Genomic DNA, 42,979 nt, shown 5'->3' with positions numbered 1-42,979 from the left:
CTGCCGGCGATGGGGAGCGTGCGTCTGTGAACCGGGAAATTCCCGCGGAAAGCGCCAGAAATGGCGAAATTCCGAAGTTCCAAAAGCCACTCTTCGGAACGACGCCACCTTCCGCCCTGTCAGGTCTCGTTGTTCAGACCTTCCCTAAACGACCCTGCAACCTGGCCTAACATTCCTCAGCCTGTTGTCGACTTTTCTGCCGGAATGGGTGACACCGTAAGTTTCGGTGCGACAAATGTAATCAGGGACTGGGCTGGGACTAACGATCAGGTGGACAAATGTTCTACCAGCTACAGCGTTGGTGAAGTGGCCGGAGTAGCCAATTCAATAGTGTTGGGTGGCGCCGCCGGTTGGCGCTCTGCTGGAAAAAAAGCAGGAACAGAGTTCTCGCACTGGATACCAAATAGAGTTGGTGGTCCGCGATCTCTTTGGAACGGGAATTATGTGTCAACGCGTGTGCATGCGCTCTCTGATCCATATCGCTACAGGTTTATGCCAAGGATTTGGAAAGCAGAAAATCCGATGCCCAGCAGGGCGACACAGCAATGGATGAGACTGCCTGACGTTTACAAAGGGCTGCTTTCAGGTGCGGCATATGGTTCCGCAAGTGAAAGCTTAGGCGACGAATAAATTAGTAGGAATTTATGAACTCTTTTTTTGATAGAATTTTTAAAACTAAAATAAAAAATCCAAATATTTCACGGATTGACCGTTTAGTTCTTGATTCGATAGGAGGGGAGTTACCTATCCCTGAAAGAGAGCTATGGAATTTGCAAATTTCTAAAATAAATAAAGTGCAACGACTGCCGCACGGCGTGGAAGTCAATTTTTACCGGATGTCCAAAGGAAAGCCAACTTTTGATGCTGCAATTGCTTTCAAAAATAAAACGGAAGAACTTATGGTTGCGAGCCTGGTTATTAAATCTTGCAATCAAGAGCTGACCGCCAAGGTGTGGTGTGTCAGAGGATTTATTTTCTCAATTGAGTACGAGGCTGCTCCTGCATTTCTTGATGAGAATTTAGGTTCCGGCCAAGGGGTGGACGATGTCAGGATAACCCTTCACGCTGATCTGAGCGCGTCGATAAATTAATGTCCACGGTCTCCGAATAAAAAATCTCAGATGCGTTGGATTACGAATTAACGTGGAGCAGCAAGTGACGGCGCTAATTTTGCTCCTTAGTTCGATTCAATTGATCTTGAGTAGCAACGCCGCCTGAAGTACAAAAACTGCAGGACGCCATTACGTCTATCCCTGGTATTACCGATGCAGCGGTGGACAACATGGATCTTTCTGAGGTCACGGAAAGCGACTTCAGTCTTCTTCCGTATGCCGACCTGCCGCTCGGCGCGTTGAAGCGCACAAAGGGAGGCTTGGCCAACGAGCTTGCCATCTCCGTCAACTTTGGTATCACGCGCGATCCGAAAGGCCTCAAGGCACTCGAGTTCCTTTCCTGGTGGGTACGCGATTCGGCGCGAGCGGGCGAGCCGATGCAGATCAGGAGCGTTGCGCTTCCACCCATCGGCGATCAGTTTGGTACGTCACTTCGGTTTTGCATCGATTATTTTTACGCTGATTCTGAGCAGGATATCGGCAAGCTACTGTCCAAGGTAGGGAAGTTGGCCGTTGAGCTCAACAGCGCGAAGGGCTTATATCCCCAGGTCGTTGCATCCTGATAATGCATTCACGCCAAACCTGCCGCCGCGGATGCCTCGCGCAGCTGCTGACGCAGCGGGCAAGCGGGATTGCCGAGCGTCACCGCACAGACAGGGCTGCCTGTTACCGGCCTTGCCCTGATCTCAAGCTAAGCTGAAGACGTTCGCTTTTCCGGTCCCCGTGTCGTACGCCACCAATGCCTCCTGGAAGGCATCAGCGCTGCTAACGAGGTCACCGTCACTGCTCCAGATGGCAGACCGACCCGCTCCTATGAAGGTATCGGCAGGGCCTACACAGTTCGCCATCAAGACAGTCATGGAATGTGTTTTTGCAATGGTCGGATAATGACTGTAGGCCGATGTCACGCCTCTTTCCGACTTGGCCACGCTTGCCAGATACACGCCAGCACCTGACGCTGCAGCTTGTTCTGCATGGTTTGCCTGCAGTGACTCGTAGCAAATGGCAGGCGCCAGCAGCTGATCAGCGTGTCTGAGAACAAGCTGCTCGGTACCGGCGGTGAAGAACGGTAACTCGTCAGGGTGTAACTGCTGCTTGGAGTAGCTTGTGCGCTCCAGCCCCGGTTGGAAGCAGAGCATGCTGATTTCGGTACCTTTTGCCCCCTTCGTGGGCGCGCCAACGGCGATGAGCATGCCGTGCCGGTCACTTGCCAGCTGAAATTGATCAAAGCGCTGATCAGCCAGCTGCACCGCCAGCACCTGCGCCAATCCGGGTTCGTAACCAGTGAGGGAAAGCTCGGGAAAGACCAGCACATCCGCACCCTTGCTCGCCGCCAGGCGAATGACATCGAGGTGCTTACTGATGTTCTCTTCGACTTGGCCAGGCGTCGAAAGGATTTGCGCAGCTGTCAGCTTCATTGCCTGTCTCGTGTCCGTGCATCGGAATTGAGCGTAGCGGATTCCGAAAGGCAGGTAACCAGAGTGCGCTTGAAGGCCAGCATATGCTGCTCAAACGCTCGCACTTTCGAAAGCGAGACGTCTTGCCAGGACGCCTATCTTCAGCGGGTCAGGAGGATAGGTTGACCGGCTGGTTACCGATCTTCTCCAGCGTGACTGGTTATAAATCAGGGTGCGCCGCACCGAAACAGGCACTCAGTTGTTGAGCACCGAGGTTGTCCACACCTGGTCGTAGTCGGCATTGTGTGCCTTGGTGAATCCGTTGGCATCGCTGCGTCCATCGTCGACTTTTTGGCCATCCTTGTAGATCACGTAATGGCGCCCGCCGGCAGCCTGGTCGCCGTGGTAATGCAGCTGCATCCGGTGCACCAGCCTGCTCTCTTCCGCTGCTGGCGTCGCCGGCTGCTGTTTGTGCGCCGTCCTCTGCAGGAACGCGGCGCATCGGGCCTAGGCTTGCGATTACTTCTTTCGGTACACCCCGCCGAAGGAAACGTTCATTCCGCCGCATTCCAGGTTGTCGTCGACCACCAGCAGGTCGCGCAGCAATTGCAGGCGCACCTTGCACGTGTTCTCGTTGACCTCGACGCGGTTGCCTTCTGGATAGCCGCGCGCGGTGACCGAGCCCGTGTGCGGGCCGCCCGGCGTCTGTTCCGGCTCGGGAAAGGCGCTGGGCCAGTACGCATCGCCGTTGACGGTGATGCTGCCGTCTGCGTTGGGGGGCAACTGCAGCGTGTTGTCGCCGTCGTGCCAGTGACCGTTCCACGCCTGTGGTGTGGGCGCGGCCGCGCTTGGCTGCATCCGCAGGTTGGACTGTGCAACCCAACCAGCACTGCCGCCTCCCTTGTTGGGGTAGAGCACGCAGACATATGCATTGCGACGCTGCGCCGTCAGGACAGTATCGTTCTTGAACACATAGGCGCGTCCCTGGCATGCGGCCTCGCCTCTTTTCCGGACAGCCATCGGTCTCCTTGAGCAGATACATGCGCGGCGGGATGACCTTCCCGAGTGAGAACGCCACCGGCGCGCTGGTGAACAACATTGCGGCAAGTGGGATCGTTGGTGGCAGGCGCTGCGTGGACCAGCGGTGAAATGCCTAACAAGGCAAGCATCCAAGCCTTGTGCATGGCAATGACTCCAAATGGGGGGCGGTAGTGTGCGGCAAGACGACCGCCCTTTCAGCAGGACCGTGTCACCACACGCCATGCGCACCACAGCCGCGCTTGTTTGATTTTCGTCAATTCCACCGACACATGAAATTCGCAGTGGGGGTGTTTGACTGCATGGGTCAAGAATCGTTGCGGAGTCGCGCATGAGTGCAGTCACGGGTGGCAGGGTCGGTCGGGCAGCGTGCCGGCAAGCGTCAATACGGCAAGGTTCGGTACGTAGGGATGGTGGTGCGGCGTGCGGTGAGCAAAGGCTCGCAAGACTGCCACGTGGTACGCGTCCGCTGGCTTCCCACGTGACGGTGCGCATGCGCGCCGTTGCCTGTTGAGGGGGCGCCATGCGCATCTGTGTTCTCAATGAAGCACTGAAGGACGCAACCGGGCTGGAGCAGCGCTGCGTGGCGGTGCGTGAGGCTGGCTGCGATTACGTGGTGATGGCGGCACCCTTCGAGCGCGATGCCGAAGGCCGTCTGATCGAGCCCGCGGCCGGCGCCCAGACGCAGGCGCAGCGCCTGCAAGAGGTCGTGCAGGCGGCGCACCGCGCGGGCGTGAAGCTGTTGATCGATGTGCGCCTGGACGAAGTAGGCGGCGCCAGCGCGGTGGTGCGCGATAACCCGCAGTGGTTCCGCGCGCGCAGCACCGCGGTCCCGGATCCGCGTCAGCCGCGTGCTACGCCGGAAGTGGCCGAAGCACGCTTTGCCTATGCACAAGAAGGCGCGGCGCTGGTGGAGTGGTGGAGTGCGCGCCTGTTGGAGTGGGTGAGCCAGGGCGTTGGTGGCTTTCGTCTGTTGCAGCCGCACCAGGTACCAGTACAGCGCTGGCGCGAGTTGATCGCGCGCGTGCACGCGCAGGCGCCGGAGGTGGTGTTTGCGGCATGGACGCCGGGCCTGGGGCTGGACGCATTGCAGCAGCTGGCCGGTGCCGGGTTCGATGCGGCGTTTTCCTCGCTCGTCTGGTGGGATGGTCGCGGCAGCTGGTTCTTCGACGAAGACAGCGCGCTGCGCGCGTTGGCCGCGCAGGTCGTTGCGGTGCTGGATGCGCCCGATGACAAGCGCGCCGCGGCGCCCGAGCAGCACTGGCAACTGGCGCTGGCATTGGGCGGGTCATGGCTGTTGGACGATGCGCACCTGGCAACGTTGCCATCGTCGATCCGCGCCACCGACGGCCTGCCAACCAGCAACGCAGGCATGCGGTTGCGCCCGCTGCTGCGCGAGGCGACCGGGCTCACCGCGGTGGCGATCGAGCCGCTGGGCGGCTTGCCCTCCCTGTTATTGATCAATGGCGACACCCAGCACGTGGTGCCGGTGCCGGCCTCAGACCTGTTGCGGCTGCTCGGCGATGCCGAGGCCTTGGTGGCCGAAGATGGCCGCACGTTGTCCGGGGCCACGCTGGAGGCGCTGGAGCCTGGCGAGGTGCGCGTGTATCGCAGCGTGCCGGCGCGCCATGTGCTGGCAGTGCCGCGCATGCGCCCGCGCGCGCAGACGGCCGGTACCTGGCCGCGCGTGTGCATCGAGTCGGTGACGCCGTCGGTGGATAACGGCCGTTTCCCGGTCAAGCGCACGGTGGGCGACCGCATTTGCGTGGAGGCCGACGCGTTCTGCGATGGGCATGACCGCATCGCGGTGGCGGTGCTGTGGCGTCCGGCCGACGCCAAGGCCTGGGCCAGTGCGCCAATGCGTGCGTTGGGCAACGACCGCTGGCGCGCCGAGTTCCCGTTGGAACGTATCGGCACCTACGAATTTCGCGTGGAAGCCTGGCGCGACGTCTTCGCCACCTTGCATGCGGATCTGGAAAAAAAACGGGCTGCCAATACGGTGTTGCCGGTGGATGTGCAGGAGGCGGTTGCGGCAGTGCAGGCCGCACAGGCGCGCAGCGACGGTGCGCTGGCCGAGCGCCTGCAGGCAGTGCTGACCCGCATCGGCGCGCAGAGCGAACCCTTGCAGCAGCTGGCCATCGTGCTGGAGCCGGACACCGCGCAAGCGATGGCGCTGGCCGACGATAAGCCGTTCCGCTCGGAATATCCGGTCACCTTCCGGGTCGAATCCGAGCGCCGCGCGGCGCATTTCGCCAGTTGGTACGAACTGTTTCCGCGCTCGCAAAGCGGCGATGCGAGCCGGCATGGCACATTCGACGACGTCATCAAGCGCTTGCCGCACATCCGCGCGATGAATTTCGACGTGCTGTACATGCCGCCAATCCATCCGATCGGCCTGAACAACCGCAAGGGCCGCAATAACTCGGTCACGGCGGTGGAAGGCGAGCCCGGCAGCCCGTATGCGATCGGCGCGACCGATGGTGGGCATACCGAAGTCCATGCCGAACTCGGTGGGTTGGAAGGCTTTCGCCGGCTGATCCAGGCCGCGCGCGCGCAGGGTCTGGAAGTGGCGCTGGATTTTGCCATCCAATGCGCCCCGGACCACCCCTGGTTGAAGGAGCACAAGGATTGGTTCACCTGGCGCGCGGATGGCTCGATCCCGTACGCAGAGAACCCGCCCAAGAAGTACCAGGACATCGTCAACGTCGATTTCTATGCCAGCGGCGCGGTGCCGGACCTGTGGAATACGCTGCGCGACGCGGTGCTGTTCTGGGTCAACGAAGGCGTCACGCTGTTCCGTGTCGACAATCCGCACACCAAGCCGTTCCCGTTCTGGGAGTGGTTGATTGCCGATGTGCGCGGCCGGCGCCCGGATGTGGTGTTCCTTTCGGAAGCCTTTACCCGGCCGAAGATGATGTACCGCCTGGCCAAGTGCGGCTTCTCGCAGTCCTACACCTATTTCACCTGGCGCAACCACAAGCACGAGCTGCAGGCGTACGTGGAAGAGTTGAACGATGGCGTGCCGCGCGAGTGCTTTCGCCCGCATTTCTTCGTCAATACGCCCGACATCAACCCGCTGTTCCTGCAGACCAGCGGGCGCAACGGACATCTGATCCGCGCCGCGCTGGCGACCACGCTGTCGGGTTTATGGGGCATGTACCAGGGCTTCGAGCTCTGCGAAGCCACACCGCTGGCGCCTGGCAAGGAAGAGTATCTGGACTCGGAAAAATTCCAGCTGCGCGCCTGGCCCGAACGCGCGCCCGGCGACATCGTCGAGGAGATCACCCGCTTCAACCAACTGCGTCGCATGCATCCGGAACTGCAATCGCACCTGGGCACGCGCTTCTATCAGGCGCATAACGACCAGGTGCTGTACTACGGCAAGTTTCTGGATGGCGGCTACCTGTCGCGCAGCCGCAGCATGGTGCTGGTGGCGATCAACCTGGACCCGCATGCCGGGCAGGACGCCGATATCGAAATCCCGTTGTGGGAACTGGGCCTGCCAGATCACGCCAGCGTTGCCGTGGACGACCTGTGGGACGGGCATCGCTTCGCGTGGCATGGCAAATACCAACACATCCGTCTAGAGGCAACGCGACCGTTCGCGTTATGGCGCATCCGCGCAGGAGAGGTCGCATGAATGCAGTGGCATCGTTACAAGCCGACGCAGAGCAGTCGGCCGTGGTTGCCGACCAGCGCTGGTACAAGGACGCGATCATCTACCAGGTGCACGTCAAGTCGTTCTTCGACTCCAACGACGATGGCATCGGCGATTTTCCGGGGCTGATCTCCAAGCTGGATTACATCGCCGAACTCGGCGTGGACACCATCTGGTTGCTGCCGTTCTATCCCAGCCCGCGCCGCGATGACGGCTACGACATCGCCGAGTACATGGCGGTGCATCCGGATTACGGCAGCATCGAAGACTTCGAGCAATTGGTGGCGCAGGCGCATGCGCGCGGTATCCGCATCGTCACCGAGCTGGTGATCAACCACACCTCCGATCAGCATCCCTGGTTTCAGCGCGCACGCAACGCGCCGGCCGGCTCGCCGGAGCGCGACTTCTACGTGTGGTCGGACACCGACCAGGAATACGAAGGCACGCGCATCATCTTCTGCGATACCGAGAAATCCAACTGGACCTGGGATCCGGTGGCCGGGCAATACTTCTGGCACCGCTTCTACTCGCACCAGCCGGACCTGAATTTCGATAACCCGGCGGTGCTGGAAGCGGTGCTGGAGGTGATGCGTTTCTGGCTGGATCGCGGTGTGGATGGCCTGCGCCTGGACGCGGTGCCGTACCTGATCGAGCGCGCCGGCACCTCTAACGAAAACCTGCCCGAAACCCACGCCATCCTGCGCAAGATCCGTGCCACCCTGGATGCCGAATACCCGGACCGCATGCTGCTGGCAGAAGCCAACATGTGGCCGGAAGACACCCAGCAATACTTCGGCCAGAACGCCGACGAATGCCACATGGCGTTCCACTTCCCGCTGATGCCGCGCATGTACATGGCGATCGCGCGCGAAGACCGCTTCCCCATCACCGACATCATGCGCCAGACCCCGGAGATTCCGGAGAGCTGCCAGTGGGCGATCTTCCTGCGCAACCACGACGAGTTGACGCTGGAAATGGTCACCGATTCGGAGCGCGATTATCTGTGGCAGACCTACGCGGCCGATCGCCGGGCGCGTATCAACCTGGGCATCCGCCGCCGCCTGGCGCCGCTGCTGGAGCGCGACCGTCGCCGCATCGAACTGATGACTTCGTTGCTGCTGACCATGCCCGGCACGCCGGTGCTGTACTACGGCGACGAAATCGGCATGGGCGACAACATCCATCTGGGCGACCGCGACGGCGTGCGCACGCCGATGCAGTGGTCGATCGATCGCAACGGCGGTTTCTCGCGCGCCGACCCGGCGCAGCTGGTGCTGCCGCCGGTGATGGACCCGCTGTACGGTTTCCAGGCGGTGAATGTGGAAGCGCAGATCCGCGACCAGCATTCGCTGCTGACCTGGACCCGCCGCGTGCTCAGCGTGCGCAAGCGCTACCAGGCCTTCGGCCGCGGCAGCTTGCGCTTCCTGTACCCGGGCAACCGACGCATGCTCGCCTACTTGCGCTGCTATCAGGATGAAACCGTGTTGTGCGTGGCCAACCTCTCGCACACGTTGCAGGCGGTGGAGCTGGATCTGTCCGAGTTCGAAGGTCGCGTGCCGGTGGACATCATCGGCGGCGGCAGCTTCCCGCCGATCGGCCGGTTGACCTATCTGCTCACGGTGCCGCCGTTCGGTTTCTATGCCTTCCAATTGGTCAGCGAAGGCACGTTGCCGGATTGGCATGTCCCCAGCCCGGTGCCGCTGCCGGATTACCGCACGCTGGTGCTGCGCAGCGATGCCGACGAAAGCGCTGCACTGCTGCCGCATCTGCCCACCCTGGAAGACGAAATCCTGCCGGCGTGGCTGTCGGCACGGCGTTGGTTCTCGGCCAAGGACCAGGCGCTGCGCAGCGTGCGCATCGCGCGCCGTACGCCGCTGCCAGGCGATGAGCCGATGACCCTGCTGGAACTGGAGGTAGAGCTGGAAGACGGCCGCCACGAGCGCTACATGCTGCCGGTGGGCATCGTGTGGGAGCGCGAGCAGCCGAGCACGCTGGCCGAGCAGCTGGCGCTGGCGCGCGTGCGCCAAGGCCGCGAGGTCGGCTATCTCACCGACGCGTTTGCGCTCAAGCCCATGGTGCGCGGTGTGATCGATGCGCTGGGCAGCCATGCAGCGCTGGACTTCTGCGATGGCGACGATGCCTCCCAACAGGGGCAGGTCTGCTTCGAAGCCACCCCGGCACTGGCAACGCTGGACATCCCGCAAGATCCGGAAATCCGCTGGTTGTCGGCCGAACAGAGCAACAGCTCGCTGGTGGTCGCCGACAAGGCCGTGTTCAAGCTGCTGCGGCATGTGGCCGTGGGCGCCAACCCGGAGATCGAGATCGGCCGCCGCCTGACCGAGATGGGCTATGCCAATGCCGCGCCACTGCTGGGCAGCGTCAGCCGGATCGACGGGCAGGGCACCGTCACCACCATCGCGTTGTTGCAGGGCTTCATCCGCAACCAGGGCGATGCCTGGCGCTGGACGTTGGACCATCTGGCGCGCAGCTTCGACGAATACGCCACTGCGCAGACCGACGAAGCGCGCGCCGAAGCGGTCGCCGGCTACGACGCCTTCGCCGCCGTGGTGGGCAAACGGTTGGCCGAATTGCACGAAGCGCTGTCACGCGGCACCGACGATGCCGACTTCGCGCCGCAACGCATCGACCTGCCCACCGCCAACGATGTGGTGGCCGGCGTGGGGCGCCAGGTCGAAGAGATGTGGGAGACCGTCAACGCACGCCTGGCCGGCATCGAAGACAGTGCCGAGCGCGAAGCGCTGGAGGCGGTGCTGGCCGAGCGCCCGCAGCTGGACGCCTTGCTCGCCAGGGCGCCGAGCGTGCTGGCCGATTCCTTGCTCACGCGCGTGCACGGCGATTTTCACCTGGGCCAGATCCTGGTGGCCTTCGACGATGTGGTGCTGATCGACTTCGAGGGCGAGCCGGCCAAGCCGCTGGCCGAACGCCGCGCCAAGGCCAGCCCGCTGCGCGATGTTGCCGGCTTCCTGCGCTCGCTCGATTACGCCAGCGAAGTGTCGGCACGTGGCGAGGAAGGCACCGTCGCCCGCGCGGGTGTTGGTGTGGACACCCATCTGGACCAATTCCTGGTGCAATTCCGCCGCCGCTCCACACAGGCCTTCCTGGACGCTTACCATGCCGTGCTCGACGCCAGCGCCCATCCGTGGATTGCGCCGGCGGCGTTCAATGCAGCCACCTTGTTGTTCCTGGTGGAGAAGGCTTGCTACGAAGTGCGCTATGAAGCGGCCAATCGCCCAGGGTGGCTGATGGTGCCGATCGAAGGCTTGCGACGCATCCTGCAACGCGCACGTGCCGGTGCAGGAGACACATGATGAGTGGAGTAATGACAGCAGTGAGCAATCGATGGGATCCCGGCGCGGTACGCGCCCTGGCAGAGGCGCGCCATGGCGACGCGTTCGCGGTATTGGGCGCACACCCGTCCGACAACGGGCGCTTGTTGCGCACCTATCTACCCGGCGCCGACCGGGTCAGCGCGGTGCTCGACGATGGGCAGGTGGTGGCGCTGGACGCCGGCCCGGAACCGGGCCTGTTCGCCGGCGAGTTGCCGGCGCACGGTGGGTATCGCTTGCGCATCGGCTGGCCCGGTGGCGAGCAGGAGACCGCCGACCCGTACGCGTTCGGCCCGCAGCTCAGCGACTTCGACCTGCACCTGATCAGCGAGGGCCACCATCTGCAGCTGGCCGACGCGCTGGGTGCCAACGTGGTCGAGGTGGAGGGCGTACGCGGCACGCGCTTTGCCGTCTGGGCACCGAATGCCTCGCGCGTGGCGGTGGTGGGCGACTTCAACAGCTGGGACGCGCGCCGTCATCCGATGCGGCTGCGGCATCAGTCCGGCGTGTGGGAACTGTTCGTGCCCGACGTCGGCCCCGGCGCGCATTACAAGTACCAGCTGCGTGGTCCGCACGGGCACGAGTTGCCGGCCAAGGCCGACCCGGTGGCGCGCCGCGCGGAGCTTGCGCCGGGCACTGCGTCCATCGTGGCCGATCCCACGCCGCATCAGTGGAGCGACGACGGCTGGATGGCCACGCGTGCGCGTCGCCAGGCCCACGACGCGCCGATGAGCATCTACGAGATCCACGCCGGCTCCTGGTTGCGCGAAGCAGGGGTTGATCTGGATTGGGATGGGCTGGCCGATCGCCTGATTCCGTACGTGGCCGATATGGGCTTCACCCATGTCGAGTTGATGCCGGTAAGCGAGCATCCGTTCGGCGGCTCGTGGGGCTATCAACCGCTGGGGTTGTTCGCGCCCACCGCGCGCTTCGGCACGCCCGATGGTTTCGCGCGCTTTGTCGATCGTTGCCATCGCGAAGGCATCGGCGTGATCGTCGACTGGGTGCCGGCGCACTTTCCCACCGATGCGCACGGGCTGGCGCATTTCGACGGCACCGCGCTGTACGAGCATGCCGACCCGCGCGAAGGCTTCCATCGCGACTGGAACACGCTGATCTACAACCACGGCCGCCGTGAGGTGTCCGGGTTCCTGATCGCCAGTGCGATGGAATTTGTGCAGCGGTATCACGTCGACGGCCTGCGCGTGGATGCGGTGGCCTCGATGCTGTACCGCGATTACAGCCGCAACGCCGGCGAGTGGATACCCAACATCCACGGCGGGCGCGAGAACTACGAGACCATCGCGTTCCTGCGCCGGCTCAACGAGGTGGTGCGCGAGCACACGCCGGGTGCGGTGATGATTGCCGAGGAATCCACTGCGTTTCCCGGTGTCACCGCCGACGTGGCGCACGGCGGCCTGGGCTTCCACTACAAGTGGAACATGGGCTGGATGCACGACACCCTGCATTACGCCGGGCTGGATCCGATCTATCGCCGCTACCACCACGGTGAACTGACTTTCAGCATGGTCTATGCGTATTCGGAGCGCTTCGTGCTGCCGATCTCGCACGACGAAGTGGTGCACGGCAAGGGTTCGTTGCTGGGCCGCATGCCGGGCGACGATTGGCAACGCTTCGCCAACCTGCGCGCGTACCTGGGTTTCATGTTCACCCACCCGGGGCGCAAGTTGCTGTTCATGGGTTGCGAATTCGGCCAGCCGACCGAGTGGAATCACGACGCCGGGCTGCCATGGCATTTGCTCGACGACCCCCGCCATCGTGGGGTGCAGACGCTGGTGCGCGATTTGAACCGGCTGTATGTCCAATACCCGGCGCTCCACGTGCACGACGACGATCCGTCCGGCTTCGCCTGGGTGGTGGGCGACGATGCCGGCAACAGCGTGGTGGCGTTCCTGCGCAAGGGCAAACGCGGCGACGCACCGGTGCTGGTGGTGATCAACTTCACCCCGGTCGTGCAACACGGCTATCGCATCGGTGTGCCACAAGGCGGCCAGTGGCGCGAGGTGTTCAATAGCGACGCCGGCATCTACGGCGGTGCGAATCTGGGCAATGGCGGCAGCGTCACCGCCGAGCCGCAATCCATGCACGGGCACGCGCAATCGCTGCCGCTGGTGTTGCCACCGCTGGGCGCCATCGTGCTGACGCCGTATGGCTGATGCCCCCTGCGCTCCCCACCGGACTACTGGCCCGGTGGGAAGCGGCAGCTGCGTCATGCATCCCGCTGTCGTTGACAGGTGGGTCATGCACTGGCATCGCTTGCATTCATGCACTCCGACTAGACGGTGATGGCATTGATCTCTCCAGGCCGGGATCTGGCAGCAGATCATCCAGCAGCAGGTCATCTTGATGATCATGCGCAAACGCGGTGATGGCGAGACGGGCACCGGCACGCAGATCGGCGTGATCTCCGATACGCACGGCCTGCTTCGGCCCGAAGCGCTTGCCGCGCTCGAGGGCTGTACGCAGATCATCCATGCCGGCGATGTTGGCAAGCCGCAGGTGCTTGAGGCACTGCGGGCACTGGCACCGCTGCATGCCATCGCAGGCAATATCGACGACAAGCCGTGGGCCACCGGCTTACCGCAGACGCTGGATCTGCAGATCGATGGCGTGCGCATCCATGTGCTGCACGATCTGAAGACGCTGGCACCGCAGGTGCAGGCCGACGTCGTCATCAGCGGCCATTCGCACAAGCCGCTGGTGCACATGCACGATGGGGTGCTGTATCTCAATCCGGGCAGCGCCGGGCCGCGTCGTTTCAGTCTGCCGATCAGCGTGGCCACGCTATGGCTGGGCGATGGCGCGCCACGCGCGCAAGTGCGGCCACTAGCCCTGGGCTGAGTTCGCTGACTCGGCATGCACACCGGCGGGGCCATGCTCGTGGACCACGTTGTTGCAAGGAATTCCCATGAATACACGTCGCCAATTCCTTTCCGCCGCCGCCGGCACTGCGGCGTTGGCCGCTGCGCCGTTGATGGCGCAATCGTCGGCGCCCGGCAGCGTGATGCCCACGCGCGGGAAAACCGACGCGGGCGCATTGCCGACCAATCCGCTCGTCAAGGGCGGACGCTACAGGCCTCGCAGTCGCCTCGGCTTCGGTGGCGTGGCCATCGGTAATGGCTTTGCGCCTGCCACCGACGCACAGAGCGAGCAGACGCTGGCAGCGGTGTGGGAATCGGGGGTGCGGTATTTCGATACCTCGCCTTGGTACGGGCTGGGCCTGTCGGAGCGCCGCACCGGACATCATTTGCACAACCATCCGGCCGACGATTACGTGTTGTCGACCAAGGTCGGGCGCTTGCTCAGCGCGACCGACACGCCACCCAAGACGATGTGGCAGCAACCGTCGCCGTTCGACTATCGCTACGACTACAGCGCGTCCGGTGTGCGGCGCTCGATCGAAGACAGTCTGCAGCGTCTGGGTGTGTCGCAGATCGACATCGCATATATCCACGATCTCTCGCCAGAGAACGAAAAAGACCTGGGCATGCCGTGGGAGCAGCGGTTCGCCGAGGCGGTGAAGGGCGCGATGCCGGAGCTGACCAAGATGCGCAAGGAGGGCTTGATCAAGGCCTGGGGCTTTGGCGTCAATCGTCCCGAGCCGGCCTTGCGCGCAATCGAAGAAGCCGACCCCGACATCTTCCTGCTCGCCTGCCAGTACTCGCTGCTCGACCATGCGCAGGCCTTGCATGACACCTTTCCGAAGATCGCAAAGCACGGCGCCTCGGTTGTGGTCGGTGCGCCGCTGTTGGCTGGCTATCTGGCCGGGCGCGAGCGTTATCTCTACGACGGCACCATTCCGCCATGGGCGCCTGCCAAGCGGCAGAAGGCGTTGGCCATCTGCGACCGGCACGGTGTGGATCTGCGCACCGTCGCGCTGCAATTTGCTGCGGCCCCGCAGGTGGTGTCGGCCGTGATTCCCGGTGCGCGCACGGCCGAGCAGGCACGGGCCAATGCGACCTCGATGCGGGTGACGATTCCGTCGGCGGTCTGGGAAGCGCTCAAGCGCGAGGGCGTGATCGAGGCAGATGCGCCGGTGCCCGCTGCGCGTTGAGGGCCGGGCCGCGCGTAGCGCATGGTGTTTGCGCTGCGTGGCAATCAAAACGTCCCGCGTTGAATGAACGGCGCTTGTTGATACAACAGGCGCTCGCCACCACGTGGATCCAGTTCCAGCCGGCTTGGCGTATCGAACACCAGCGTTTCGCGCCGTTTCAAGGAATACCGCTGCCAGTGCGGCGCCCCACGACGATTGGGGTCGCCATGCCGCGCAAACGCAAGCAGCGCTTCGCTCATCTGCTCGGCCATGCGCTGCGCATCGGCACCATCGCCGGTACGCGAACCCGGCTGGCGCACGTTGTCGAACACCAGCGGAATATCCAAGGTGTGGAAGGCGCCGAACTTGCCGCCATCCAGCGGCGAACCCCAGTCCAGTTGATAGACCCAGGTGGGCGCGCCCTGACGGGCACGCGCTTCGGCTTCTTCGACGGCGCCGCGCCACGAGCGGCCGGCGGTGGTGGCTGCGAAGAACACCTGCGACGGCGTGTACTGCGGATAGAGGCGCCGATATTCGGCAATGATCACCTGCGGCAACAGGTCCACATATTGCTGCGCCTCCAGCCTGGCCGGCAACTCGTCCCAACTCAGCGCGAAGTTCTTCGCATCGTTGCCGAGAAAGCCGCGTGTTTCATCGCGCGTATTGCCGATCACCATCGGAAGACGTGCCGACTGCACCGGCGCTGTTGGCCAGAACGGATGCACCGGCACGTTGCGCGCATCCAGCACCGGGCCGAAATACAGCGCGTTGCTTTCCACCCGCGATGGGTCGCGCACTTGCGCGGCAGCCAGCAGTTGGGCCACCGGCAGCGTGCGCATGCGCGCGATCTCGCCTGACGAAATCTTCAACGCGTCCAGCAGCAGCTGCGCGCGCTGGGTGGCCGCACGCGGCCCGGCCACGGTGACCTGTTGCCCGCTCATGGTCCAGGCGCGATGAAATAGCCCACGCGCGGCCGGCATCGCCATCAGCGTGGCGATCTTGGCGCCACCGCCGGATTGCCCAAACACCGTGACGTTGCCGGCGTCGCCACCGAATTCGGCCGCGTGCTGGCGCACCCATTGCAGCGCCTGGACCAGGTCCAGCTGCCCGGCATTGCCGGAGTCGGCAAAAGCGGCATCGCCCAACTGCGCCAACGACAGATAGCCAAACAGATTGAGCCGGTGATTGACGGTGACCACCACCACATCGCCGCGCTTGCACAGGCGCACGCCATCGTAGAGCGGGTCGCTGCCGGAGCCAGTGGTGTAGCCGCCGCCGTGGATATAGAACAACACCGGCCGCTTGCCGCCATCGCGCAGGCCGGGTGTCCACACATTGAGGAACAGGCAGTCCTCACTGGTGGGCTCGCTGGCCTTGGGCTGTGGCGCCGCTGCACCGAAACCGCTGGCATCGCGCACGTGGTGCCACGGCGTTTCCTGCAGCGGTGCCTGGAAGCGCCGTGGGCCGGTGTCGCCGCCATACGGGATGCCCTTGAACACGCAGACGCCCTGGTCGCGGTAGCCGCGCAGTGCGCCGCTCCGCACGCGTGCCAGCGGCGCGCCATCGTCGCGTGGCGGCGGAAGTACGGCCGCGGCAGCGAAGCCGGGGAGCGTTGCGGCGGCAGTGGCGAACAGGCCACCACGCAGCAGCGTGCGTCGGTGTGCGTCCGGCGTGGGCCGGGCCGTCATCGCGCCACCTCCTTCGCAGGTGCAGGTATCGGTGCGGGGTTGGATGCCGGCGTCTGCGGCTTGACGACATGCGCGATCCAGGCCTGCGCCAGCTGCGGCCATGCGGCCACGGTGAGGCCGGTGCCACGGGCAGTGCCGAAGCCATGGCCACCTTGCGGAAACACATGTAGTTCGCTCGGCACCCCGGCGCGCAGCAGCGCATCGTGCATCAGCAGGCTATTGCGCACCGAGACCACGGCGTCGTCCTGCGCATGCAGCAAAAAGGTGGGCGGCGTGCGTGCGTCCACGTGCAGCTGCGGCGAATAGGCCTGTACCTGCGCCTGGCTCGGGGCGCTGCCGAGCAGGCGTTCGCGTGAACCTTTGTGCGCGTTGGCGCTGTCCATGTCGATCACCGGGTAGATCAGCAGCTGGAAGTCCGGTCGTGCGCTCAGTGCATCGGCCGCGTCGATGGACGAATACGCCTGCGCGGCGTAACGCGTCCCCAGGCTGGCGGCCACATGGCCGCCGGCCGAAAAGCCCATCACGCCCACGCGCTGCGCATCGATGCCATAGCGCGCCGCGTTGGCGCGGATCAGCCGCAAGGCACGTTGCGCATCGGCCAGCGGCACGTCGGCGCCGTTCGGGTGGCCTTCGCCCGGCAGCCGGTAGCGCAGCACGAACAGGGTGATGCCGGCGGCGTCGACAAAGCCGGGCACCAGCGCGCTGCCCTCGTTGTCCAGCACGATGCGTTGGTAGCCGCCGCCAGGCGTGACCAGCAGGGCGGTGCCATTGGGCTGTTTGGGCCGGTAGACCACCAGATACGGCGTACTGACCTGCTGGATGTAGCGATCCGGCTGCGCCGGCTCGCTGCTGCGCTCGACGATGCGCTGCGGTTGCGGCAACGCCGTATCCCCCGGTGCCAGGCGCGTTGGCCACAGCGCGATCCGGCTGGCTTGTTCGGCGGCAGTGTCGGCGCTCGGTCGCTCGGCCGCCGGCGCCGGGCCGGCCAGCAACGCGCCCAGCACTAGGACCGCCAGGCCATGCCGCGTGGCGCGCGAAAGCGCGGTCAAAGCACGCGTTTGGCGTGTCTGTTCCATTCACCCCTCCCAGGGCCACTTCGTCACCGCGACCACAATTGCCGCAGTGCACATTGCCAATGACACCGGTTTACCATATACAGCACACCGTGCCGCTGTCGATTGGCAGTGCAACAAAACACCTATCGGGGAGACACCCTTGAGCAACGACGCCGCCACTCCGCCATCGTCCACACCCGCGCTGTCCGCCATCGCCCAGCGCTTTGTGGAAGCACGCCGTGCAGGGGCATCGCTGCCTGACTTTCCCGGGCAAATCCCCGACGATCTGGTCACCGCCTACCAGGTGCAGGACATCGCCATCAGCCAGTGGCACGACCACGTCGCCGGCTGGAAGGTGGGGTATATCGCCGCCGAGCGCCGCGACGCGTCCGGCGACGAGCGTCTGCTCGGCCCGATCTTCTCCCGGAAGGTCTGGAATGCTACCGGTGGAACAACCGAGTTCCCGATCTTTGTCGGCGGCTTCGGCGCAGTGGAAGCCGAATATGTCCTGATGCTCGGCGCCGACGCCCCGGCCGAGCAGACCCACTTCACGCCGGAGCAGGCGGCAGAGCTGCCGGCCACGTTGTTCATCGGGGTGGAGATCGCCAGCAGCCCGCTGGCCACCATCAACCAGTTAGGCCCGCGGGTGGTGATTTCGGACTTCGGCAACAACAACGGCCTGATTCTGGGCCCGGAAGTGACCGATTGGCTGGCGCGCGACGAGGCTGCGCTCACTGCCCAGACGCTGATCGACGAAAAGGTGGTCGGCACCGGCGGGGCCACCACGCTGCCGGGCGGGCTGCGCGCGGCCTACGCATTCGCGCTCAGCCGTTCGGCACAGCGCGGGCGTCCGCTCAAGCGCGGTGATCTGATTGCCACCGGCAATGCCACCGGTATCCACGACATCGAAGTGGGGCAACGTGCCCTGATTCGCTTCGCCGGCATCGGCGATATTTCCTGTACGGCCGTGTCCGCCAGTTGACGGCGGTCCCCGTGACCAGACGCTTGGGAGGGCGCCAATGATCACACGCCACATTTTCTTGGTGCCGGGCTCGGCGCCGCTGCCGCCGCCCCCTGGTTGGGGGCCGGCGCCACCACGCCGATTCCCGGCGGGCAGCTGCTTACCGCCACCGATGTACACGTCGGCGACTACCCCACCGTGGAAGCGGTGCGCTGGTTCGGCAAGCAACTGGAAGAACGCACCAATGGCCGGCTCAAGCTGCGCCAGTACCACTCCGGCCAGCTGGGCCGCGAATCGGAGGCGATCGACATGGCGCGCTTCGGCGCCATCGACATCACCCGTGTGTATTCGGGCGCGTTGAACAACACCTTCCCGCTCACGCAAGCGCTGTGCCTGCCGTACGTGTTCGACTCGGTACCGCATCTGCGTCGCGCCATCGACGGGCATGTCGGCGACAGCGTGCTGCGCAGCTTCGAGCAGCGCGATCTGGTCGGTCTTGCCATCTACGATTCGGGCGCGCGCTGCTTCTACAACACCAAGCATCCGCTGCATCGCCCGGAAGATCTCAAGGGCCTGAAATTGCGGGTGGCTTCGTCGGACATCTTCCTCAAGTTGATGCGCATGCTGGGCGCCAACCCCACGCCCATGTCGCTGGGCGAGACGTTTTCGGCGATGGAAACGCACATGATCGACGGTGCGGAAAACAACATGCGCAGCTTCCAGTCCAGCCGGCATTTCGAAGCCGCGCATTACTGGTCGCAGAGCGAGCATTCCTACGCGCCGGACATCCTGGTGATGTCGCGCAGGAGTTTTCAATCGCTGAGCGCGGCCGACCGTGGCCTGGTGGTGGAACTGGCGCGCGCCTCGGTGCCGGTGATGCGCAACTTGTGGGATGCCTCCGAGACGGTGGCGCGCAAGCAGGTGATCGACTACGGCGTGAAGCTCAACCAGGTCGACATGCCGGCATTCCGCGCTGCCGCTGCGCCGCTGTTGGCCGAATACCGCAAGCAGCCGGAGATCGAAACCCTGTACCGCCGCATCCGCGATTTCGCATAGAGGTGACCCGATGACCGAACCCGAGACTATTGCCGTCCCGGTCGCGCCGTTGCAGCGCGCGCTGGACCGCGTTTCCGATATCGCCGTGGGCGTGGCCTCATTGGCGCTGCTCGGCCTGGTGGTCGTGCAGGGCTGGCAGGTGTTCACCCGCTACGTGCTCAACGACTCGCCCAGCTGGACCGAACCGGTGACCTTGTTGCTGCTGAGCACCGCACTGAGCCTGGGCGCGGCGGCCGGTGTGCATACCAACCGCCACTTCGGCTTTTACCTGCTGGGCGAACACGTGCCGCCGCTGGTGCGCAAACTCTTTGAAGTGATCCGCCCGCTGATGATCATGTCCATTGGCGCGGTGCTTGCGTGGTGGAGCGCGGCGCTGCTGCTCGATGGCCTGGATATCAAGATGGCCGGCGCGCAGATGCCGCAGAGCATCAACTACCTGCCGCTGTCGATCGGCGGTGCGCTGATGGTGCTGTTTGCCGTGTTCAAGTTGTGGCGTGTGCTGCGCCCGGTCCATGTCGGAGGAGTGCGCTGATGGGCATCGCCATGTTGTTGGGCACCTTCGTGGTGCTGCTGCTGATCGGCGTGCCGGTGGCCTACGCCCTGGGCGCGGCGGCGCTGGCCACGCTGCTGTATCTGGACCTGCCCACGGTGGTGCTGGTGCAGCAGATTTCCGCCGGCAGCGGCTCGGCGTCGTTGATTGCGATTCCGCTGTTTATCTTCGCCGGCGAGTTGATGCTGCGCGGTGGCATTTCCGAACGCTTGATCGCCTTGGCGTCCTCGTTGGTCGGGCGTGTCCGCGGTGGCCTGGGCCAGGTCAGCGTGCTGTCGTCGCTGTTCTTCGGCGGCGTCTCCGGCTCGGCGATTGCCGATGTCTCGGCGGTCGGCGGCACCATGATTCCGCAGATGATCAAGCGCGGTTACGACCGCGATTACGCGGTCAACGTGAGCATGACCGCTGCGCTGGTGGCCTTGCTGGTGCCGCCTTCGCATAACCTGATCCTGTTCTCGGCCGCGGCCGGTGGCGGCTTGTCGATTGCCGATCTGTTCGCGGCCGGCATCTTCCCCGCGTTGTTGATGACCGCTGCGATGATGGTGACCGGCTATGCAGTGGCGCGTCATCGCGGCTACGGCACCGAAGCCTTTCCCGGTTGGCGTGCGGTGGCCTTGCGCCTGATCGGCGCGCTGCCCGGCCTGGGGCTGGTCGGCTTGATCTTCATCGGGATTCGCGCCGGCATCTTCACCGCAGTGGAAAGCGCCGCCATTGCCGTGGTGTACGCCTTGATCGTCACCGCGTTGTTGTATCGCCAATTGCGTTGGGCCGAGTTCTTCGCTGCGGTGACGCATGCGGCGCGCACCACCGGCGTGATCCTGTTCGTGATCGCCACCGCTGCGGTGTTCGGCTGGTTGCTGGCCTATCTGCAGGTCCCTGCAGCGGCGGTGAAGTTCCTGCAGGCCATTGCCGACAGCAAGAACACGGTGCTGCTGATGATCGTGGTGATGCTGCTGTTGCTGGGCATGTTCATGGACCTGGCGCCGAAGATCCTGATCTGCACGCCGATTTTCCTGCCGGTGGTCAAGGCCTATGGCATCGACCCGATCCACTTCGGCCTGGTGATGGTGCTGGCCGGCGGTATCGGTTTGATCACGCCGCCGATCGGCTCGGTGCTGTTCATCGGCACCTCCATCGGGCAGATCACCATTGCCCAAAGCATGCGCACCATCTGGCCGTTCTGGTTGGCAGCGCTGTGCGTGCTGTTGATCGTGGCGTTTTTCCCCGAGTTGTCGCTGTGGCTGCCGCGCGCCCTGCGCGCCTGAGCCGGGGTAACTGCGTGATGGCATGACTGGCAGACGGGCGATCGGTACGGCTTCTTCGCATCGTATCGATCGCCTGCCATCCAGATGCAAGCGCGCCAGACATCGTTACCGGTGGCGGGGTTCTACCGCATCTGGTTAACCGGTGGCATTGCCCGCCATCGTGGTAAAGCCCGGCATCCGGGACTAGGAGAGAGCATGCGTGTGCGTCCCATTTCATCCCGGTGGCGTTGGCTGATGGCCGGCGGCTTGCTGTTGTGCGCCGGCCTGAGCGCTGCGGCGGACTGGAAGCGCGGTATCGAACACCAGCGCATCGCCGACCAGGGCGATGGCAGCTTTCTCAATCCGGTGCTGGCCGGCGACCATCCCGATCCGTCGGTGCTCAAGGATGGCGATGATTACTACCTCACGCTGTCCTCGTTCGATGCGTACCCGGGTCTGCCGATCTGGCACTCGCGCGATCTGGTCAACTGGCAGCCGCTGGGCCACGCCATCACCCAGAACGTCGGTGCGATCTGGGCGCCTGACCTGATCAAGCACGGCAAGCGCTACTACATCTATTTCCCCGCGCGGCATGGCGATCAGGGCGAGCGCAGCAATTTCGTGGTGTGGGCCGACCACATCAAGGGCCCATGGAGCGCGCCGATCGATATCGGCCTGGGCAAATACATCGACCCCGGCCATGCGGTGGGCGAAGACGGCAAGCGCTACCTGTTCCTGAGCGGCGGCGATTACGTGCAGCTGTCCGATGACGGCTTGCAGGTGGTCGGCACGCCCAGGCACGTCTACGACGGCTGGAAATATCCGGAAAGCTGGGACGTGGAAGGCTACGCCCAGGGAAGGCCCCAAGATCACCCGCCACAACGGCTGGTACTACATGACGACCGCGGTGGGCGGCACCGCCGGCCCGCCGACCGGGCACATGGTGATCACCGCGCGTTCGCGTTCGATCCACGGTCCGTGGCAGAACGCGCCCAACAACCCGATCACCCGCACCAGGAGCGCGGATGAGCCATGGTGGTCGCGTGGCCACGCCACCCTGGTGGAAGGCACCGACGGCCGCTGGTGGATGCTCTACCACGGCTATGAACACGGCTACTGGACGCTGGGCCGGCAGGCCTTGCTCGACCCGATCGAATGGACCCCGGACGGTTGGTTCGTCGCCAAGGGCGGCGATCTGGGCACCCCGCTGAAGAAACCCAGCGGGCAGGCGCTGCAGCACGGGATGGCGTTGTCGGACGATTTCCGTGCCGCCACGCTGGGCCCGCAGTGGGCCTTCTTCAACCCGGCTGCCGACGAAGCCAAGCGCCTGCAGGTGGGCAATGGCGTGTTGCGCCTGCAGGGCAAGGGCAGCGCGCCGCGCGACGCTTCGCCGCTGACGGTGATCGCCACCGACCCGGCCTACCAGTTCGAAGTGCAGATGACCGTGGCACCGGGCGGGCAGGGCGGGGCGTTGCTGTTCTACAGCGACAAGCTCTATGCCGGCGTCGGCAGCAATGGGCAACAGTTCGTCATGCACCGCTATGGCGAGGAACGCCCGGGCACGCTGGCGCCCAGCACCACCGGCGGCACGCTGTGGCTGCGGGTCACCAACAACCGCCACATCGTCACCATTCACAGCAGTCCCGACGGCAGGACGTGGACCAAGTACCCGGTGCAGATGGAAGTGTCCGGTTACCACCACAACGTGGCCGGCAAGTTCCTGGCCCTGAAGCCGGCGCTGTATGCCGCAGGCCCCGGCCAGGTGGAATTCCGCAACTTCCGCTACCGCGCCCTTGACTGACTGACCGTTCTGCATCGGCGGGCATGTCGTGGCGCTGCCTGTTGTGGCAGGCCCGGCACGGCGGACCCGGTGCAGCGGCAGGCCTCGCTCAGGTCTACCGCCCCCGGGGCCGGTAGAATCCAATCAACTTTACTGGTTGACCGCTATGCCCGCCCGCAAGATGCCTGAAGAGGGAATGCCTGGCCTGCCGAAGGGTCGGGTTGCAACGATCAACGACATCGCGCGGATGTCGGGCGTGTCCAAGAAGACCGTCTCGCGGATCATCAACAATTCGCCACTGGTGCGCCAGGACACGCGCGAGAAGGTCGAGGCGCTGATGCGCGAGGTCGGCTACGCGCCGGATCCGCTCGCGCGCGGGCTGGCGTTCCGGCGCTCGTTCCTGATCGGCATGGTCTACGACAACCCCACCGCGCAATACATCGTGGACATGCAGTACGGCGCGCTGGACGCACTGCGCGGCTCCAGCTTCGAGCTGGTGGTGCACCCCTGCGACAGCCGCAGCCCCGGCTACATCGAAGGCGTGCGCCGCTTTGCCCAGGCACAGAAGCTACACGGCGTGATCCTGGTGCCACGCGCCTCCGAAGACCAGGCGCTGGCCGACATGCTGGCCGAGATCGGCTGCCGCTACACCCGCATCGCCTCGATCGCGCTGGATGCCACCTCGCAGACGGTGATCACCCACGACCGCGACGGGGCAGCGGAGGCGGCCGATTACCTGCTCTCGCTGGGCCACCGCGACATCGCCCTGGTCACCGGCCCCAGCGCCTACCGCTCCTCGATCGAGCGCACCTCCGGATTTGCCGACGCGCTGACCCGGCGCGGCATCGAGTTGCCGCCCGAGCGCATCGTCGAAGCCGGTTACACCTTCGAATCCGGCGTGGCGGCGGCCGAAAAGCTGCTGCTGGGCAAGAAACGGCCCACCGCCATCTTCACCGGTAACGACGAAATGGCCGCCGGTATCTACAAGGTCGCCCTGCGCGCCGGCATCAACATCCCGCGCCAGCTCTCGGTGATCGGCTACGACGACAGCTCGCTGGCCTCGCGCCTGTGGCCGCCGCTGACCTCGGTGCGCCGCCACACCCGCGACACCGGCCGCACGGCCGCGGCGATGCTGATCCAGCCCGACAACGCGCCGCAGCTGCCCACCGCCAGCGTGCGGCCGCACCTGATCGTGCGCGACTCCTGCCAGCCGCCGGAGGATTGATCGCCGCGCGCCGCGCGCTCCCCCATCCGCCCTCCGGGCACCTTCCCCCGCAGGCGGGGGAAGGCAGTCCGCCGGTCGCTGCTGTAAAGCCCCTCTCCCGCCTGCGGGAGAGGGGTTGGGGTGAGGGTACGGCGGCAGGCAGCCGTCCGGGAAAACCCAGCTGTAAGTCGAGGCGAAGGCACACATCAACGGTCACCCGCTCAACCCCCGCACGCTCATCCGGTGCTGTGCGCCACCTTCTCCCCCGGAAGAAGGAACAGGCCTCCGATAGGCCAGCGGCTGGCCCCCATCCGCCCTCCGGGCACCTTCCCCCGCAGGCGGGGGAAGGCAGTCCGGCGATGCTGCTGTAAAGCCCCTCTCCCGCCTGCGGGAGAGGGGTTGGGGTAAGGGTACGGCGGCAGGCAGCCGCCCGGGAAAACCCAGCAGTAAGCCGAGGCGAAGGCACGCATCAACGGTCACCCGCTCAAACCCCGCACGCTGATCCGGTGCTGTGCGCAACCTTCTCCCAGGGAGAACGGACAAGCCTCCCCGCCGCCGACACCTATTTCGTGCACTGCGCAATGACACCGGTTAACCAGAGTCGGTAGAATGGCCCGGTGCAAGCCACTGCCCCCGCGCTTGGCACCGGAGATCGCGCATGTCCCTGTACTGCAAGACCCATTACGCCACCCATCCCGACGCCATCAAGGGCGCCAGCAACGACGACCTGCGCGAGCTGTATCTGCTCGACGGGCTGTTCGTGGACGACGCGGTGACGCTCAAGTACACCCACTACGAGCGCTTCGTGCTCGGTGGCGCCGCGCCGCTGGGCAAGACGCTGGAACTGCCCCGACAGACCGAGCCGGCGTCGGCCGCCGGGCACCCGTTTCTGGAGCGTCGCGAGCTGGGCATTCTCAATGTCGGCGCAGGCACCGGCACGGTGACCGTGGACGGCACCGCCTACACGCTGGGGCCGAAGGACGGCCTGTACGTGGCGATGGGCAGCACCGATGTCAGTTTTGCCTCCGAAGACGCGGCCAACCCGGCCAAGTTCTATCTGGCCTCCACGCCGGCGCATGCGCGCTTCGAGACCAAGCAGCTCTCGATCAAGGATGCGGTGGCACTGGAGCGCGGCGCGCTGGAAACCAGCAACGAGCGCACCATTTACCAGTACATCGTGCCGGCCACCTGCCAGTCGTCGCAGCTGTTGCTCGGCCTGACCGTGCTCAAGCCCGGTAGTGTCTGGAACACCATGCCGCCGCATCTGCACGACCGCCGCAGCGAGGTGTATTTCTATTTCGACCTGGGCGCCAACGACCGCGTCTACCACTTCATGGGCGAACCCGATGCGCAGCGCCACATCGTGATTCAGAACAACGAAGCGGTGGTGTCGCCGCCGTGGTCCATCCACATGGGCGCCGGCACCTCCAATTACGCCTTCATCTGGGCAATGGGCGGCGAAAACCTGGATTACACCGACATGCATGTGCTGGATATCTGCCAGCTCAAGTAAGGCCTGCATCCACGCGCCTGCACGCAGGCGGCCGCGGCCATGACGCCGCTTTGTTCAAGCCGGTGCCAGTCACGCCGGCGCGATTCAGATGGGCCTTCGGCGCTGCACCCATTCGTATGACGTCATCGTCCGCGCACTACGCGGTTCACTCAGCACACCACGGCACATCCAGCAGGAGCGATAAGGTAATGAGCAATCCGTTCAGTCTCGAAGGCAAGGTCGCATTGGTCACCGGTGCCGACATCGCTGCCGCCGGCATCCAGGCGCCCACCGAGACCGAAGCGAAGGTCAAGGCGCTGGGCCGCCGGTTCATCGCCATCGAAGCCAACCTGATCAGCATCGAGCCAGTGCAGCGCATCGTCGACGAGACCATCGCCGGCCTCGGCGGGCTGGATATCCTGGTCAACAACGCCGGCCTGATCCGTCGCACCGATGCGGTGGATTTCAGCGAGCAGGATTGGGACGACGTGCTCAACGTCAACCTGAAGTCGGCCTTCTTCATGGCGCAGGCCGCAGGCCGTCACTTCATCGCGCAGGGCCGCGGCAAGATCATCAACATCGCCTCGATGCTGTCGTTCCAGGGCGGTATCCGCGTGCCGTCCTACACCGCCAGCAAGTCGGGCATCGCCGGCATCACCCGCCTGCTCGCCAACGAATGGGCCAGCAAGGGCGTGACCACCAATGCCATCGCACCGGGCTACATGGCCACCGACAACACTGCGCAGCTGCGTGCCGACGAAGACCGCAACAAGGCCATCCTGGACCGCATCCCGGCCGCGCGCTGGGGCGTGCCGGCCGACCTGGGCGGCACCGCGGTGTTCCTGGCCAGCAGCGCCTCGGACTACGTCAACGGCGCGATCATCCCGGTCGACGGCGGCTGGCTGGCACGCTGAGAAAAAACGCGCGCGGTTGCCTTCTCCCTCCGGGAGAAGGTGCCCGAAGGGCGGATGAGGGGCGGCATGCACGTGCACAACCCAGACACGCATGAAGTCCGCCACCCAAGCGCACCCATTCACCACATTCCAAACAACTTCCCCAACCCATCGGAGCATTCCCATGAAAATCGCACTCATGAATGAGTTTAGTCAGGCCGCCAAGAACCCGGTGATCCTGCAGCAACTCAACGACGTCGCCGGCGAGCAGGGCCATAGCGTCTTCAACGTCGGCATGGACGGCGACAACGACCACCGCCTGACCTACATCCACTTGGGCATCGTCGCCAGCCTGCTGCTGAACTCCAAGGCCGTGGACTTCGTCGTCGCCGGCTGCGGCACCGGCCAGGGCGCGATGATGTCGCTCAACGCGCACCCGGGCGTGTTCTGCGGCTATTGCATCGAGCCGACCGACGCCTACCTGTTCGCCCAGGTCAACAACGGCAATGCGCTGTCGCTGGCGTTTGCCAAGGGCTACGGCTGGGGTGCGGAAATCAACGTGCGTTACATCTTCGAAAAGGCCTTCAGCGGCGAGCGCGGCATGGGCTACCCGGCCGAGCGTCGCGAATCGCAACAGGCCAATGCCGGCATCCTGACCCAGCTCAAGCAGGCCACCGCCAAGTCGTACCTGGACGGCCTGCGCGCCATCGACCCGGAGCTGATCAAGCAGGCGATCGGCGGCGAGCGCTTCCAGCAGTGCTTCTTCGACAACGCGCAGGATGCAGAAATCCGCAACTTCGTCGCCGGCGTGCTGGGCAAGACCGAAGCCGCTGCTGCCTGAGTAAAGCCACAAGCGCATGCCTGATCCTGTCTAGGAGCAGGCATACGCCAGCATCGCGATGCAGTAGATCTTGTCTGAGCATCATGTATCGCGATGCCGCGGGCCCTTGATGGAAAAAGGCGTTTCATCAGGTGCATTACTTGATCTGGCGACGTTGACGTTTGACGCTCTGTTGCTGATGTGCGGGTTCGCTCACGCAGGCAACAAGCTCGCACCCATGTAGTCCCTCTCCTGCGGGGCGAAAAGGCGGCGCCTGCCTTCGGGCGCCCATGCCGCAAGGCGTGGGCCGCGGCGCGGAGCAGGGGGTGGGGTGAGGGTACGGCGGACGACAGCTCACCCAGGCAGCAAGGCGCACGCGCCGAACCATTGGACGAACCGCCACACCGTTGCATCGCTCACCAACCGCATCAACGCGTCACTCTGCCGAGCCCGATGAGCGCGCGAAGCGCAATTGCGTCGCCCAAGGCCACCCATGCGCTCCACGCGTCAGCACCGTATTGCAAACCGCAACAACGCCAGCAACAGCACGCTCACTCAGCGGAGCCCCCATGCATCGACTGCTCATCGCCATGCTGTTGCTCTGCACCGGCATCGCCCATGCCGCGCCACAGCGCATCTTCATCGCCGGAGATTCCACCGCCGCCGAATACGGTGCCGAGCGCGCCCCGCAGGCCGGTTGGGGCCAACTGCTGCAGGACTGGTTCGACCCGGCGCAGTGGCAGGTGCACAACCACGCCAAGGGCGGGCGCAGCACGCGCAGTTTCATCGCCGAAGGGCGCCTGGATGCCATCGCAAGAGAATTGCAACGCGGCGATGTGTTGCTGATCCAGTTCGGCCACAACGATGCCAAACGCGAAGACCCCACGCGCTACACCGATCCGACGACCGACTACGTGCAGTTCCTGCGCCGCTACATCGCCGCTGCGCGCGACAAGGGCGCCACACCGATCCTGATCACGCCGGCTGCGCGCCTGCTCTACGACTTCGGCGCGCTGCTCGACACCCATGGCCGCTACACCCTGGCCATGCAGCAACTTGCCGCGCAGGAACACGTGGGCCTGATCGATCTCAACGCCAGTTCCAGCGACTGGATCCGCGCGCTTGGCGAGCAGGCCGCCAAACCGTATTTCCTGTTCGTGCCCGAACAGGGCAAGGCCGACGGCACCCACTTCAGCCGCGCCGGCGCGACCGCCATCGCCTGCCTGGTGGTGCAGGGTTGGGTACAGCTGCAGCCGGCGCTCAAGTCGCAGCTGCAGCGCGATGCCGACTGCGGTGCTGCGCCCGACACCGCCACGCAACGTGCTGCACAACCACATCCGTCGTTGATCGCACACGAACGCGATCTCGCGCGTCGCCAGCCTGGCCCGCACGGTGGCGCTGGCCCGACCACGGCCTATCCGTTTTTCGCAGACGCGCCGGATCTGACGTTCGTGTTGCGCAAGCGGGTGCTGCACAAAGGCGCCGGCATCGGCCTGCATCTGCACGACAAGGACGAGATCTACTACATCGTCAGCGGGCGTGGCTTATACGCGCTGGACGGCAAGCAATACCAGGTCGCTGCCGGCGATGCGTTGTTGACGCGGCCGGGCAGCACGCACGCCTTGCAGCAAACCGGCGAAGAGCCGCTGGTGCTGTTGCTGGCGTACACCGCGTCCAAGTGACCCTCGCGCCCCAGACGGCGCAGCTGCAACGAGGCCCTGCGTTTTGCATACAGGCTGCGCTGTCACCAGGCATGGCCGGCGTGCGAGTCGCCTGCCTCCACGTGCAAATGGCCGCGGCAGCGAATCGGCGGCAGGAGACAGCCGATCCTGCCGGCACACGCGCCGTATCAGTGGTCTTCGCGGCGCGGATCCAACGATGCAGGCGTTCCAGCACCGTCAGGCCTTATCCACCCCGTAGTGTGTCAGCCCCAGGCGCGCCAGTTCGGCCGAGCGGCGGTAGTAGACCTCTTCCCAACCATCCACGCGCTGGCGGTCGGTGTCGTTCATGGCGTCGAGAATGTCTTCGATGCTGAGCAGATTCGGATCTTCTTCCAGGCGCTCGAATACCGCGCCCAGGCCCTCGATGGCTTGGCGCGCTTGCACCGCGCCCATGGCGGCCAGCCCCCGCACTGCATCGCTGCGGGTCGCCGCATCCCAACGGTCGAAATAGCGCGCGTAGCCGCTCTCGTTCATGTCCGCATCCAGCCGCGCCAGCGCGATGAGTTCGCGCTCGCCTGGCGACAGCGCATCCATGCGCCCACGCAACTGGGTGAGCTTGGCCTGCGCACGGGCAGCGCGGCGGCGCCACAGCAACTCAGGCATGTTGAGCAGGCCCTCCGGGGTGGGGGGCGCCACCGCGGGCCAGTTCACCCCGAAGCCGTCTTCGGTGATCTGCCATTGCGCGCGTTGCGGCGGCGATGCCTTGAGCAGGAGCCGGTGCGCCTGGATGGGCTCGTCGATGCGGATGCCGTTGGCCAGGGTGAACAGCAGGCGGGTGTCGTCCAGCTCCAAGCGCCGGATGCGCAGATGCGTCAGGTCCATTGAGCGAAGGCGATGTGAGGAGGTTTGACCTTAGTGCGCGTTGGCGGTGGTGTCGAGTCGGTGCAGGTCACATCGCGGCATCTTGACCGGGCCGCACTGCGGCGCGCCGCGGTCGGCGCCGGGTTAGCGCAGCAGTGACCTCACACGTCGCCGTCGCGGCTCCAACCCTCGCCGCTGCCGCGTTGGATCACCCGATCGCCCGGCAGCACATCACCCGCCGGCACCTGCGGCTGTTGTGCAAGCTCGGCATAAATCGGGGTGAAGTCCGGCGCAGTGGCCTGCATCAATTGCGCAAAGCTGTCGATGACGAAGTAGGTCTTCTGAAAGCTGTCGATGCGGTAGCGCGTGCGCATGATGCGTTGCAGGTCGAACCCAATGCGGTTGGGTGCCGGCGATTCCAGCGAATACAGCGATTCGCCCTTGGACGACACGATGCCGGCACCGTAGATGCGCAGGCCCTGCGGCGTGTCGATCAGGCCGAATTCCACCGTGTACCAATACAGCCGCGTGAGATTCTGCAGCGCGTCCGGGCCGATGCCGTGCGCCTTGACCCCGCCGCGGCCATAGGCCTGCATGAAGTCGGCAAACAGCGGGTTCATCAACAACGGCACATGCCCGAACAGGTCATGGAACAGATCGGGCTCGGCGATGTAATCGATTTGATCGGGCCGGCGGATCCACCAGGTCACCGGGAAGCGCTTGTTGGCCAGGTGATCGAAGAAATCCAGCTCCGGCAGCAGGCCCTGCACGCCGACCAAGGTCCAGCCGGTAGCTGCCTGCAGCACGCGATTGAGCGCATCGAAGCGCGGGATGTGCGTCTGGCCCATGCCCATCGCGTCCTGCGCCTGCAGGAACTCCTCGCAGGCGCGGCCGACCAGCAGCTCGCGCTGGCGCCGGTACAAGGTGCCCCAGGTGGCGTGATCGTCGGCGCTGTAGCCGTCCCACGGCTGCTCCACCACCGCAGTGGTGTAGACCGGCACATAGCCCTTGTCGGTGAGCTGGTTTTCGACGCGTTGCGGGGCGGTAGTCATGCAGCGGCACTTCCCGGTGATCAGCCTTCACCTTAGCTGGATGTTGGCGCAACGGGATTGCAAATATTGCGCAGCGCAGGCCGACTGGCGCAAGATTCGTGCGTCATGTTCTGCTGCTGCGCAACATATGGATCAGCCTGTCGCCCTGGACCGCACCGATTTGCGCTTGCTCGCGTTACTGCAGACCCAGGGGCGCAGCAGCAATGCCGAGCTGGCCGCGCAGGTCAATCTGTCGGCGTCTGCGTGCCTGCGCCGCACGCAGCGCCTGGAGGCCGCCGGCATCATCGCCGGCTACGGCGCGCGGCTGGATGCGCGCGCGCTGGGGCTGGGCTTGCAGGCGTTCGTGCGTGTGCAGCTGGAGCAGCACGGGCAAGCCGACATCGAGCATTTCGCCGAGGGCGTGCGCGGCTGGGATGAGGTGGTGGCGTGTTGGGCGCTGACCGGCGACATGGATTACCTGTTGCAGGTGCAAGTGCGCGACCTGGAACACTTCTCGCGGTTTCTGCTCGATCGCCTGCTCAATGCCACCGGCGTCTCAGATGTGAATTCCAGCTTCGTGCTGCGCACGGTGAAGGCGCCGGAAGGTCTGCCGCTGTCGCATCTGGCCTGACGTGCAGATCAGCAATATGCCTTAGGGCAGGGCGCCGCTCGCACGGTGCAGCCGGCAAGGCGCACTGGCGTGCCGTCGCTTCCCAGGCGACGCAGGAAACGTGCCGCTTGCCACATAAACGATAACGATTTACATTTACCTCACATCTTGGCCGCGTCCGGCCATGTCGTTCGTGTCGCATCGCCAGCCCACGCAGGGTCAGCCAGCCGGTTCGAGTGGACGCCCGCGTGTGCCTGTGCCTTTCCCTGTTGCGTGACGCGCTGCGTCCGCAACGATCGACGAGAACGCCCCATGTCTGCTGCCATCGCTCCCCTTGGCCTGTTGTCTGCCGCGCTGCTGTGCGCACTGTCGACCTTGGCCCCCGCCGCGCATGCCGCCGAGGCCGCCGATGCGACCAATGCCACGACGCTCGACCAGGTCAGCGTCAACGGCACGGTGAGTCGCGCGCAACCGGCCACCACCACGCGGCTGCCGCTGACCCTGCAGGAAACGCCGCAGTCGGTGAGCGTGATCGGGTTGCAGCGCCTGGAAGAGCAATCGCTGTTCAGCATCGACGATGTGATGCGTCATGTCACCGGCGTCAACGTATCGTTCTACGACACCCAGCGGCCGTTGTATTTCGCACGCGGTTTCCAGATCACCGACTTCCAGGTCGACGGCCTGCCCACCTACAGCGGCGCCACCAATCAGGAATACGACACGGTCTTCTACGACCGCATCGAAGTGATCCGCGGCGCCAATGGCCTGCTCACCGGCGCGGGCATTCCTTCGGCCACGGTGAACCTGTTGCGCAAGCGCCCTGGCAAGGATTTCGATGCCTCGTTCGGCGTGAGTGCGGGCACCTGGGATTTCCGCCGCATGCAGGCCGACGTCAATGCGCCGCTGACCGAAGACGGACGCTTTCGCAGCCGCGTGGTGGCCGCCTGGCAGGATCGCGATTACTACTACGACCGCTACCACGACAACAAGATGTCGGGCATGGCGGTGCTGGAAGGCGACCTGACCGAGAGCAGCACGCTGACCGTCGGCTACCAGTGCCAGGACAACACCCCGGTCGGTTCGACCTGGGGCACGGTGCCGTTCTTCGCGGCCGACGGCTCCTTCGCCAACCTGTCGCGCTCGACCAACATGGCGCCGGAATGGACGCGCTGGCAACGCGAAACCAGCACTGCGTTCGCCAACCTGGAACAACGCTTCGGGCAGGACTGGTTGCTGCGCGTCAACACCGCCCACACCAAGGGCGCCGTGCAGAGCCTGCGCGTCTACGGCACCGGTTACCCGGCCGCCGATGGCAGCGGCGTGTTTTTGCGCGCCAACGCTAGCGAAACGCAGGACACGCGCGATAGCGTGGACGTGTATCTGTCCGGCGGATTCGCCTTGTTCGGCCGCCAGCACGATGTGGTGATCGGCGGCAGCTGGCAGGACCTGCAATCGACCACCTATACCGTGGCGCAGACCTATCCCGCCGACTGGGCCACCTGCGGCGCCGAACGTTGCTATTTCATTCCCAACATCCGCAGCTGGAACGGCGACGCGTCCGAGGTGACCTATGCGCGTACCGGCGCGCGTCGCCAGGCACGCACCACCCAGCGCGGCGTGTATGCATCCACGCGCTTCCGCCTGGCCGACCCGCTGTCGTTGATTGCGGGCGCGCGGCTGAGCTCCTGGGAGACCCGCACCCAGGCGTTCGATGCCAGCGGCAGCTACACCGGCACCAGCGGCCGTTATGAAGTCAGCGACGAAGTCACCCCATACGTCGGCCTGGTGTACGACATCGTGCCGGATGTGTCGGTCTACGCCAGCTACACCGAAATCTTCAACCCGCAGAACTACCGCGACAAGGACAACAACCTGCTCGCACCGGTGGAAGGGTCCAACCTGGAAGCCGGCATCAAGGCGCAGTTGTTCGATGGCCATGCGATGGCCACCGCCGCCGTGTTCGAAGCCAAGCAGGACAACTATGCGGTGCGCGACATGACCCAGCCGGAAGCTTCGCTGCCCGATGGCAGTTCGGCCTACATCGGCGTGGACGGCACCAAGAGCCGTGGCTGGGAAGTGGACGTCAATGGCGAAGTGCGACCCGGTTGGACCGTCAACGCCGGCTATACCCACGTCAAGGTGACGCGCGCGCCCACCGATGCGATCTACGCCAACCTGCCCGAAGATTATCTGCAGCTCTCCACCCAGTGGCGCCTGCCGGGGACGTGGGACCGGTTGAGCATCGGCGGCGGCGTGAGCTGGCAGAGCGCGGTGCGCGGCTTCAATATCGCACGCCCCACCGGCGACGGCACTGGCGCTACCACGCCGGTCACCGTGGTGCAGAACCCGTACGCGCTGGTGCATTTCAACGCCAACTACCGCATCAGCGACCAATGGACCGCCACGCTGGCGGTCCGTAACGCATTCGACAAGACCTACTGGGCGAATCTGGATTATCAGAACTACGGCGAACCGCGCTTTGTCAGCGTGTCGCTACGTTGGCGGTATTGAGGCATTGCCGATGAAGTTCGGGCTTGAGACGTTGCCCATCAGGTCCAGGCGTTGCTACCGGTAAGGCCTCGCGGCCAGGGCCGCTCCTACAAGAGCGGTGCTGGCCGTGCCGACGTCGCCGAGACACCCAAAGACCCCCGTCCCGGTAGCAGCGGCCCCGGCCGCGACCCCATCCCGACACGTCTCAGCGCACCCGAAAGAACCGCCATGCCATCGTAGGAGCGGGCCAGGCCGCGACCTTGTCCGGCCACCCTCAGTGCTTCAACACAAGGCATCAACAACGCAGTCGCCCTACGCGTCTGGTTTGAATGCGCGCGTCTGGCAACGGGCGCCCACGCCCGCTCAGCTCCGCATGACCTCGCGCGGCACCCGCATCAACTGCGCATCGCCTCGCACCGCAGCCGCATCACGGTGCTACGCAGGCCTCGTCCTTGCCGCGCAATTTTTCCCAACGCGAGCGTTGTTCCAGGCAGCGCTCATACGCCTGTTGCCTGGCCGCTTTGGCCTGATCGGCGGCGGTGCGTGTCGCGCTGCTGCGCGCGGCCTGCAGTTGCGCAATCTTGGCGCGAATCTGCGGCATCACCGCCATTGCGGCGCGCTCGCCTTCGAGGATCGCCGCACCACGCTGGTTGAAATCGGCCGAGCCGATATCGTTGACCTTGGGGCGAACGACCACGTCGGCACGTTTGAGTTCGGCCTCGCCCAGGCGCTGGCCCATGATCGAGATCGACTGGTTCACCGTGCCCAGCAGGTCCCCCGGGTTCTGGCCGCTGGCCTTGCTGGAAATATCCACGGCCACCACGAATTCGGCACCCAGCTGGCGTGCCGCATCCACCGGCACCGGGCTGACCACGCCGCCATCGACGAAGTGGTACTTACCGATGGTCACCGGCTCGAACACGCCGGGAATGCTGCTGGACGCGCGCAATGCTTGGCCGGCATTGCCGCGCACGAACACGGTGCGTTCGCCATCTTCCAGACGCGTGGCGACTGCCGCGAACGGCTTGCGCAGTTTTTCGATCGGTTTGCCGCCCAGCTGTTCGTTGACGTAGTCCTGCAGTTTCTGGCCTTGCACCAGGCCACCGGAAAACAGCCGCACATCGCGGATGCTGGTCTGGTCGAGCGCAACGGCCTTTTCCTGCATTTGGAACGCATCCATGCCGCTGGCATACAGCGCGCCCACCACGCTGCCGGCGCTGGTACCGGAGACCACCACCGGTGCGAAGCCGTTGGCCTCGAGCATCTTGATCACCCCGATATGCGCAAAGCCCTTGGCCGCACCGCCACCGAGCGCGACGCCGATCTTGATGGGCTTGGGGGCTTCGGCCGAAGGTGCCTGCACCACCGGCGCCGGTGTCGCCGGGCGCGGCTCGCCCCCGCAGGCGCTGAGCAGACCGAGCATGGACAACAGGGCGAGCGAGCGGGGGCAGCGGAGCGCGATCATGGCGAAAACGTCGATGGGAAAGGCGAGGGAGAATACACGCGCCCTGCCACTGCTGCTGCGGTGGTAGTGGCGTGAGTGGAGCTCATTCAGGACAGCATCGTTTGCAGGCGTTGCACTGCCTTGTCCCGGCGGGAGAAGGGCGAGCCGGTTTATTCGTGCGATGACCGCAGCCACCTGCATGCAGCACAGAACCATCGCTCTCTCCCCGCGGGTCGAGAAGGCACTGCTTGCGCACCATGGCGCGCAAGCCTTGGAGCGCTCACGCCGCAAGCGCGGGCCGGGGCGCGGAGCGGGGGTAAGGGTACCGAGCGAAGTCACCTGAGAATGAGACCGCAGCAGGCTTCGCCCGTCCCCTCATCCGGCGCTACGCGCCGCTTTCTCCCGGTGGGCGAAGGCGGCCTGCACACCCGCCTGCCGCGTCACCACTCAGAACCGGTTATCGCCATCCAGCAAACGGCCCAGGCCGCCCAGCACCGAGCCCTCGCCGCGTTGTTGGCCACCGGCTTGCGGGGCGGCCTGCAGCATGCGGCCGGCCATGCGCGAGAACGGCAGCGATTGCAGCCAGACCTTGCCCGGGCCGGTGAGGGTGGCCAGGAACACGCCCTCGCCGCCGAAGAACATGCTCTTCAGGCCGGCGACGCGGCGCACGTCCATGTCCACGCCGGCGTGATAGGCGACCACGCAGCCGGTGTCCACATCGATGCGCTCGCCCGGCCCCAGCTCGTGCTCGACGACCGTGCCGCCGGCATGCACGAACACCCAGCCGTCGCCTTCGAGTTTCTGCATGATGAAGCCCTCGCCGCCGAACAGGCCGGTGAGGATCTTGCGCTGGAACGCGATGCCCAGCGACACCCCGCGCGCGCCGGCCAAGAAGCTGTCTTTCTGGCAGATCAACTGGCCGCCATGCTCGGACAGACGCAGCGCCAGCACCGTGCCCGGGTAGGGCGCGGCGAAGGCGACCTTGGCCTTGCCGCTGCCGGCGTGGGTGAACACGGTGGTGAATATGCTTTCGCCGGTGACCACGCGTTTGCCGGCCGACAGCAGCTTGCCCATCAGCCCGCCGCCACTTTGACCGGCATGCGAGCCGTCGCCGAACACGGTGTCCATCTGCACCGCCGCGTCCTTGTACATCAGCGCACCGGCCTCGGCGATGGCGCTTTCGCCTGGGTCCAGCTCGACTTCGACAAACTGCATGTCGTTGCCGACGATGCGGTAGTCGATCTCATCCGCGCGTCCGCTCATGCCGCTCAACGGCGGCGGTGCGCTAACGCCGCCCTGCAGTTCGGCCAGCTGACGGGCCGGCGTCCAGCCATCGAGCCCGTCGCGCCAGGCCAGCGCATCGGGATGACGCTGCGCATGCGCGCGTGCGCTGGCATCGTCGAGCGGGCCGAGACGGTCGGCCTGTCCGGGATTATGGAAATACCACTGGGCCATCGGGACGACTCCTGTCTGTGTGTGCGGCGAGTCTAAGCGCAACCGCCGCGGCGGCGTCCCGTGTCCAAGGTCATGTCTGCAGCGCGTGGTTGTGACGCGGTTGCGGCCGTCCGGAGCGCTTCGCCATCGCGATGTCGAGCATCGTCGGCAGCGCGTGCACGGACACGGCCTGCACGGGCTGCGGGTGGGGTGGCGGTTACTCGCCCACCGTCGCCCAACAGCGCTCGCCATCGCGCTGCACCCGCACCGGGCCGTCGAACACGGCCGACAGGCTGGCATCGGTGAGTAGCGCCTCGCGCGTGCCGTCGGCCACCACCTTGCCGGCGCGCAGCAGGATCACCCGTTCGATCTCCGGCACGATTTCTTCGATGTGATGGGTCACCAGCACCAGGGTGATGCCTTGCCGGGCGAGGTGCCGCATCGTCTCCAGCAGGTGCTGGCGCGCCACCAGATCCAACCCGGTGGACGGCTCGTCCAGCAGTAGCGCCTGCGGGCGATTGACCAGCGCACGCGCAATCAGCACCCGTCGGGTTTCGCCGGCCGACAACTCGGCAAATTGCCGGTCCACCAGCGGCAATGCGCGCGCCAGCGCCAGCGCTTCGCGCGCACGCGCACGCATGTCGTCGCTGATCTCGCGATGCGGCGGGACCACGTAGCTGGCGAAGAATCCGGATAGCACCGCGCTTTCCACATCCAGTCCAGGCATGTCGGCCAGATTGACGCTCAGATCGCCGGTGACGATGCCCAATTGCGAGCGCAGGCGATCCACCTGCCAGCGCGTGTGTCCCAGCACCTTCACTGCGGGCTGGCCGTCGGCGCGCGCCAGCGGGTACAGCTCGCGCGTGATCAATTTGATGAAGGACGATTTGCCGCAGCCGTTGGGGCCCAGGATCGCGGTGTGCTGCCCCAGCGCGATGCGCAGGCTCAGCGCATGCAGTACCCGGACCTGGCCGCGCATCACACTGGCCTGGTCGAGTTCGATCAGTGGGGCGGCGTTGGCAACAGCGGTGGAATCGGCAGCATTTTCGGTGGCAACAGTCATACGGGTGACAGCAGACGGAAGTGGGGAAGGGGGTCTGAACCGCTTTAGAAATGTAGGTGCAACCCTACGCATCCGAAGGGTGAAGTTTGCCGCGATCGCCCCCATCATGTCTGCATCAAATGGAGAGCGCTGCTGTGGAGATGCCGATGTTGTCCGATCCGATCATCGACGTTCTGACCTCCGGCGTGGCAGGGCTGGGCGTGTGGGGCATGCTGGCGGTGCTGCTGGTCTTCACCCAGCTCACCATCTTTGCGGTGACCTTGTACCTGCATCGCAGCCAGGCGCATCGCGGTGTGGATTTCCATCCGGTCATCGCGCATTTCTTTCGCTTCTGGACCTGGTTGACCACCTCGATGATCACCCGCGAATGGGTGGCGATCCATCGCAAGCATCACGCCAAGGTCGAGACCGAAGAAGACCCCCACAGTCCGCAGACCAGGGGCATCGCGCAGGTGTTCTGGCGCGGCGTGGAGTTGTACCGCGAGGCCCGGACGCAGCGCGCCGATATCGAGCAGTACGGCAAGGGAGCGCCTAGCGACTGGATCGAGCGGCATCTGTACACGCCGCATGCCAATGCCGGCCCGGTTGCGTTGCTGGTCATCAATTCCGTGTTGTTCGGATTGCCGGGGATTGCGTTGTGGGCGATCCAGATGGCGTGGATTCCGTTCTGGGCTGCCGGTGTGGTCAATGGCCTGGGCCACTGGTGGGGCTATCGCAATTTCGAGTCGGCCGACACCTCCACCAACCTCACGCCGTGGGCGCTGTGGATCGGTGGCGAAGAATTGCATAACAACCATCATGCCTTCCCGAGCTCTGCACGGTTTTCGATGCGGCGGTGGGAACTGGATATCGGTTGGGTCGCGATTCGCGGGTTGCAGGCGTTGGGCCTTGCCAAGGTATTGCGGGTGGCACCGTCGCTGGATATCCGCCCCAATATCGCCGTGCCCGATGCCGACACGCTCAAGGCGCTGCTCTCGCACCGGTTCCAGGCCATGACCGACTACCAGCGCAATGTGCTCAAGCCGGCATTGCGCGAAGAGGCAGCCGCCACCGGCGCCAAACTGCGCGAGTTGCTGCCGCGTCGCCTGCGCAAGGGTCTGGTCGACGACGGGCGCTGGCTCAAGCCGGACGCGCGTGCGCAGTTGCAGGCATGGGTGGCGCAGCGTCCGCGCATGCGCACGCTGGTGGAGTATCGTGCGCGGCTGACCGCGGTGCTGGAAGCGCGCAGCCACGATGCGTCCGAACGGCTCCGGCAATTGCAGCAGTGGTGCCATGAGGCCGAGGCCAGCGGCAACGCGGCCTTGCAGGCCTATGCGGCGCGGCTCAAGGGGTATGCGCTGAGTGGTGCGTAAAGCGGGCGCCAGGCGCGCTGTGGTGCGTGTGCACCGGGTGCGTGGTGTGATCGTGCGAACCTTAGTGATCGTGGGGTTGGCCGCTCTGCCGGCGGTCGCTGCGCAGGCCCAGGTCCAGGACAGCCAGCAATATCTGCAGCGCATGGATGCCGATGGCGATGGGCGGGTGAGCCTGGACGAATATCTGGCCTGGATGAGCTACGCCTTCGACCAACGCGATACCGACCACGATGGCGTGCTGCAAGGCGATGAACTGCCGGGCCGCCGCGGAAAGCCGATCACGCGCGCGGCGCATCGCGCCACCCTGATCGCGCGCTTCGCCCGGCAGGATGCCGATGGCGACGGCTACCTGAGCGCACGCGAATTGCTCGCGCCGCCGCGCTGATGCGCGCCTTCGCGCGCGTCTGACGCTGCGTTCGGCAAGCTCGGCCGCATGTTCACTCTCGACAAGGTCAGCCGCCGCTACGGCCAGGCCATCGCGCTCGATGCTGTCTCGCTGACGTTCGCCAGCGGCATCACGACCGCATTGATCGGCCCCAGCGGCGCCGGCAAATCCACCGTGCTGCGCATGCTGGTCGGGCTGGAGTGGCCGGACAGCGGCACGGTCGCCTTCGATGGCACGCCGTTGCAGCGCGCCAACCTGCAGGCGCAACGGCAACGCATCGGTTATGTCATCCAGGAGGGCGGCTTGTTTCCGCATCTGGATGCGCGCAGCAACGTGACCTTGCTGGCACAGACGCTGGGCTGGACGCGGGAGCGCATCGATGCGCGTCTGGATGCCTTGTGCGCTCTGTGCCAGTTGCCGACGGAGTTGCTGACGCGCTACCCGGCCGAACTCTCCGGCGGCCAGCGCCAGCGCGTCGGCCTGATTCGTGCACTGATGCTCGACCCGCCGGCCTTGTTGCTGGACGAACCGCTCGGCGCGCTCGATCCCATCGTGCGCTACGACCTGCAGGCGCAGATGCGCGAACTGTTCGCCCAGTTGGGCAAGACCGTGGTGCTGGTCACCCACGATGTGGCCGAAGCCGCCTATCTGGCCGACAACCTGGTGCTGATGCGTGCCGGCCGCATCGTGCAGCAAGGCCGTGCGCGCGATCTGCTGGAGCAGCCGGCCGATGCCTTCGTGCAGCGCTTTCTCACCGCCCAGCGCAGCATCGGCGACGCCGCATGATGGCGCGTGCGTTCATCGCCGTGGTGTTGCTGATCTGCGGTGTCGGCGCGCAGGCCGCGCAGGTCACCATTGGTTCGAAGAACTTTACCGAAGCGGTAATCCTGGGCGAAATCGCCACCGCTGCCGGCAAGCGCGATGGTGTAGACGTGCAGCACCGTGCACAACTCGGTGGCACGCGCATCCTGTGGCGCGCGCTGGAGACCGGGCAGATCGACGCGTATGCCGAATACACCGGTACGCTGGCGCAGGAGCTGCTGCAATTGCCCAACGCCAGCCAGGCCGAGCTGCGCGCCGCACTGGATGCACGCGGGCTGGCGATGACCGATTCGCTGGGTTTCCAGAACACCTATGCCTTCGGGATGAAGCGCGAACGTGCGCAGGCATTGGGCATCGTCTCGTTGTCGGATCTTGCACGACATCCCACCCTCAAGATCGGTCTGAGCAACGAGTTCATGCAGCGGGCCGATGGCTGGCCCGGCGTGCGCGCGGCGTACGCATTGCCGCAGGCTGCAACCGGGCTGGATCACGACCTGGCCTATCGCGCGCTGCAGAGCGGGGCGATCGAGGTCACCGATCTGTACAGCACCGATGCGGAGATTCCGTACTACCAGTTGCAGGTGCTGCGCGACGACCGCCGCTATTTCCCGGATTACCAGGCGATTTTTGTATATCGCAAGGATCTGGCGCAACGCTCGCCGGTGATGCTGCAGGCATTGCGGGGGCTGCAAGGACGCATCGACGAGACGACCATGCAGCGGCTCAATGCACAGGTCAAACTGGAGCGGCAGTCCGAAGCGGCGGTTGCCGCGCACTGGTTGGGCGTCACGCCGGCCTCTGAAACGGACTCGCGTTTGACGCGCCTGCTGCAGCATACGCGCGAGCATCTGGCGCTGGTTGGTATTTCGCTGGGGTTTGCGTTGCTGCTTGCATTGCCGCTGGGCGTGCTGGCGGCGCGGCGTCCGCGCCTGGGACAGGTGGTGCTGTCGTTGACCGGCGTGCTGCAGACGCTGCCGTCGCTGGCCGTGTTCGTCTTCATGATTCCGTTGTTCGGCATCGGCGCCAAGCCGGCGATTGCCGCGTTGTTTCTGTATAGCCTGCTGCCGATCGTGCGCAACACCCACGCAGGGCTGAGCTCGATCCCACGCGAACTGCGCCAGACTGCGCATGCCATCGGATTGCCCGCGTGGACACGCCTGTGGCGTGTGGAACTGCCGCTGGCACGCCGCACGATCGTGGCCGGCATCCAGACCGCGGCGGTGATCAATGTCGGCACCGCCACGCTGGGTGCGCTGATCGGTGCAGGCGGCTACGGCCAACCGATCCTCACCGGTATCCGCCTGGACGATCTCGGTCTGATTCTGGAGGGCGCCATTCCCGCCGCCGTGCTTGCGCTGCTGGTGCAGGCACTGTTCGAAGGAGTGGAGCGCTGGGCAACGCCGCGCGGGTTGCGGATCAGCCAGCGGCAGTGACATGCGGCCCGCCTCGGCAGCAGCGGCTTTTGCATTGCGGCGTGACCGGGAGTGTCCTGTCGTCGGCAAACCTGCCCCGACACCGACTGCGTCAGTTCAATCGCTGAAGACCGCGCGCCGCCGCTTTGCTGCCGCTGATCCTTGCGCCAATTGTCATGCGTAGAGCGCACTGGCCTGCGATGAGGCCTTACCGGTGCTACTGACCACGCGCAGGCCTGCATCGCTGCAGATGCCGGGCCTTGGATGCCGGCGTGCGCCGCCTCACCTATCGGGCAGCGCTGCAACGACCTGTGACAACGCGTGGTCGGCGACGCTCAAATGCGGTGCGATGCGCAGACGTCCATGCCGACGCGTGCAGATCACACCACTGGCGCTGAGCGCCGTTGCCACCGCGTCCAACGCTGCTGCCGGCGGCTGCAGTGCGGTGAGATGCGGCGCATGTCCAGGCGTGCACCAGCTGCCCAAGCCGCGCGCCTGCAGGGCGGCGTCCCACTGCGCGGTCAACTCGCCCAACGCGGCTGCGATACGCGCCGGCTGCCACGCATCGATCTGCTGCAATGCCGCCGTGGCCATTGCGATCCGCAGCGGATCGACAACCCCGCCCGCATCGAATCGCCGTGCACCGCCGCGATACCGCGGCGCGCTGGCCGCCGGAAATTCCCAACTGCTGCCCGCATCGCGGCCGATCCAGTGTTCTTCGATCGGCAGCCCGTCTGTGCGCCACTGCGGTGCCACCCACAGCCACGCCAATCCCATCGGCCCGAGCAACCATTTGTGCCCGACGCTGACCACGAAATCGGGTCGCCAGCGGGCCAGATCGGGGGGCAACACCCCCAGGCTCTGGCTCAGGTCCAGCACCAGGGCAGCCCCGCGTGCATGCACGGCGGCACTGATGCGGTCCAGGTCCAGCATTCGCCCGTCCAGCCAGTACGCATGCGGCAAGCTCGCAATCCGGAGCGCAGGCGTCTCGGCAATGGCCTGCAGCACTGCATCGGTCAAGCTGCCGCCAGCGGCCGTGGACACCGCTACAAGCCGCGCGCCGGC

General features: G+C 65.3%; 32 protein-coding genes and 2 pseudogenes (1 of these 34 running past the window's edge). 23 read left to right on the top strand and 11 right to left on the bottom strand.

Annotated elements, in window-relative coordinates:
- The first annotated feature begins 644 nt into the window (after positions 1–644).
- Both J7367_RS07885 and J7367_RS07880 read left to right on the top strand, forming a co-directional pair.
- Positions 645–1,091, top strand: a complete 447-nt coding sequence (locus J7367_RS07885; protein ID WP_139792819.1) for a hypothetical protein — start codon at positions 645–647, stop codon at positions 1,089–1,091.
- Positions 1,092–1,282: 191 nt separating this feature from the next.
- The gene (locus tag J7367_RS07880; protein WP_211115790.1) at positions 1,283–1,675 is read left to right on the top strand and encodes a hypothetical protein; all 393 of its coding nucleotides are present in this window, start codon (positions 1,283–1,285) and stop codon (positions 1,673–1,675) included.
- Positions 1,676–1,798: 123 nt separating this feature from the next.
- On the opposite strand, the gene J7367_RS07875 is transcribed toward J7367_RS07880, so the two are convergent.
- The 3 genes and pseudogenes from J7367_RS07875 to J7367_RS07865 all read right to left on the bottom strand — a co-directional run bounded on the left by J7367_RS07875 (position 1,799) and on the right by J7367_RS07865 (position 3,693).
- Positions 1,799–2,530: a carbon-nitrogen hydrolase family protein gene (locus J7367_RS07875; RefSeq protein ID WP_057662813.1), complete on the bottom strand. Its 732-nt coding sequence runs from the start codon at positions 2,528–2,530 to the stop codon at positions 1,799–1,801.
- A gap of 234 nt (positions 2,531–2,764) precedes the next feature.
- Positions 2,765–2,929, bottom strand: coding sequence for a hypothetical protein (locus J7367_RS07870; RefSeq protein WP_162045111.1), 165 nt, complete (start codon positions 2,927–2,929; stop codon positions 2,765–2,767).
- A 99-nt stretch (positions 2,930–3,028) separates the two neighbouring features.
- A pseudogene (locus tag J7367_RS07865) lies at positions 3,029–3,693 on the bottom strand (hypothetical protein).
- Between the two features lie 377 nt (positions 3,694–4,070).
- Between J7367_RS07865 and J7367_RS07860 the strand changes: the two are divergent.
- The 5 genes from J7367_RS07860 (at position 4,071) to J7367_RS07840 (ending at position 14,627) form a co-directional block, all read left to right on the top strand.
- On the top strand, positions 4,071–7,187 hold the full coding sequence (locus J7367_RS07860) for a maltotransferase domain-containing protein (RefSeq protein WP_057662811.1): 3,117 nt from the start codon (positions 4,071–4,073) through the stop codon (positions 7,185–7,187).
- Entirely contained in the window at positions 7,184–10,534 is a 3,351-nt protein-coding gene (gene treS / locus J7367_RS07855) for a maltose alpha-D-glucosyltransferase (RefSeq protein WP_057662808.1), read from the top strand. Before J7367_RS07860 ends, treS begins: the two co-directional genes overlap by 4 nt.
- 11 nt (positions 10,535–10,545) lie before the next feature.
- On the top strand, positions 10,546–12,729 hold the full coding sequence (gene glgB / locus J7367_RS07850; RefSeq protein ID WP_057662806.1) for a 1,4-alpha-glucan branching protein GlgB: 2,184 nt from the start codon (positions 10,546–10,548) through the stop codon (positions 12,727–12,729).
- 190 nt (positions 12,730–12,919) lie between these two features.
- On the top strand, positions 12,920–13,414 hold the full coding sequence (locus tag J7367_RS07845) for a metallophosphoesterase family protein (protein WP_057662804.1): 495 nt from the start codon (positions 12,920–12,922) through the stop codon (positions 13,412–13,414).
- Positions 13,415–13,481: 67 nt separating this feature from the next.
- Positions 13,482–14,627 (top strand): aldo/keto reductase, encoded by a 1,146-nt coding sequence (locus J7367_RS07840; RefSeq protein ID WP_057662800.1) that lies wholly within the window; start codon positions 13,482–13,484, stop codon positions 14,625–14,627.
- A gap of 44 nt (positions 14,628–14,671) precedes the next feature.
- Here the strand turns inward: J7367_RS07840 and J7367_RS07835 are convergent, their stop codons facing one another.
- Both J7367_RS07835 and J7367_RS07830 read right to left on the bottom strand, forming a co-directional pair.
- Entirely contained in the window at positions 14,672–16,294 is a 1,623-nt protein-coding gene (locus tag J7367_RS07835; protein WP_057662797.1) for a carboxylesterase/lipase family protein, read from the bottom strand.
- Positions 16,291–17,370 carry an alpha/beta hydrolase gene (locus tag J7367_RS07830; protein ID WP_022557838.1) on the bottom strand — a complete coding sequence of 360 codons (1,080 nt, stop codon included), beginning with the start codon at positions 17,368–17,370 and terminating at the stop codon, positions 16,291–16,293. The genes J7367_RS07835 and J7367_RS07830 overlap by 4 nt, the downstream gene beginning before the upstream one ends.
- A gap of 139 nt (positions 17,371–17,509) precedes the next feature.
- On the opposite strand from J7367_RS07830, the gene J7367_RS07825 reads away from it, so the two are divergent.
- The 10 genes and pseudogenes from J7367_RS07825 (at position 17,510) to J7367_RS07780 (ending at position 29,031) form a co-directional block, all read left to right on the top strand.
- Complete coding sequence (locus J7367_RS07825) at positions 17,510–18,331, top strand: 2-keto-4-pentenoate hydratase (protein ID WP_057662794.1); 822 nt, start codon at positions 17,510–17,512, stop codon at positions 18,329–18,331.
- A 96-nt stretch (positions 18,332–18,427) separates the two neighbouring features.
- Positions 18,428–19,366, top strand: a complete 939-nt coding sequence (locus J7367_RS07820) for a TRAP transporter substrate-binding protein (protein ID WP_057662791.1) — start codon at positions 18,428–18,430, stop codon at positions 19,364–19,366.
- 10 nt (positions 19,367–19,376) lie between these two features.
- Positions 19,377–19,898 (top strand): TRAP transporter small permease, encoded by a 522-nt coding sequence (locus J7367_RS07815; protein ID WP_007968133.1) that lies wholly within the window; start codon positions 19,377–19,379, stop codon positions 19,896–19,898.
- On the top strand, positions 19,898–21,181 hold the full coding sequence (locus J7367_RS07810; protein WP_005912129.1) for a TRAP transporter large permease: 1,284 nt from the start codon (positions 19,898–19,900) through the stop codon (positions 21,179–21,181). The genes J7367_RS07815 and J7367_RS07810 overlap by 1 nt, the downstream gene beginning before the upstream one ends.
- 195 nt (positions 21,182–21,376) lie before the next feature.
- Positions 21,377–22,961, top strand: a pseudogene (locus tag J7367_RS07805) (family 43 glycosylhydrolase).
- 145 nt (positions 22,962–23,106) lie between these two features.
- The gene (locus tag J7367_RS07800; RefSeq protein WP_007968130.1) at positions 23,107–24,165 is read left to right on the top strand and encodes a LacI family DNA-binding transcriptional regulator; all 1,059 of its coding nucleotides are present in this window, start codon (positions 23,107–23,109) and stop codon (positions 24,163–24,165) included.
- A gap of 637 nt (positions 24,166–24,802) precedes the next feature.
- Positions 24,803–25,657, top strand: coding sequence for a 5-dehydro-4-deoxy-D-glucuronate isomerase (kduI, locus tag J7367_RS07795; protein ID WP_007968129.1), 855 nt, complete (start codon positions 24,803–24,805; stop codon positions 25,655–25,657).
- Between the two features lie 188 nt (positions 25,658–25,845).
- Entirely contained in the window at positions 25,846–26,550 is a 705-nt protein-coding gene (kduD, locus tag J7367_RS07790) for a 2-dehydro-3-deoxy-D-gluconate 5-dehydrogenase KduD (RefSeq protein WP_209028915.1), read from the top strand.
- A 163-nt stretch (positions 26,551–26,713) separates the two neighbouring features.
- The gene (locus tag J7367_RS07785; protein WP_003490465.1) at positions 26,714–27,370 is read left to right on the top strand and encodes an RpiB/LacA/LacB family sugar-phosphate isomerase; all 657 of its coding nucleotides are present in this window, start codon (positions 26,714–26,716) and stop codon (positions 27,368–27,370) included.
- Positions 27,371–27,918: 548 nt separating this feature from the next.
- Positions 27,919–29,031 (top strand): GDSL-type esterase/lipase family protein, encoded by a 1,113-nt coding sequence (locus J7367_RS07780; protein ID WP_057659362.1) that lies wholly within the window; start codon positions 27,919–27,921, stop codon positions 29,029–29,031.
- A gap of 216 nt (positions 29,032–29,247) precedes the next feature.
- Here the strand turns inward: J7367_RS07780 and J7367_RS07775 are convergent, their stop codons facing one another.
- Positions 29,248–29,892 (bottom strand): DUF4375 domain-containing protein, encoded by a 645-nt coding sequence (locus tag J7367_RS07775; protein ID WP_007968126.1) that lies wholly within the window; start codon positions 29,890–29,892, stop codon positions 29,248–29,250.
- Between the two features lie 140 nt (positions 29,893–30,032).
- Positions 30,033–30,923 carry a phenylalanine 4-monooxygenase gene (gene phhA / locus J7367_RS07770; RefSeq protein WP_007968125.1) on the bottom strand — a complete coding sequence of 297 codons (891 nt, stop codon included), beginning with the start codon at positions 30,921–30,923 and terminating at the stop codon, positions 30,033–30,035.
- A 127-nt stretch (positions 30,924–31,050) separates the two neighbouring features.
- Between phhA and J7367_RS07765 the strand changes: the two genes are divergently transcribed.
- Positions 31,051–31,533: an Lrp/AsnC family transcriptional regulator gene (locus J7367_RS07765; RefSeq protein WP_033481374.1), complete on the top strand. Its 483-nt coding sequence runs from the start codon at positions 31,051–31,053 to the stop codon at positions 31,531–31,533.
- A 291-nt stretch (positions 31,534–31,824) separates the two neighbouring features.
- Entirely contained in the window at positions 31,825–34,023 is a 2,199-nt protein-coding gene (locus tag J7367_RS07760; protein ID WP_057659360.1) for a TonB-dependent siderophore receptor, read from the top strand.
- A 406-nt stretch (positions 34,024–34,429) separates the two neighbouring features.
- On the opposite strand, the gene J7367_RS07755 is transcribed toward J7367_RS07760, so the two are convergent.
- The 3 genes from J7367_RS07755 to J7367_RS07745 all read right to left on the bottom strand — a co-directional run bounded on the left by J7367_RS07755 (position 34,430) and on the right by J7367_RS07745 (position 37,943).
- Positions 34,430–35,467, bottom strand: coding sequence for a patatin-like phospholipase family protein (locus J7367_RS07755; protein ID WP_057659358.1), 1,038 nt, complete (start codon positions 35,465–35,467; stop codon positions 34,430–34,432).
- 426 nt (positions 35,468–35,893) lie between these two features.
- Positions 35,894–36,901: a TIGR00266 family protein gene (locus tag J7367_RS07750; RefSeq protein WP_057659357.1), complete on the bottom strand. Its 1,008-nt coding sequence runs from the start codon at positions 36,899–36,901 to the stop codon at positions 35,894–35,896.
- Between the two features lie 196 nt (positions 36,902–37,097).
- On the bottom strand, positions 37,098–37,943 hold the full coding sequence (locus J7367_RS07745; protein WP_007974777.1) for an ATP-binding cassette domain-containing protein: 846 nt from the start codon (positions 37,941–37,943) through the stop codon (positions 37,098–37,100).
- Positions 37,944–38,062: 119 nt separating this feature from the next.
- On the opposite strand from J7367_RS07745, the gene J7367_RS07740 reads away from it, so the two are divergent.
- The 4 genes from J7367_RS07740 to J7367_RS07725 are packed head-to-tail and all read left to right on the top strand — an operon-like array spanning position 38,063 to position 41,935.
- A complete protein-coding gene (locus tag J7367_RS07740) occupies positions 38,063–39,295 on the top strand; it encodes a fatty acid desaturase (protein ID WP_172955762.1) in 1,233 nt (410 codons plus the stop codon).
- A gap of 37 nt (positions 39,296–39,332) precedes the next feature.
- Positions 39,333–39,680, top strand: coding sequence for an EF-hand domain-containing protein (locus J7367_RS07735; RefSeq protein WP_033481377.1), 348 nt, complete (start codon positions 39,333–39,335; stop codon positions 39,678–39,680).
- Positions 39,681–39,728: 48 nt separating this feature from the next.
- The gene (locus J7367_RS07730) at positions 39,729–40,466 is read left to right on the top strand and encodes an ATP-binding cassette domain-containing protein (protein ID WP_057659354.1); all 738 of its coding nucleotides are present in this window, start codon (positions 39,729–39,731) and stop codon (positions 40,464–40,466) included.
- Positions 40,463–41,935 (top strand): glycine betaine ABC transporter substrate-binding protein, encoded by a 1,473-nt coding sequence (locus tag J7367_RS07725; protein ID WP_022557827.1) that lies wholly within the window; start codon positions 40,463–40,465, stop codon positions 41,933–41,935. Before J7367_RS07730 ends, J7367_RS07725 begins: the two co-directional genes overlap by 4 nt.
- Before the next feature lie 261 nt (positions 41,936–42,196).
- Here the strand turns inward: J7367_RS07725 and J7367_RS07720 are convergent, their stop codons facing one another.
- Positions 42,197–42,979, bottom strand: the 3' portion of a protein-coding gene (locus J7367_RS07720; protein WP_057659353.1) for an aminotransferase class V-fold PLP-dependent enzyme. It continues 399 nt past the right edge of the window; 783 of the gene's 1,182 nt are visible here — the last part of the coding sequence; its start codon lies off the right edge, out of view; its stop codon occupies positions 42,197–42,199.

Source organism: Xanthomonas sp. D-36-1, from assembly GCF_017746155.1.
Lineage (GTDB): Bacteria > Pseudomonadota > Gammaproteobacteria > Xanthomonadales > Xanthomonadaceae > Xanthomonas > Xanthomonas cissicola.
The sequence above is the reverse complement of the archived record's forward strand: the minus strand, read 5'-3'. Positions and strand labels throughout refer to the sequence as shown.

Coding starts and splice junctions, on each gene's coding strand:
- J7367_RS07885 (WP_139792819.1), top strand. CDS start 645: ATGAACTCTTTTTTTGATAGAATTTTTAAAACTAAAATAAAAAATCCA.
- J7367_RS07880 (WP_211115790.1), top strand. CDS start 1,283: ATGGATCTTTCTGAGGTCACGGAAAGCGACTTCAGTCTTCTTCCGTAT.
- J7367_RS07875 (WP_057662813.1), bottom strand. CDS start 2,530: ATGAAGCTGACAGCTGCGCAAATCCTTTCGACGCCTGGCCAAGTCGAA.
- J7367_RS07870 (WP_162045111.1), bottom strand. CDS start 2,929: ATGCAGCTGCATTACCACGGCGACCAGGCTGCCGGCGGGCGCCATTAC.
- J7367_RS07860 (WP_057662811.1), top strand. CDS start 4,071: ATGCGCATCTGTGTTCTCAATGAAGCACTGAAGGACGCAACCGGGCTG.
- treS (WP_057662808.1), top strand. CDS start 7,184: ATGAATGCAGTGGCATCGTTACAAGCCGACGCAGAGCAGTCGGCCGTG.
- glgB (WP_057662806.1), top strand. CDS start 10,546: ATGACAGCAGTGAGCAATCGATGGGATCCCGGCGCGGTACGCGCCCTG.
- J7367_RS07845 (WP_057662804.1), top strand. CDS start 12,920: ATGATCATGCGCAAACGCGGTGATGGCGAGACGGGCACCGGCACGCAG.
- J7367_RS07840 (WP_057662800.1), top strand. CDS start 13,482: ATGAATACACGTCGCCAATTCCTTTCCGCCGCCGCCGGCACTGCGGCG.
- J7367_RS07835 (WP_057662797.1), bottom strand. CDS start 16,294: ATGACGGCCCGGCCCACGCCGGACGCACACCGACGCACGCTGCTGCGT.
- J7367_RS07830 (WP_022557838.1), bottom strand. CDS start 17,370: ATGGAACAGACACGCCAAACGCGTGCTTTGACCGCGCTTTCGCGCGCC.
- J7367_RS07815 (WP_007968133.1), top strand. CDS start 19,377: ATGACCGAACCCGAGACTATTGCCGTCCCGGTCGCGCCGTTGCAGCGC.
- J7367_RS07810 (WP_005912129.1), top strand. CDS start 19,898: ATGGGCATCGCCATGTTGTTGGGCACCTTCGTGGTGCTGCTGCTGATC.
- J7367_RS07800 (WP_007968130.1), top strand. CDS start 23,107: ATGCCCGCCCGCAAGATGCCTGAAGAGGGAATGCCTGGCCTGCCGAAG.
- kduI (WP_007968129.1), top strand. CDS start 24,803: ATGTCCCTGTACTGCAAGACCCATTACGCCACCCATCCCGACGCCATC.
- kduD (WP_209028915.1), top strand. CDS start 25,846: ATGAGCAATCCGTTCAGTCTCGAAGGCAAGGTCGCATTGGTCACCGGT.
- J7367_RS07785 (WP_003490465.1), top strand. CDS start 26,714: ATGAAAATCGCACTCATGAATGAGTTTAGTCAGGCCGCCAAGAACCCG.
- J7367_RS07780 (WP_057659362.1), top strand. CDS start 27,919: ATGCATCGACTGCTCATCGCCATGCTGTTGCTCTGCACCGGCATCGCC.
- J7367_RS07775 (WP_007968126.1), bottom strand. CDS start 29,892: ATGGACCTGACGCATCTGCGCATCCGGCGCTTGGAGCTGGACGACACC.
- phhA (WP_007968125.1), bottom strand. CDS start 30,923: ATGACTACCGCCCCGCAACGCGTCGAAAACCAGCTCACCGACAAGGGC.
- J7367_RS07765 (WP_033481374.1), top strand. CDS start 31,051: ATGGATCAGCCTGTCGCCCTGGACCGCACCGATTTGCGCTTGCTCGCG.
- J7367_RS07760 (WP_057659360.1), top strand. CDS start 31,825: ATGTCTGCTGCCATCGCTCCCCTTGGCCTGTTGTCTGCCGCGCTGCTG.
- J7367_RS07755 (WP_057659358.1), bottom strand. CDS start 35,467: ATGATCGCGCTCCGCTGCCCCCGCTCGCTCGCCCTGTTGTCCATGCTC.
- J7367_RS07750 (WP_057659357.1), bottom strand. CDS start 36,901: ATGGCCCAGTGGTATTTCCATAATCCCGGACAGGCCGACCGTCTCGGC.
- J7367_RS07745 (WP_007974777.1), bottom strand. CDS start 37,943: ATGACTGTTGCCACCGAAAATGCTGCCGATTCCACCGCTGTTGCCAAC.
- J7367_RS07740 (WP_172955762.1), top strand. CDS start 38,063: ATGGAGAGCGCTGCTGTGGAGATGCCGATGTTGTCCGATCCGATCATC.
- J7367_RS07730 (WP_057659354.1), top strand. CDS start 39,729: ATGTTCACTCTCGACAAGGTCAGCCGCCGCTACGGCCAGGCCATCGCG.
- J7367_RS07725 (WP_022557827.1), top strand. CDS start 40,463: ATGATGGCGCGTGCGTTCATCGCCGTGGTGTTGCTGATCTGCGGTGTC.